The 55116-nt window shown below is 69.2% G+C and carries 60 protein-coding genes (1 of these 60 only partly in view); 35 read left to right on the top strand and 25 right to left on the bottom strand.

Features of this window, described 5'->3' with window-relative positions; genetic code table 11:
* The 4 genes from ACWCOV_RS14545 to ACWCOV_RS14560 form a co-directional block, all read right to left on the bottom strand.
* A partial coding sequence (locus ACWCOV_RS14545) for a hypothetical protein (protein WP_449829716.1) occupies positions 1-267 on the bottom strand: 267 nt, incomplete at its 3' end.
* Positions 264-857 carry a hypothetical protein gene (locus tag ACWCOV_RS14550; RefSeq protein ID WP_449829717.1) on the bottom strand — a complete coding sequence of 198 codons (594 nt, stop codon included), beginning with the start codon at positions 855-857 and terminating at the stop codon, positions 264-266. The genes ACWCOV_RS14545 and ACWCOV_RS14550, both read right to left, overlap by 4 nt.
* Before the next feature lie 157 nt (positions 858-1014).
* A complete protein-coding gene (locus ACWCOV_RS14555) occupies positions 1015-2625 on the bottom strand; it encodes an MDR family MFS transporter (protein ID WP_449829718.1) in 1611 nt (536 codons plus the stop codon).
* Positions 2622-3230, bottom strand: a complete 609-nt coding sequence (locus tag ACWCOV_RS14560; protein WP_449829719.1) for a MarR family winged helix-turn-helix transcriptional regulator — start codon at positions 3228-3230, stop codon at positions 2622-2624. The genes ACWCOV_RS14555 and ACWCOV_RS14560 overlap by 4 nt, the downstream gene beginning before the upstream one ends.
* Positions 3231-3384: 154 nt before the next feature.
* Here ACWCOV_RS14560 and ACWCOV_RS14565 point away from each other — a divergent pair, with 154 nt between their 5' ends.
* From ACWCOV_RS14565 to ACWCOV_RS14605, 9 genes are all read left to right on the top strand, one after another.
* Positions 3385-4116 carry an SDR family oxidoreductase gene (locus tag ACWCOV_RS14565; protein ID WP_449829720.1) on the top strand — a complete coding sequence of 244 codons (732 nt, stop codon included), beginning with the start codon at positions 3385-3387 and terminating at the stop codon, positions 4114-4116.
* A gap of 52 nt (positions 4117-4168) precedes the next feature.
* The gene (locus ACWCOV_RS14570; RefSeq protein WP_449829721.1) at positions 4169-5116 is read left to right on the top strand and encodes an ABC transporter ATP-binding protein; all 948 of its coding nucleotides are present in this window, start codon (positions 4169-4171) and stop codon (positions 5114-5116) included.
* Positions 5116-5898, top strand: a complete 783-nt coding sequence (locus tag ACWCOV_RS14575) for an ABC transporter permease (protein ID WP_449829722.1) — start codon at positions 5116-5118, stop codon at positions 5896-5898. Before ACWCOV_RS14570 ends, ACWCOV_RS14575 begins: the two co-directional genes overlap by 1 nt.
* Entirely contained in the window at positions 5898-6701 is an 804-nt protein-coding gene (locus ACWCOV_RS14580) for an ABC transporter permease (protein WP_449829723.1), read from the top strand. Before ACWCOV_RS14575 ends, ACWCOV_RS14580 begins: the two co-directional genes overlap by 1 nt.
* Positions 6702-6827: 126 nt before the next feature.
* Positions 6828-7256 (top strand): hypothetical protein, encoded by a 429-nt coding sequence (locus ACWCOV_RS14585; protein WP_449829724.1) that lies wholly within the window; start codon positions 6828-6830, stop codon positions 7254-7256.
* Positions 7257-7352: 96 nt separating this feature from the next.
* Positions 7353-8495 carry a threonine ammonia-lyase gene (ilvA, locus tag ACWCOV_RS14590; protein ID WP_449829860.1) on the top strand — a complete coding sequence of 381 codons (1143 nt, stop codon included), beginning with the start codon at positions 7353-7355 and terminating at the stop codon, positions 8493-8495.
* A 10-nt stretch (positions 8496-8505) separates the two neighbouring features.
* Positions 8506-9849 carry an extracellular solute-binding protein gene (locus ACWCOV_RS14595; protein WP_449829725.1) on the top strand — a complete coding sequence of 448 codons (1344 nt, stop codon included), beginning with the start codon at positions 8506-8508 and terminating at the stop codon, positions 9847-9849.
* Complete coding sequence (locus tag ACWCOV_RS14600; protein ID WP_449829726.1) at positions 9846-10724, top strand: carbohydrate ABC transporter permease; 879 nt, start codon at positions 9846-9848, stop codon at positions 10722-10724. The genes ACWCOV_RS14595 and ACWCOV_RS14600 overlap by 4 nt, the downstream gene beginning before the upstream one ends.
* Positions 10721-11527 (top strand): carbohydrate ABC transporter permease, encoded by an 807-nt coding sequence (locus ACWCOV_RS14605; RefSeq protein ID WP_449829727.1) that lies wholly within the window; start codon positions 10721-10723, stop codon positions 11525-11527. The genes ACWCOV_RS14600 and ACWCOV_RS14605 overlap by 4 nt, the downstream gene beginning before the upstream one ends.
* Here ACWCOV_RS14605 and ACWCOV_RS14610 read toward each other — a convergent pair whose 3' ends face one another.
* Positions 11528-11968, bottom strand: a complete 441-nt coding sequence (locus tag ACWCOV_RS14610) for a MarR family winged helix-turn-helix transcriptional regulator (RefSeq protein ID WP_449829728.1) — start codon at positions 11966-11968, stop codon at positions 11528-11530.
* 88 nt (positions 11969-12056) lie between these two features.
* On the opposite strand from ACWCOV_RS14610, the gene ACWCOV_RS14615 reads away from it, so the two are divergent.
* The gene (locus tag ACWCOV_RS14615) at positions 12057-13556 is read left to right on the top strand and encodes an MFS transporter (RefSeq protein WP_449829729.1); all 1500 of its coding nucleotides are present in this window, start codon (positions 12057-12059) and stop codon (positions 13554-13556) included.
* A 73-nt stretch (positions 13557-13629) separates the two neighbouring features.
* Here the strand turns inward: ACWCOV_RS14615 and ACWCOV_RS14620 are convergent, their stop codons facing one another.
* The 3 genes from ACWCOV_RS14620 to ACWCOV_RS14630 all read right to left on the bottom strand — a co-directional run bounded on the left by ACWCOV_RS14620 (position 13630) and on the right by ACWCOV_RS14630 (position 15751).
* Positions 13630-14628, bottom strand: a complete 999-nt coding sequence (locus ACWCOV_RS14620) for a copper resistance D family protein (RefSeq protein WP_449829730.1) — start codon at positions 14626-14628, stop codon at positions 13630-13632.
* 2 nt (positions 14629-14630) lie between these two features.
* On the bottom strand, positions 14631-15224 hold the full coding sequence (locus ACWCOV_RS14625) for a copper resistance CopC family protein (RefSeq protein WP_449829731.1): 594 nt from the start codon (positions 15222-15224) through the stop codon (positions 14631-14633).
* 203 nt (positions 15225-15427) lie between these two features.
* Positions 15428-15751: a hypothetical protein gene (locus ACWCOV_RS14630; protein WP_449829732.1), complete on the bottom strand. Its 324-nt coding sequence runs from the start codon at positions 15749-15751 to the stop codon at positions 15428-15430.
* Between the two features lie 319 nt (positions 15752-16070).
* On the opposite strand from ACWCOV_RS14630, the gene ACWCOV_RS14635 reads away from it, so the two are divergent.
* A complete protein-coding gene (locus ACWCOV_RS14635; protein ID WP_449829733.1) occupies positions 16071-17150 on the top strand; it encodes a hypothetical protein in 1080 nt (359 codons plus the stop codon).
* Here the strand turns inward: ACWCOV_RS14635 and ACWCOV_RS14640 are convergent.
* Positions 17147-18427 carry an MFS transporter gene (locus tag ACWCOV_RS14640; protein ID WP_449829734.1) on the bottom strand — a complete coding sequence of 427 codons (1281 nt, stop codon included), beginning with the start codon at positions 18425-18427 and terminating at the stop codon, positions 17147-17149. The two genes, ACWCOV_RS14635 and ACWCOV_RS14640, sit on opposite strands and share 4 nt — an antisense overlap.
* A 160-nt stretch (positions 18428-18587) precedes the next feature.
* On the opposite strand from ACWCOV_RS14640, the gene ACWCOV_RS14645 reads away from it, so the two are divergent.
* The 4 genes from ACWCOV_RS14645 (at position 18588) to ACWCOV_RS14660 (ending at position 21541) form a co-directional block, all read left to right on the top strand.
* Positions 18588-19565: an ATP-binding cassette domain-containing protein gene (locus ACWCOV_RS14645; RefSeq protein WP_449829735.1), complete on the top strand. Its 978-nt coding sequence runs from the start codon at positions 18588-18590 to the stop codon at positions 19563-19565.
* Positions 19562-20401: an ABC transporter permease gene (locus ACWCOV_RS14650; RefSeq protein ID WP_449829736.1), complete on the top strand. Its 840-nt coding sequence runs from the start codon at positions 19562-19564 to the stop codon at positions 20399-20401. Before ACWCOV_RS14645 ends, ACWCOV_RS14650 begins: the two co-directional genes overlap by 4 nt.
* Before the next feature lie 93 nt (positions 20402-20494).
* On the top strand, positions 20495-21091 hold the full coding sequence (locus ACWCOV_RS14655; protein WP_449829737.1) for a TetR/AcrR family transcriptional regulator: 597 nt from the start codon (positions 20495-20497) through the stop codon (positions 21089-21091).
* A 15-nt stretch (positions 21092-21106) separates the two neighbouring features.
* Positions 21107-21541: a VOC family protein gene (locus ACWCOV_RS14660; RefSeq protein WP_449829738.1), complete on the top strand. Its 435-nt coding sequence runs from the start codon at positions 21107-21109 to the stop codon at positions 21539-21541.
* A gap of 55 nt (positions 21542-21596) precedes the next feature.
* Here the strand turns inward: ACWCOV_RS14660 and greA are convergent, their stop codons facing one another.
* On the bottom strand, positions 21597-22109 hold the full coding sequence (gene greA / locus ACWCOV_RS14665; RefSeq protein ID WP_132324853.1) for a transcription elongation factor GreA: 513 nt from the start codon (positions 22107-22109) through the stop codon (positions 21597-21599).
* Positions 22110-22400: 291 nt separating this feature from the next.
* Here greA and ACWCOV_RS14670 point away from each other — a divergent pair, with 291 nt between their 5' ends.
* The gene (locus tag ACWCOV_RS14670) at positions 22401-23744 is read left to right on the top strand and encodes a hypothetical protein (RefSeq protein ID WP_449829739.1); all 1344 of its coding nucleotides are present in this window, start codon (positions 22401-22403) and stop codon (positions 23742-23744) included.
* 208 nt (positions 23745-23952) lie between these two features.
* Here the strand turns inward: ACWCOV_RS14670 and ACWCOV_RS14675 are convergent, their stop codons facing one another.
* Complete coding sequence (locus ACWCOV_RS14675) at positions 23953-24417, bottom strand: DUF4307 domain-containing protein (RefSeq protein ID WP_449829740.1); 465 nt, start codon at positions 24415-24417, stop codon at positions 23953-23955.
* 57 nt (positions 24418-24474) lie between these two features.
* On the opposite strand from ACWCOV_RS14675, the gene mca reads away from it, so the two are divergent.
* The 6 genes from mca (at position 24475) to ACWCOV_RS14705 (ending at position 32615) form a co-directional block, all read left to right on the top strand.
* Positions 24475-25338, top strand: a complete 864-nt coding sequence (gene mca, locus ACWCOV_RS14680; RefSeq protein WP_449829741.1) for a mycothiol conjugate amidase Mca — start codon at positions 24475-24477, stop codon at positions 25336-25338.
* A gap of 31 nt (positions 25339-25369) precedes the next feature.
* Positions 25370-25663: a hypothetical protein gene (locus ACWCOV_RS14685; protein WP_449829742.1), complete on the top strand. Its 294-nt coding sequence runs from the start codon at positions 25370-25372 to the stop codon at positions 25661-25663.
* 126 nt (positions 25664-25789) lie between these two features.
* Entirely contained in the window at positions 25790-26815 is a 1026-nt protein-coding gene (locus tag ACWCOV_RS14690) for a CopD family protein (protein ID WP_449829743.1), read from the top strand.
* A gap of 9 nt (positions 26816-26824) precedes the next feature.
* Entirely contained in the window at positions 26825-28801 is a 1977-nt protein-coding gene (locus ACWCOV_RS14695) for a thioredoxin domain-containing protein (RefSeq protein WP_449829744.1), read from the top strand.
* 223 nt (positions 28802-29024) lie between these two features.
* Positions 29025-31103 (top strand): M4 family metallopeptidase, encoded by a 2079-nt coding sequence (locus tag ACWCOV_RS14700; protein ID WP_449829745.1) that lies wholly within the window; start codon positions 29025-29027, stop codon positions 31101-31103.
* A 96-nt stretch (positions 31104-31199) separates the two neighbouring features.
* Entirely contained in the window at positions 31200-32615 is a 1416-nt protein-coding gene (locus ACWCOV_RS14705) for a M20/M25/M40 family metallo-hydrolase (RefSeq protein WP_449829746.1), read from the top strand.
* Here ACWCOV_RS14705 and ACWCOV_RS14710 read toward each other — a convergent pair whose 3' ends face one another.
* From ACWCOV_RS14710 to trhA, 3 genes are all read right to left on the bottom strand, one after another.
* Entirely contained in the window at positions 32616-33134 is a 519-nt protein-coding gene (locus ACWCOV_RS14710) for a hypothetical protein (protein WP_449829747.1), read from the bottom strand.
* Between the two features lie 62 nt (positions 33135-33196).
* Complete coding sequence (locus tag ACWCOV_RS14715) at positions 33197-34384, bottom strand: phosphotransferase (protein WP_449829748.1); 1188 nt, start codon at positions 34382-34384, stop codon at positions 33197-33199.
* Positions 34385-34473: 89 nt separating this feature from the next.
* Positions 34474-35169: a PAQR family membrane homeostasis protein TrhA gene (trhA, locus tag ACWCOV_RS14720; protein ID WP_449829749.1), complete on the bottom strand. Its 696-nt coding sequence runs from the start codon at positions 35167-35169 to the stop codon at positions 34474-34476.
* Between the two features lie 259 nt (positions 35170-35428).
* Here trhA and ACWCOV_RS14725 point away from each other — a divergent pair, with 259 nt between their 5' ends.
* The 9 genes from ACWCOV_RS14725 to ACWCOV_RS14765 all read left to right on the top strand — a co-directional run bounded on the left by ACWCOV_RS14725 (position 35429) and on the right by ACWCOV_RS14765 (position 43747).
* Entirely contained in the window at positions 35429-36208 is a 780-nt protein-coding gene (locus ACWCOV_RS14725; RefSeq protein ID WP_449829750.1) for an isoprenyl transferase, read from the top strand.
* A 1428-nt stretch (positions 36209-37636) separates the two neighbouring features.
* The gene (locus tag ACWCOV_RS14730; RefSeq protein WP_449829751.1) at positions 37637-38971 is read left to right on the top strand and encodes a PhoH family protein; all 1335 of its coding nucleotides are present in this window, start codon (positions 37637-37639) and stop codon (positions 38969-38971) included.
* 173 nt (positions 38972-39144) lie between these two features.
* Positions 39145-39843 (top strand): aggregation-promoting factor C-terminal-like domain-containing protein, encoded by a 699-nt coding sequence (locus tag ACWCOV_RS14735; RefSeq protein WP_449829752.1) that lies wholly within the window; start codon positions 39145-39147, stop codon positions 39841-39843.
* A gap of 100 nt (positions 39844-39943) precedes the next feature.
* Positions 39944-40525, top strand: coding sequence for a dihydrofolate reductase family protein (locus tag ACWCOV_RS14740; RefSeq protein ID WP_449829753.1), 582 nt, complete (start codon positions 39944-39946; stop codon positions 40523-40525).
* 12 nt (positions 40526-40537) lie between these two features.
* Positions 40538-41185, top strand: a complete 648-nt coding sequence (locus ACWCOV_RS14745) for a spermine/spermidine synthase domain-containing protein (RefSeq protein ID WP_449829754.1) — start codon at positions 40538-40540, stop codon at positions 41183-41185.
* Between the two features lie 21 nt (positions 41186-41206).
* Entirely contained in the window at positions 41207-42610 is a 1404-nt protein-coding gene (locus ACWCOV_RS14750; protein ID WP_449829755.1) for a class II fumarate hydratase, read from the top strand.
* A gap of 47 nt (positions 42611-42657) precedes the next feature.
* On the top strand, positions 42658-43296 hold the full coding sequence (locus ACWCOV_RS14755; protein WP_449829756.1) for a DUF402 domain-containing protein: 639 nt from the start codon (positions 42658-42660) through the stop codon (positions 43294-43296).
* A gap of 1 nt (position 43297) precedes the next feature.
* On the top strand, positions 43298-43531 hold the full coding sequence (locus ACWCOV_RS14760) for a hypothetical protein (protein ID WP_449829757.1): 234 nt from the start codon (positions 43298-43300) through the stop codon (positions 43529-43531).
* A gap of 57 nt (positions 43532-43588) precedes the next feature.
* Positions 43589-43747 (top strand): hypothetical protein, encoded by a 159-nt coding sequence (locus tag ACWCOV_RS14765; protein ID WP_449829758.1) that lies wholly within the window; start codon positions 43589-43591, stop codon positions 43745-43747.
* Positions 43748-43754: 7 nt separating this feature from the next.
* Here ACWCOV_RS14765 and ACWCOV_RS14770 read toward each other — a convergent pair whose 3' ends face one another.
* From ACWCOV_RS14770 to ACWCOV_RS14780, 3 genes are all read right to left on the bottom strand, one after another.
* Complete coding sequence (locus ACWCOV_RS14770; protein ID WP_449829759.1) at positions 43755-44183, bottom strand: nitroreductase/quinone reductase family protein; 429 nt, start codon at positions 44181-44183, stop codon at positions 43755-43757.
* A 117-nt stretch (positions 44184-44300) separates the two neighbouring features.
* The gene (locus ACWCOV_RS14775; RefSeq protein WP_449829760.1) at positions 44301-45971 is read right to left on the bottom strand and encodes a fumarate hydratase; all 1671 of its coding nucleotides are present in this window, start codon (positions 45969-45971) and stop codon (positions 44301-44303) included.
* A gap of 94 nt (positions 45972-46065) precedes the next feature.
* Positions 46066-46362, bottom strand: coding sequence for a hypothetical protein (locus ACWCOV_RS14780; protein WP_449829761.1), 297 nt, complete (start codon positions 46360-46362; stop codon positions 46066-46068).
* A gap of 105 nt (positions 46363-46467) precedes the next feature.
* On the opposite strand from ACWCOV_RS14780, the gene ACWCOV_RS14785 reads away from it, so the two are divergent.
* Positions 46468-47154 (top strand): DUF1707 SHOCT-like domain-containing protein, encoded by a 687-nt coding sequence (locus ACWCOV_RS14785; protein ID WP_449829762.1) that lies wholly within the window; start codon positions 46468-46470, stop codon positions 47152-47154.
* Between the two features lie 48 nt (positions 47155-47202).
* Here ACWCOV_RS14785 and ACWCOV_RS14790 read toward each other — a convergent pair whose 3' ends face one another.
* From ACWCOV_RS14790 to ACWCOV_RS14800, 3 genes are read right to left on the bottom strand one after another with little or no spacing between them, the layout of a single operon-like run.
* Positions 47203-47727, bottom strand: a complete 525-nt coding sequence (locus tag ACWCOV_RS14790; protein ID WP_449829763.1) for a hypothetical protein — start codon at positions 47725-47727, stop codon at positions 47203-47205.
* A 32-nt stretch (positions 47728-47759) separates the two neighbouring features.
* A complete protein-coding gene (locus ACWCOV_RS14795) occupies positions 47760-48551 on the bottom strand; it encodes an ABC transporter ATP-binding protein (RefSeq protein WP_449829764.1) in 792 nt (263 codons plus the stop codon).
* Positions 48539-49879: a 2-isopropylmalate synthase gene (locus ACWCOV_RS14800; protein WP_449829765.1), complete on the bottom strand. Its 1341-nt coding sequence runs from the start codon at positions 49877-49879 to the stop codon at positions 48539-48541. The genes ACWCOV_RS14795 and ACWCOV_RS14800 overlap by 13 nt, the downstream gene beginning before the upstream one ends.
* 59 nt (positions 49880-49938) lie before the next feature.
* On the opposite strand from ACWCOV_RS14800, the gene ACWCOV_RS14805 reads away from it, so the two are divergent.
* The gene (locus tag ACWCOV_RS14805; RefSeq protein WP_449829766.1) at positions 49939-50607 is read left to right on the top strand and encodes a FadR/GntR family transcriptional regulator; all 669 of its coding nucleotides are present in this window, start codon (positions 49939-49941) and stop codon (positions 50605-50607) included.
* Here ACWCOV_RS14805 and ACWCOV_RS14810 read toward each other — a convergent pair.
* From ACWCOV_RS14810 to glpX, 3 genes are read right to left on the bottom strand one after another with little or no spacing between them, the layout of a single operon-like run.
* Positions 50604-51074: a hypothetical protein gene (locus ACWCOV_RS14810; RefSeq protein WP_449829767.1), complete on the bottom strand. Its 471-nt coding sequence runs from the start codon at positions 51072-51074 to the stop codon at positions 50604-50606. The genes ACWCOV_RS14805 and ACWCOV_RS14810 overlap by 4 nt on opposite strands.
* A complete protein-coding gene (locus ACWCOV_RS14815; protein WP_449829768.1) occupies positions 51074-52021 on the bottom strand; it encodes a carbohydrate kinase family protein in 948 nt (315 codons plus the stop codon). Before ACWCOV_RS14815 ends, ACWCOV_RS14810 begins: the two co-directional genes overlap by 1 nt.
* Entirely contained in the window at positions 52018-53052 is a 1035-nt protein-coding gene (gene glpX / locus ACWCOV_RS14820; protein WP_449829769.1) for a class II fructose-bisphosphatase, read from the bottom strand. Before glpX ends, ACWCOV_RS14815 begins: the two co-directional genes overlap by 4 nt.
* Before the next feature lie 60 nt (positions 53053-53112).
* Here glpX and ACWCOV_RS14825 point away from each other — a divergent pair, with 60 nt between their 5' ends.
* Together ACWCOV_RS14825 and ACWCOV_RS14830 are read left to right on the top strand one after the other, a co-directional pair.
* Positions 53113-53724 (top strand): DUF4245 domain-containing protein, encoded by a 612-nt coding sequence (locus ACWCOV_RS14825; RefSeq protein WP_449829770.1) that lies wholly within the window; start codon positions 53113-53115, stop codon positions 53722-53724.
* A 179-nt stretch (positions 53725-53903) separates the two neighbouring features.
* The gene (locus tag ACWCOV_RS14830) at positions 53904-54584 is read left to right on the top strand and encodes a nucleotidyltransferase family protein (RefSeq protein WP_449829771.1); all 681 of its coding nucleotides are present in this window, start codon (positions 53904-53906) and stop codon (positions 54582-54584) included.
* A gap of 101 nt (positions 54585-54685) precedes the next feature.
* Here the strand turns inward: ACWCOV_RS14830 and ACWCOV_RS14835 are convergent, their stop codons facing one another.
* Both ACWCOV_RS14835 and ACWCOV_RS14840 read right to left on the bottom strand, forming a co-directional pair.
* The gene (locus ACWCOV_RS14835) at positions 54686-55006 is read right to left on the bottom strand and encodes a DMT family transporter (protein WP_449829772.1); all 321 of its coding nucleotides are present in this window, start codon (positions 55004-55006) and stop codon (positions 54686-54688) included.
* Positions 55006-55116: the end of a flavodoxin family protein gene (locus tag ACWCOV_RS14840; RefSeq protein WP_449829773.1), read on the bottom strand. Its footprint extends 489 nt past the window's final position; the window shows 111 of its 600 coding nt (coding positions 490-600); its start codon lies off the right edge, out of view; it ends in the stop codon at positions 55006-55008. The genes ACWCOV_RS14835 and ACWCOV_RS14840 overlap by 1 nt, the downstream gene beginning before the upstream one ends.

A 55116-nucleotide genomic window follows, 5' to 3' on the forward strand; every position in this document is an offset into this window, starting at 1 on the left:
GCGGATCAGCCGCTGGTCCCGCACCGGTGCCCACGGTCGCAGCGGCGTCACCCGGAAGGTGGCCGCCAGGTCGCCCGACACGGCGGTCGAAGGCCGGGCAGCCGGAGCAGCGACCGCGGCGGCGCCGTGGGCGATCCGGGTCAAGGCCTCGGGGGACACGGAGCTGTTCGCTCCGGTCCCTGGGCCGGTCTCGCTGAACGCCTGCTGGTCACGCATGGCGGTCCGGTAGTTCCTCCGGGCCGTGACCTCGGGTGCTGCTGTCGTCATGTCCCCTCCTCGTTGAGGTAGACCGCATAGTGGATCCCGACCGACACGGACAAGGGATCCTTCCTCGGTTTGTTGCTGTACAGGTGGATCTCGGCGCCCGGCGGGGTCCAGACCGCGAGGTGGCGGCGGTCGAGACCTGCACCGGGTGCCCACTCATCGACGAAATCCGACCCACTGTCGGTTCCCAGGTACGTCGGTTCGCCCCAGTGCCGGCGCGCCAGGTCGAACTTGGCCGGCCAGTTCTGGTCCAGGCCGGCCTCCGCCGCGGCCATGTCGGCCCGGCCGATCTCGAACGCGATCCAGCCGCTGAACGGGCTGTGCGGCAGGATCTGGTCGTCGTACACGGCCATCTCGGTGTTGCGCTTGGTGAGGAAGCCCCAGCCGTCGAGCAGGTCGTCGACGACGGTCTTCCGGTCGATCGGCCACGGCTTCCAGCCGGTGGCGGACTTGACCCGGCGGATCAGCTTCCGCACCGCGACCTCGCCGGTCGCACCCAGGTGCGGACCGGCGACCCGCCGCCAGTCGCGGACCTCGGCCAGATCGGCCATCGCGCGGTCGTCGTCGTCCAACGGCCGGTCGAGTGTTTTCATCCCCAGACTGTTCCTGTCTACGCGGCACTCTGCCAGGGCAACCTAGGGGCCGGCGGGGTCACGAGAGGCCTTTGTCTCACACCGCAGAACCTGCTGGTCACGAACGCGAAGTGCCCCACCGGTTTCCCGGTGGGGCACTTCATTCATATGGCCGCCGTCAGTGCATCGCGGCGGCTGTGGAACTCTCCACGGACTCGTCCGGCTTGGCGCCGTCGGAGCGGCCGGCCAGCCGCTGCTCCGGGGTGATGACCGCGATGATCAGCGCGATCGCCAGGAACGGCAGGGAGACCAGGAAGACGTCGTCCATCGCCTGGACCAGACCCCGCAGGGCCCAGCCCTTCATCGGCTGCTGCAGGGCGTGCAGCGCGTCGACGCTGTTCGCCGCCTTGGCGAGTCCGTCGACCATCGACTGCGTCGCGTGCGGGACGATGTCGGTCAGGTGCTCCTTCAGCCGGCTGGTGAGGACCGCGCCGTACACCGCCGTGCCGATCGCGCCACCCATCGAGCGGAAGAACGTCATGGTCGAGGTCGCGCTGCCCATGTGCTGCCGGGGCACGCTGTTCTGCGCGGCGGTGACGGTGATCTGCATCGACAGGCCCAGGCCGGCGCCCATCACGAACATGTAGATCGCCAGCTGCCAGTACGGCGTGGTCATGCTCAGCGTGGACAGCAGCACCATCGCGCCGCCGACCAGCACCGCGGAGATGATCGGGAACGCCTTGTACCGGCCGTTCTTGCTCATCAGCTGGCCGCTCGGGATCGAGGCGGAGAAGATGCCGACGATCATCGGCAGCAGCGCCAGGCCGGACCGGGTCGGCGACATGTCCTTGACCGCCTGCAGGTACAGCGGCAGGAAGATCAGCGCGCCGAACATCGCGAACCCGAGCAGGAACGCGTACCCGGCGTACCCGGAGAAGATCCGGCCCTTGAACAGGTCCATCGGGATGATCGGCTCGGACACCTTCAGCTCGACGAAGACGAACGCGACGGCCAGGACGACGGCAGCGGCCAGCAGCGCGATCGTGATGGTGTCGCCCCAGCCGTAGGCCGGACCGCTCCACGAGATCGCCAGCAGCAGCGTGGTCACCGCGCCGGTGATCACGGCGGCGCCGAGGTAGTCGATCTTGTGCGACCGCTTCACGTGCGGCAGCTTCAGCACGGCGGCGACGATGCCCAGGGCAACCAGGCCGATCGGCAGGTTGATCCAGAAGATCCAGCGCCAGCCCGGGCCGTCGGTGAGCAGGCCGCCGAGCAGCGGGCCGGCCACCGAGGACAGGCCGAACACGGCGCCGAAGTACCCCATGTACTTACCGCGCTCGCGCGGCGGGATCACGTCACCGATGGTGGCGAAGGCCAGCGACATCAGGCCGCCGGCGCCGAGACCCTGGACGGCCCGGAAGCCGATCAGCATCTCGATGTTCTGCGCCAGCGCGGACAGCACCGAGCCGGCCAGGAAGGTGACGATCGCCGCGATGAACAGCGGGCGGCGGCCGTACAGGTCGGAGATCTTGCCCCACAGCGGGGTGGAGGCGGTCGAGGTCAGCAGGTACGCCGTGACCACCCAGGACAGCTTGTCCAGGCTGTTGAACTCGCTGACGATCTGCGGCAGCGCGGTGCCGACGATGCTCTGGTCGAGCGCGGCCAGGAACATGCCCGCCATCAGGCCGCCGAGGACGACCAGGATCTGCTTGTGGGACAGGTACTGCGGTCCATCCGGAACGTTGTCAGGCGCGGCGCCGCCGGCGGTGGCGGGCTCGGTGGTGCTCATCTGGTGCTCTCCAGGTTCTTCTCGGTGTGCTCGCGGGCGGCGCCCGTGCTTTCGGTGTTCGGGCCACCGGGCGCGAAATCTTCGGTACGGCGCTCGGCCCGCAGGCGTGGCGCGACGGCGGCCCAGCCCTTGTCGGCCCAGGCGCGGTTGTCGGCCCCGGTGTCGGTCAGGCTCGCGACACCGTCGGCGAACCGGGTCATCAGCCGCTCGAACGTCAGCACGTCCTCCTCGGACCAGCCCTCCATGGCCGCGCTGAGCAGCTGTATCCGGCGGCGCGCGCCGGCCTCCCACTGCTCGATGCCCTGCTCGGTCAGCTCGACCCGGAACGCGCGGCCGTCATCCGGGTCGGGGGAGCGGCGGACCAGCCCGAGCTGCTCCAGCGACCGGACGTGCCGGCTCGTGGTCGAGGCGTCGATCTCCATCCGGGCGGCCAGGTCGGACAGCCGCAGGGCGCCGCTGCAGCGCAGCACGAACAGAACCACGTGGGCGCTCTGGTCGAGCGTGTCGCCGGGCTGCTTGCTCTTCAACCGCCGGCCGACCCGGGTGAACGCGTGCAGCACACCCTCGATCGGGGTCTGCGGGGAGTACGCGTCATTTACTTGCATGCTGCAAGCATATACATGCTTGCGTGATGCATGCAAATGAGTTTCCAGGTCCCTGACTGAGTCGCCACTCATTTGCTCTCCGTCACCGGCCGGTCACTGATCGCAGTGGAGGAGAATCTGCGGACATGTACTCGACGGCGGAGAGGTGGCTTTTGTGACGCAGGTGGCGGTGGTGACCGGTGGCGGTTCAGGGCTCGGCCGGGAGATGGCGCTCGCGCTGGCGGCAGCCGGCTTCCACGTCTGGGTGACCGGCCGGACCGAGGACAAACTCCGTGAAACCGCCGATGCGGCAGAGGGCGGACAGGTGGCGCCTGTGGTGCTGGATGTTGCCGACGGGGCTGCTGTGCGCGGGTTCTTCGGTGGGCTCGAGCGGCTCGACGTACTGGTGAACAACGCGGGGACTGGTGCACCGGCGGCGCCGGTGCAGGACGTCAGCGAGGAGGACTGGCGGCGGGTGGTGGACACCAACCTGACCGGGTCGTTCCTGTGTGCGCAGGCGGCGTTCGCGCTGATGCTGCGGCAGGACCCGAAGGGAGGGCGGATCATCAACAACGGGTCGATCTCGGCGCACGTGCCGCGGCCGCACGGGATCGCCTACACCGCCAGCAAGCACGCGATCACCGGCCTGACCAAGGGCCTGGAGCTGGAAGGCCGCGCGCACGGGATCACCGCCTGCCAGATCGACATCGGCAACGCCGCGACCCCGATGACCGAGCGGATGGGGCAGGGCGTGCTGCAGGCGGACGGGTCGGTCGCGCCCGAGCCGACGTTCGACCCGAAGGTCGTCGCGGACTTCGTGGTCCGGATCGCGCAGCTGCCGACGTCGGTCGCCGTACCGACGCTCACCGTGATGGCGGCGGGGATGCGGTACGTCGGTCGCGGCTGATTGCGCCCAAAACAACAAGAAACTGTCGGGAGGCGGGTCTAGGGTCGAGGTCGTGAGCGAGCAGCGGGAGTCCCTGGTCCATGTCCGCGAGCTGCGGAAGTCGTACGGCGACTTCGAGGCGGTGCGCGGGATCGACCTGGACGTGTGGCGCGGGGAGGCGTTCGGCTTTCTCGGGCCGAACGGCGCGGGCAAGTCGTCGACGATGCGGATGATCGGCGCGGTCTCGCCGGCCAGCGGCGGCACGTTGCGGATCCTCGGCATGGACCCGGCGACCGAGGGACCGTCGATCCGGGCGCGGCTGGGCGTCTGCCCGCAGGACGACACTCTCGACACCGAGCTGACCGTCCGGGAGAACCTGGTCATCTACGGGCGGTACTTCGGCCTCAGCCGGGCCGAGTGCCGGCTGCGGGCCGACGAGCTGCTCGAGTTCGTCGCGCTGACCGACAAGGCGAAGGTCAAGGTCGACGAGCTCTCCGGCGGCATGAAGCGGCGGCTGACCATCGCCCGGTCGCTGGTCAGCAAGCCCGACCTGCTGCTGCTCGACGAGCCGACGACCGGCCTGGACCCGCAGGCCCGGCACCTGTTGTGGGACAAGCTGTTCCGGCTGAAGCAGGCCGGGGTGACGCTGATCGTCACCACGCACTACATGGACGAGGCCGAGCAGCTGTGCGACCGGCTGGTGGTGATGGACGGCGGCCTGATCGCGGCCGAAGGTTCGCCGGCCCAGCTGATCCGTGACTACTCGACCCGCGAGGTGACCGAGCTGCGCTTCGGTCCAGAGGTGATGCAGTCGGACCACGATGCGCTCGCGGAGAAGGTCGACGACCTGGCCCAGCGCATCGAGGTGCTGCCGGACCGCCTGCTGCTCTACACCGACGACGGTGAGCGCGCGGTCGCCGCCGTGCACGAGCGTGGCCTGGAGCCCGCGGCGGTTCTGGTACGGCGCTCCACGCTGGAGGACGTGTTCCTGCGGCTGACCGGCCGGACGCTGGTGGACTGATGGCGCTCGCACTGGAGAACGGGCGACGCCAGTTCGACTACTGGCTGACCGTCTACAAACGCACCTGGAAGGGCACGCTGGTCAGCAGCTTCCTGCTGCCGCTGCTCTACCTGGCCGCGATGGGCATCGGGCTCGGGTCCTTCGTGGACAGCAACGGGACCGGCGCGCTGGGCGGGGTCAGCTACCTGCAGTACATCGCGCCCGGGCTGCTCGCCTCGACCGGACTGCAGATCGCCGTCGGCGAGGCGACGTACCCGGTGATGAGCGGGTTGAAGTGGCAGAAGTTCTATCACTCGATGATCGCGACGCCGCTGCGGCCGGCGGACGTCGTCTACGGGCAGCTCACGTTCATCGCGTTCCGGGTGACCAGCACCTGCCTGGTGTTCCTGGTGGTGATCGCCGCGTTCGGCGGGCTGGAGTCGCCGCTGGGCCTGCTCGGTCTGCCGGTCGCGGTGCTGGTCGGGATGGCGGCCGCCGCCCCGGTGGCGGCGTACGCGACCAAGCTGGACAACGACGCGGGCTTCGCGATGATCTTCCGGTTCGGCGTGGTTCCGGCGTTCCTGTTCTCGGGTGCGTTCTTCCCGGTGTCGCAGCTGCCCGACTGGATCGAGTGGCTCGCCTACGTCAGCCCGTTGTGGCACGGGGTCGAGTTGTCGCGTGACCTCAGCCTGGGCACGGTCGATCCGTGGATGGCGCTGCTCAACGTCGGGTACCTGCTGGCCTGGTTCGTCATCGGCACGTGGCTCGCCGTCCGCGGCTTCACCAGGAAGCTGGTGGGCTGATGGCGACGCTGACCACCCGGGTGGTCCCGATCCCGCTGCGGCTCGGCGGCGGCCGGCACATCGTGGAGCGCAACTTCGTGATGTACCGGCGGTCCTGGGTCGTCTTCCTGTCCGGCTTCTTCGAGCCGGTGTTCTACCTGCTGTCGATCGGCGTCGGCGTCGCCCAGCTGGTCGGCGACTTCACCCTGTCCGACGGCACGACGATCGGGTACGCCGCCTTCGTCGCGCCGGCGATGCTGGCCAGCTCGGCGATGAACGGCGCGGTCTTCGACTCGACGTACAACATCTTCTTCCGGATGAAGTACGCCAAGCTCTACGACTCGATGCTGGCGACCCCGCTGCGGCCGTGGGACATCGCGACCGGTGAGGTGACCTGGGCGCTGCTGCGCGGGGCCTGCTACTCGGCGATGTTCATCCTCGTGATGCTCGGGATGGGCCTGGTGTCGTCGTGGTGGGCGCTGCTCGCGCTGCCGGCCTCGGTGCTGATCGGGTTCGCGTTCGCCGGCGCCGGGATGGCGCTGACCACGTTCATGCGCAGCTGGCAGGACTTCGAGTTCGTCCAGCTGGCGATCATCCCGATGTTCCTGTTCTCGGCCACCTTCTACCCGGTCGAGACCTACCCGGCGGCGATCCGCTGGCTGGTCGAGATCACCCCGCTCTACCAGGGCGTGGTGCTCGAGCGAGCCTTCACCACCGGTGCCGTCGGCTGGTCCCTGCTCCTCAACGCCCTCTACCTGGCGGCCATGGGCACCCTGGGCATGTACGTCGCCTCCCGCCGCCTCGGCAAGCTGCTGCTCAAGTAGTCGTTGACGCACGATGGACTGGCTGGTCAGTGAATTCGGGCGTGAGGTCCTGCTCCGGCCGATCGTGGTGCCGTCCGAGCTGATCCCGGCCCGGTACGACGGCGGGGTCGCGGCGGCCGAGGAGTGGTGAAGGAGCAGTCCGGCCGGTGGATCCGCGGTGCCGAGCGCAACGAGATCCAGCTGGCCCCCGGGCTGGCCGCCGACCCGGTCGCCCTGGTCGCGATCTTCGCGCACGAGGCCGGTCACGAGCTGCTGCTCGGCGGCGGCCGGATCTCGTTCCTCCACCGGCCCGACCACGAGCCGCTGACCGACCTGCTCACCGTGTTCTACGGACTCGGGATCTTCACGGCCAACGCGGCGTACGAACGTCGTCCGAAGCCGAACGGCCGCGGCAAGCAGCCGCTGGCCCGCGGCTACCTTCGCGAGCAGGCACTGTCCGAGGCCCTCGCCTACTACGCGCGCCTCCGCGGTGAACGCCACCCCACCTGGGACCGCCACCTCGACCCACCCGTCCGCCGAGTCATGCGCAACCACCTCGCGGTCCTGCACAAATGATCGGCGTGTAAGCGGTTGCAGCCGTAGGGTGAAGGCGTGATCGATGCCAGGGACATTGCTCGGGCGGCGGATCTGTTGCATGACGTGGTGGCGCCGATGCCGCTGGAGTACTCGCGCTGGTTGAGTGAGCTGGTCGGCGGAGACGTGTTCCTCAAGTGCGAGAACCTGCAGCGGACCGGGTCGTTCAAGTTGCGCGGCGCGTACGTCCGGATGGCCCGGCTGTCGAAGTCGGAGCGGGCGCGCGGGGTGGTCGCGGCCAGCGCGGGCAACCATGCCCAGGGCGTGGCGCTGGCGGCGCAGCTGCTCGGGATCAGGTCGACGGTGTTCATGCCGCACGGCGCACCGATCCCGAAGGAGAAGGCGACTCGCGCGTACGGCGCCGAGGTCCGTTTCGTCGGCACGTCGATCGACGACTGCCTGGAGGCGGCTCGGTTGTTCGAGGCCGAGACCGGCGCGATCCTGATCCACCCGTTCGACCACCCCGACATCGTGGCCGGCCAGGCGACGACCGGGCTCGAGATCGTCGAGCAGTGCCCGCAGGTCCGGACGGTCGTCGTACCGACCGGAGGTGGCGGGCTGGTCGCCGGGATCGCGGCGGCGATGCAACGCGACGGCATGCCGATCGAGGTGGTCGGAGTTCAGGCAGCCGGTGCCGCGGCGTACCCGGCCTCGCTCGCGGCCGGTGAGCCGATCCAGCTGGCCGACATGTCCACGATGGCGGACGGGATCGCGGTCGGGCTGCCGGGCAAGGTTCCGTTCGAGGCTGTGCAGCGGTACGTCGGGGAGATGCGCACCGTCGGCGAGGATTCGTTGTCGAAGGCGCTCCTGCTCGTGCTCGAGCGCGCGAAGCTCGTGGTCGAACCGGCGGGCGCTGCCGCAGTCGCCGCCGTACTGGACGAGCCGGCGCGGTTCAAGCCGCCGGTCGTGGTGGTCCTGTCCGGTGGCAACATCGACCCGCTGCTGCTGATGCGGGTGATCCGGCACGGCATGGCGGCAGCAAGCCGGTACCTGTCGTTGCGCGTGCGGATCCCGGACGCCCCAGGCGGGCTGGCGACGCTGCTGACCCAGCTCGCGGCCCTGGACGCGAACCTCATCGAGGTGCTGCACGAGCGCATCTCCGAGACGCTGAACCTGGACGAGGTCGAGGTCGCGCTGCAGCTCGAGTTGCGGGGTGAGGAGCACCGCGAACGGGTATTGGCCAGTCTGACCGGCAACGGGTACACGTACACGCTGAACTGAGGAGTTCGAGGTGTTGAAGACGATCATCGCCGCCTCCGCGGCTTTGTTGCTCACGGCTACCGCCTGTACGCCGGGATCCGACAGCCCGAGCGGCAGCACCAGCGCGCCGAGCACGGTGAAGACGGACGCCGCCGCGCTCGGCGAGGTCCAGCTGACTGTCTGGGACCAGGAGGTCCGCGGCGGTCAGGCGGCCCAGATGGCCGAGCTGGTCAAGCAGTTCCAGGCGAAGTACCCGAACATCAAGGTCACCCGGGTCTCGCGCTCGTTCGACGACCTGAAGACGACGTTGCGGCTGGCGCTGACCGGCAACAACGCGCCGGACGTCGTCCAGGCGAACAACGGCCGCTCGGACATGGGCGAGTTCGTCAAGGCCGGTCAGCTCGTGCCGCTGGACGAGTGGGCGAAGGCCTACAACTGGGGCAGCCGGTACCCGGACTCGGTGCTGCAGTACTCGCGCTACTCAGCCGACGGCAAGACGTTCGGCGAGGGCAACCTGTACGGGCTGCCGCAGGTCGGCGAGGTGGTCGGGCTCTACTACAACAAGGAGAAGCTGACCAAGCTCGGCGTCCAGCCGCCGAAGACGTGGGCCGAGTTCGAGGACGCGCTGGCCAAGGCGAAGGCGGCCGGCGAGGTGCCGATGCAGTTCGGCAACCTGGACAAGTGGCCGGCCATCCACGTGTTCGGCACCGTGCAGGACCACTTCGTGCCGGCCGACCAGATCACCACGCTCGCGTTCGGCCGCCCGGGAGCGTCCTGGAACACCCCGGAGAACACCAAGGCCGCCGAGGGCCTGGTGTCGTGGGTGGACAAGGGCTACTTCAACCAGGGCTTCAACGGGCAGGGGTACGACCCGGCCTGGCAGGACTTCGGCAAGGGCAACGGGGTGTTCCTGATCGCCGGCACCTGGCTGCAGGCCGACCTGCAGAAGGCGCTCGGCGACAAGGTCGGCTTCATGCTGCCGCCGGGTGAGTCGGCCGACGCCAAGCCGGTGGTGACCGGCGGCACCGGCCTGCCGTTCGCGATCACCAACAAGGCGAAGAACGCGGACGCCGCAGCGGCGTACATCAACTTCATCACCAGCCCGGACGCGATGAAGATCCTGACCAGCACCGGAAACCTGCCGATCGCCGACACCTCGGCCCAGCAGGCGCCGGCCGGGCTCGCGAGCGACATCTTCAGCAGCTTCGGTACGGCGGTCAGCAAGGAGGCAATGGTTCCGTACCTGGACTACGCGACGCCGACCATGTACGACACCATCGGCGCCGCCCTGCAGGACCTGCTGGCGAAGAAGGCGACCCCGCAGCAGTTCCTGACCACGCTGGAGACCGACTACAGCAAGTTCGCCGGCAAGTGAGCTCACCGCCCGGGGAGCCGCGCCGGATCGGGTACCTCTACATCCTGCCGGCGCTGCTCGTGTACGGCGCGTTCCTGCTCTACCCGTTGGCCCGTTCGGTGCACCTGTCGCTCTTCGAGTGGGACGGGATCACGCTCGGGAAGTTCGTTGGCCTGAGCAACTACGCGGACGTGGTCCGGGACGCCGGGCTGCGGGCCGCGTTCGGGCACGCGCTGGTGCTGATCGTCTTCTACGCGGTGCTTCCGGTGCTGATCGGGCTGGCGCTGGCGTCGGTGCTGCAGCGGGCCAGGGTGCGCGGGCTCGGGTTCTTCCGGACCATCGTGTTCCTGCCGCAGGTGGTCGCGATGGTCGTGGTGGCCGTCGCCTGGCGGCACATCTACGCTCCTGACGGCCCGCTGAACGACGTACTGCGGGCCGTCGGGCTGGACAGTGTCGCGCGGGGCTGGCTGGGGGACTACACGTTCGCCCTGCCGGCGGTCGGCGTGATCGGGACGTGGTTCGAGACCGGGCTGGTGACGGTGTTGCTGCTGGCCGGGATGTCGCGGATTCCGCGGGAGCGGTACGAGGCCGCGCGGCTGGACGGCGCCGGTCCGGTGTCGGAGTTCTTCGCGGTCGTGCTGCCCGCGGTTCGCGGTGAGATCGCGGTCGCGGCGACGTTGACGGTGATCGCCGCGCTGCGGACCTTCGACCTGGTCTACATCACCACGAGCGGCGGTCCCGGGACGTCGACCAGCGTCCCGTCGTACGAGGTCTACCACCGGGCCTTCGAGCTCGGCCAGGTCGGCTCGGCGGCGGCGATCGGGGTGTGCCTGACCATCCTGATCTTCGTGATCACACTCGGCGTCAACCGGCTGGCAGATCGGAGTACGGCGTGAGGGCCTCGGCGGCCGAGCGGATCGGGAACTACGCGCTGCTGACCGTCTTCGGGTTGTTCGCGCTCGGCCCGATCGTGACGATCCTGGTGGCCGCGCTCGGCCCGGACGACGCCGGCAGCGGGTCGAGCGGGTTCGCGAACTTCGGCCAGGCGTGGGAGATCGGGCACTTCGGCACCTACCTGCGGATGAGCGTCGCGGTGTCGGTGACCGTCGTGGTGGCCGGCGTGCTGCTGTCGATCCTGAGCGGATACGCGTTCGGCACGATGCGGTTCCGCGGGGCGGGCGTGCTGTTCTACCTGTTCCTGCTCGGGATCATGATGCCGACCGAGGCGATCGTCGTACCGCTGTACTTCGACCTGCGCACGCTCGGCCTGACCGACACCTTCTGGTCCGTCGCGCTCCCGCAGGTCGCCCAATCCGTTGCCTTCGGCACCTTCTGGATGCGGGCGTACTTCCGGTCCGCGTCCCGGTCGATGGTGGAGGCCGCGCGGCTGGACGGCGCGGGTCACTGGCGGACGCTGTGGCAGGTGCTGGTGCCGCCGGCCCGGCCCGCGCTGGTGACGCTGATCGTGCTGGTGTTCATGTGGACGTGGAACGAGTTCCTGATCCCGCTGGTGATGGTCACGAGTGAGTCGTTGCGTACGGCGCCGCTCGGTCTGGCGTTCTTCTCCGGGCAGTACACGTCCGGTTTCACCTTGCTGGCCGCGGGTGCGGTGATCGTCGGCACGCCGGTCGTGCTCGTCTACGCGTTCCTGCAGCGCCACTTCATCGCGGGCATGCTGGAAGGCGCCGTCCGGGAGTGATCAGAGCGGCTGGCAGCTCTTGGCCAGCGGGGCGTGCAGGCGCTCGGCGAGCACCCGGCGCTGGGTCGGCTGCGCCTCGGTCTGACGAAGCAGGCCCTGGTCGGTGAGCCGGACGTTGACGGCCCGGCGGTCCTCGGGGCACATGTGCCGCTCGACCAGGCCGGCCGTCTCCAGCCGGCCGATCACGCGGGACAGCGCGCTCTGGCTCAGGTGCACTGACTTGGCGATCGTGGCCACCTTGGCCGAGTGCTCCGGCAGCTCGGCGAGCCGCTCGAGCACCTCGTACTCACTCATGCCCAGCGAGTGGTCGGTCTGCAGCGCCCGGTCGAGGGCACAGGTCAGGTCGGCGTGGCGGGCCAGCAGCTCGCGCCACTCCCTGACATCAGCGCTGACATCGGCGCGGGTCTCACCAGGACCTGCGCTGACCTTCGTGGCGGTCATGGAGGCGACGTTATCATGCGTGCGCAATCTATGCAAACGCATTTAATGCCTAGACATTAGATGCATGTGCATGGAATAGTCTTCCCCCGTGACACAGACAACGCACCCCACATCACCGGCCCGGATGACTTGGGACGCGCGCCTCTGGGGCGCTCTCCTGGTGGTCTGCGGCGTGATCTTCCTCGACGGCCTGGACGTGTCCATGGTCGGTATGTCCCTGCCGTCCATCGGCGCCGACCTGGGCGTCCCGCTCTCCTCCCTGCAGTGGGTGGTCACCGGCTACGTGCTCGGGTACGGCGGCCTGCTGCTGCTCGGCGGCCGCGCCGCCGATCTGCTCGGCCGCCGCCGGGTGTTCCTGATCGCGCTGGGCGTCTTCGCCGTGGTCTCGATGCTGAGCTCACTGGCCACCAGCCCCGAACTGCTCATCGCCGCGCGGTTCGTGAAGGGTGTCGCCGCCGCGTTCACCGCGCCGGCCGCCCTGTCCATCATCACCACGACCTTCCACGAGGGCCCGGACCGCAACCGTGCCCTGAGCATCTTCACCACCTGCGCCGCCAGCGGCTTCTCGATGGGCCTCATCCTCGGCGGCGCGCTGACCGAGGTCGGCTGGCGCTGGACCTTCCTGATGCCCGGCCCGGTCGCCCTGATCGTGCTGCTGTTCGCGATCAAGCTGATCCCGAACAGCCCGCGCGACAACGCCGCCGGCGGGTACGACATCCCCGGCGCGATCACCGTCACGGCCGGCATGCTGTCGCTGGTCTACGCGGTCGTCGGCGCCGAGCACGCCGGCTGGGTCTCGGTGCAGACCATCGGGATGTTCGCGCTGGCCGTCGTACTGCTGGCCGGGTTCGTCGCGATCGAGCTGCGGTCCAAGCACCCGCTGGTCCGGCTCGGCATCCTGCGCAACGCCTCGCTGCGGCGGGCGAACCTGGCCATCCTGACCGTGTTCGGCTCGTACGTCGCCTTCCAGCTGATCGGCACGCTGTACCTGCAGAACCTGCTCGGCTGGTCCTCGTTCGAGACCGCGCTGGCCTTCCTGCCGGCCGGCCTGCTGGTGGCCACGCTGTCGCCGAACGCCGGCAAGCTGGCGGACCGGTTCGGGACCGAGACGATGATCATCACCGCGATGGCGCTGTTCGTCGCCGGGTACGCGCTGTCGCTGCGGATCGGCCCGGAGGCGGCGTACTTCTCGACGGTGTTCCCGACCATCATGCTGCTCGGTCTCGGGTTCGCGATCGGCTTCCCGGCGCTGAACATCCAGGCCGTGTCCGGTGTCCCGGACCACGAGCAGGGACTGGCCTCCGGGCTGTTCAACACCTCCAACCAGGTCGGCGGCGCCGTGGTGCTCGCGATCGTGACCGCGGTGATCAGCAGCCAGTCGGTCGGCGTGACCACACCGGCCGGGATGTTGTCGGCGTACAAGCCGGGCCTGGCCGTGGTGACGGGTATCTCGGCGCTCGGTCTGCTGATCGCGCTGACAGGTCTGCGCGGGCTGCGGGCTCGGCGGGAGGCTGAGGCTGCGGAGACGGCTGAGCTGGCCGCCGTACAGAAGGAACTGGCCGAGGAGGAGATGACCCCGGCCGCGTGACAACAACCAGCCCGTGCGGGCTGTTGTCGATATGGAGCAGTGCGGGTCACGGATGTGGCCCGCACTGCTGTGTCTAGAGCGGTCTGGCGAGCACAGTGGCGATGGCGATGGTCACTGCCATCACAGTGAGCTCGACAGTGGCCAGTGCGGCGAGTGCGACGGTCTCCTTGCGGCGTACGGCGGGGAGGAGGATCTGTCTGATGAAGCCGCCGGTGGCAGCCAGCACCATCAGGCCTGCGACCTTGCCGAGCACCAGCCAGCCGGCCGGAGTCTCGAAGAGTGCGTGCAGCAGGACGGACGGGTGCGGCGTGACGTCCTTGGTCAGCCGCGGTCCGGCGAGCAGTACGCCGGTCAGTGCGACCGTGGCGATCGCGCCGCCGGCAACGGTCGAGAACCGCGGCAGGACGAGCGCCAGCGCAGAGCGGTTCTTGGAGACCAGCATCGTGACCAGTGCGAGTCCACCGACCCACAGGCTCATCGCACACAGGTGCAGTCCGATGGCCGGCGTCGTGAGCCAGGGCGCCTCACCCTGCGACGCATGACCAGTGACCGGTACGGCGATGAGGCCGACGAGCGCCAGTCCGAGAGCCACAGCGGGCCCTCGCTTCAGCATGGCCAACGCGTAGCCGGCTGCTGTGAGCACAGTCAGCGCCAGAGCGGTTCCTGAGGTGACGTCGACGGCGTACGACGCCATGCCGGCGAACGGCATCCGCGAGCCGGACTCCGAGATCGCCGCCGCCTGGAGCCACCACGTCGTCGTGGTGGCAGTGACCCAGGCAATGCCGGCCGCAATCCCGATGATCCGGGCCCGCTCACTCGCGACGCCGTACTCCTTGCGTCCTGCTGACCCGAGCAGCAGCAGGAGGAGGGTGGCGCCGACGGCGAGGATCGCGGAGCCAGTGGTGATGAACCGGGCCAGGGGAGTGGTGTAGAGGATGCCGGGGCTGGTGCTGATCAGGGCCGGCTCCGGCGCGGGCCGGGTGACGACGATGGCCCACACCAGAGCGGCCACGCTGAGTGCGGTGATGGCAGAGACGGTTGCGGCCGAGCGCCGCGGGGCGGCTGGGATCATGGTTAGTCCTGGGCTGTTGAGTCGAGACGGGCGTGCAGGACTGCCGGCCGGCTCTGGTCGGAACGCCAGCGGACGAACCCGTGCAGCAGGAACAGCGCAGTGGCCAACTCGAGGATCCAGACCCAGGCCGGGACGCCACCGCTGGGCAGGGTCGCGGCAGCGAGCATCGGCGCGCCGGTGTCGGCGCGGTCGAGGGTGACGGTGATGTGCCCGGCGATCGGGTGGCCGTCGCCGGAGATGACCCGGTAGCTGACCGTGTAGGTTCCGCTCTTGCCGAGCCGGTCGCAGCTGGCGTGGACCGTGTCGCCGTCCACCCGCACCGACTGGGCCGGGTGGCGGAACCCGTCCGGACCGGTGACCAGCACGGCGTCCCAGCCCTGCACCGGCTGCAGGGTCTGGTCGAAGGTGAAGCTCAGGGTCGACGGGCTGGTGCTGAGCCGGGCGCCGTTGGCCGGTGTGCTGGCGAGCAACTTGCTGTGCGCGTTCGCCGCTCCGGCCGGTACGACGGTCAGGCCGGCGGTGATCGTGAGGACGGCCAGGATCGGTGCACTGCTCCGCCGCAGCGAGCGGAGCCAGGACGTCGTGGGCACTGACATCCGGATCCTCCTGTCAGGAATATCGGAAAAGAATGCGATGCTCATTGGCTCGTAACAATTTCCGAGGCCCGAGAAATGTCTCCGAAACCTCACAAGGATAAATTGGTGTTGTGAGGATTTCGGCCGGGAAGCAGATCACCCGTGGCCGCGGATCGGTCTCCGCGGTCACGGGTGATCGTCGCCGGGTCAGGCCCGGACCGGGCTCAGTGGTCGTGCCCGTGGCCGGTGCCGTCGTCGGCGATCGCGTGGCCGGTGAGGGTGTAGGACACGATGTTCACGCCGACCGGGAAGACGTGCGAACCCGTGTAGCCGACCGGGTTGTCGATCGCCGGGTTGAGGCCCAGCATCTCGTCGTCCAGGTGCAGCTGGACCTGCGTGGTGGCGTAGTCGACGGCGTCGCCGACGTTCGCGACCGGGGTCGGGCTCTCGTGCGCCGACGCCGTCGACGCGGCCAGCGCGGCGCCGCCGATCGCCAGCGTGAGGCTCGCCAGCGGGACAGTGATCAGGCGGGTCCTGAGGTTGGGCATGCTGCTCTCCTTGGAGGAGTGATGGGGAGGGGGCCCGGTCTCCGTTGACCGGTGAATGTGGAGCCGGCGGGGCACGGTGGCCAATCAATGCCTCGCTTCAAATGAATGTATTGAGGGCTCGGGCGGCTCCACAAGCAATTCCGGTTTTTGCCCGAAGAATGATACTGATGTTGCCGTGTCAAGCTCACACATTCAGTTGGTTTCCCGCTATTGGGTGAGAGAATTCCGGGGCCCGGGAGTGGCTGGGTCAGGGTGCGGCGGGCCAGGTTCGGGGCGATCCCCGATTGGTTTCGACCCGGCTGGGTGCTGGACTGTAGGCATGAGCAACGAGAGCGACTACGACCGGCGGGTCAAGGACATCCTCGACCGGGTCGCCAAGGGCCACCTGTCCACGGCGGAGGGCGCCACGCTGATCGCCGCCCTACGACCGGCCGCTGCCGAGGCCGGTGACTCGAGCAGCGCACCTGCCGGCGGACCGGTCGCGCCGGAGCCGGTTGCCGACGACACCAAGGACAAGACCGGCTGGCCGGCTGCGGACGATCTGCCGTCGCCATCGGTGTGGGCGGAGGCGGTCGACTCCCCGGATGCCGTCATACCTGAGGACGCGCCGACCGGCCGGCACGCGGCCGAGCCGCTCGCCGAGCCAGTTGCTGAGCCGGTCGCCGAGCCTGCTGCGCAGCAGAACGGTGCGCAGGAGAGCGTGGTCGACGAGGCGCCGGTCGAGGTCGAGGCCGAGGACGTCGAGGAGGAGCACAGCAACGTGCCGATGCCGGCCGGGGTGCGGCGGGTGACGGTGCGGGCGATCGGCCGCCGGGTGCGGCTGATCGGCGAGCCGGCCATCAACGGGGTCGCGGTGGACGGGCCGCACGTGATCAAGCGGGACGGTGACACGCTCGCGATCAGCAGCGAGGGCGACATGGGCGTCTCGATCGACGGGTTCAGCATGCTGCGCAACCCGACCGACCTGAAGTCGCACGTGAACGGCCTGGCCAAGGAGCTGTCGATCCGGGTCAACCCCTCGCTGCAGGTCGAGGTCGAGGTCACCGGTGGCAGTGTCAACGCCGAGCGCCTGCCCGGCCTGACCCGGGTCCGCGTGACCGCCGGTACGGCGAAGGTCGCGGACGTCGACGGGCCGATCGACCTGCTGGTCCAGGCGGGCTCGGCCCACCTGGACGCCCAGATCACCAAGGGCCGGTCCCGGGTCCGGGTCGAGTCCGGCGCCGCGAACGTGAACCTGCGCCGCGGGTCCGACGTCCGCGTGCACACCGAGTCCCAGCTGGGCCGGGTGGCCTGGGCGGGCGCCGTCACCGGCCAGTCCAAGGACGTGGAGATCGGCCGCGGGCGGGCTGCCCTGGACGTCGAGGTCCTGGTCGGCACGGCCCAGATCGTCTCCGACTAGTCGTTCCGAGCGCCAGGCAGATCCTGCGGGTCTGCCTGGCGTTGCTCTGTCGTGGGGACCGTGCGCAGGGTCCGGAACGGCGAGAACACCAGGAACGCGGTCCCGGCGAGGGTTGCGAGGCCCGAGATCCAGAGGGTGGCGCGGAGTCCGAACGCCGTACCTAGCGCGCCGCCGAGCAGGCTGCCGAGCGGCATGGCGCCCCAGCTGACGAAGCTCATGGTGGCGCTGACGCGTCCCTGGAGCTCGGGCGGGCACACGCGTTGCCGCGTGCTGACCTGCAGGATGTAGCTGACGATGATGCAGAAGCCGGCGAGCAGCATGGCCACGACGTACCAGCTCACGCGCCAGCCCTTGCCCGTCAGCGCCTGCACCGTGAAGGCCACGCCGATGCCGATCGACGACACGAGCAGCGTCCGGGCGTCGCCGTACCGGTTGCTGAGCTTCTCCGTCACCGCGGACGCGACGATGGCGCCGACCAGGCCGATCATGCTCAGTACGCCGATCGTGCTCGGCTGCAGGTGGATCTCGCGGACCAGGAACACGATCATCACCGCGCCGGCGGCGGCCTGGAACAGCATCGTGGTTGCGGTGTTCAGCGCGATCGGCCGCAGCAGGGGATGGCCGAACACGTAGCGCATGCCCTCGGCGATCTCCCGGCGCAGGTTCGGCTTCTCCGGTTTGGCCGGCTGCTGTTCCGGCGCACGGATCGAGCGGAGCCAGATTGCTGACCACAGGAAGCTCAGGGCGTCCACTCCGATCGTCACTGCAGCGCTGAGCCACTGGACGAGCACACCGCCGGCGCCTGCGCCGAGCACTGCGGCCACGGAGTGGTTGGCGGCCAGCTTGGCGTTGCCGGGCAGCAGTTGCTCCGGTTCCAGCAGTCGCGGCGGGTAGGAGCTGTGCGCCACGTCGAACAGCACTGTGAGGACGCCGGTCAGCACGAGTACGACGTACAGCTGAGTGAGAGTCAGTACGCCGAACAGCGCGGCGACTGGGATCGAGCCGAAGAGCACCGCGCGGCCGAGGTCCGCGAACACCAGCACAGGCAGACAGCGGACCCGATCCACCCACGCGCCGGCGAACAAACCGAGCACGAGCCAGGCTGCGGTCTCGCAGGCGCGGAGCAGCGAGACCTGGAAGGTGGTCGCGTCCAGCGTGATCACGGCGAGCAGCGGGATCGCGATCATGCTCAGCCGGGTGCCGAGCTGGCTGAGCAGGTCGGCGATCCAGAGGCGGCGGAAGTCGGGGTGTCTGAGGATGCTCCGGCTGGACGTCATATCCGGACGGTAAAGGCATAGTTGAGCGGTGTCGACTCAACTATCAACAAAGTTGAGTCTCTTCGACTCAAGTTTCTGCCGAGCGATAAAGGTGTCGAAACTGTCGGCACCCTCGGTAAGTATGGTGGCCTGCGTCACATCCAGAAGGGGGACGTGCGGCATGGCAGCAATCGAGGCGACTGGCCTCGTGAAGACGTTCAGGTCCAGGAAGAACACGGTGAAGGCACTCGACGGCATCGACCTCGACGTGCCGGAAGGGAGTGTGCTCGGCCTGCTCGGGCCCAACGGCGCGGGCAAGACCACCACGGTCCGGATCCTCACCACGCTGATGGCGCCGGACGAGGGGTCGGCCCGGGTGCTCGGGCACGACGTGGTCAAGGAGGCCGACACGGTCCGCTCACTGGTCGGCCTGTCCGGTCAGTACGCCGCCGTCGACGAGCTGCTCACCGGCCGGGAGAATCTGTGGATGTTCGGCCGGCTGTACCGGCTGGGCAGCCAGCAGGCCAAGCAGCGCGCCGAGGAGCTGCTCGAGATCTTCGACCTGACCGAGGCCGCGGACCGGATCCTGAAGACCTACTCCGGCGGCATGCGGCGCCGGCTCGACCTGGCCGGCTCACTGATCGCGCATCCCAAGGTGCTGTTCCTCGACGAGCCGACCACGGGTCTCGACCCGCGGTCGCGGCTCGACCTGTGGCAGATCATCCGGGACCGGGTCAGCGAAGGCGTGACGATCCTGCTCACCACGCAGTACCTCGAGGAAGCCGACGAGCTCGCGGACAGCATTGCCGTGGTCGACCACGGCTCGGTGATCGCTCGCGGCACCGCGGACGAGCTCAAGCTGAAGGTCGGCGGTGAGCGGATCGAGGTCGTCGTGCACGACCCGGAGGAGACCTACCGGGCGCTCGAGCTGCTCACCGGCGCGCTCGAGATCACCGACCTGGACTCGACCTCGATGGACAAGCACAACCGGCGGATCACCATTCCGGCGCCGGGCGGCTCGAGCTCGCTGGTCGACGTGATCCGCACCCTCGACGGGGCCGGCGTCCGGATCGCCGACATCGGGCTGCGGCGGCCGACGCTGGACGACGTCTTCCTCACCCTGACCGGGCACGAGGCCGAAGAGAAGGAGACGGTGTGACTACGGTGGAGCGGCCGGCCAAGGTGAATCCGGTCGGCCGGGCGGTGACGGATGCCGGCGTGCTGGCGTGGCGGAGCCTGAAGCGGATCCCGCGGACGCCGGACATGCTGATCTACGCGACCATCCAGCCGATCATGTTCGTGCTGCTGTTCGCGTACGTGTTCGGCAACGCGATCCCGATCCCGGGGTTCCCGGGCGCGCGGGCGTACCGGGAGTTCCTGATGGCCGGGATCTTCGCCCAGACGATGGCCTTCGCGGTGGCCTCGGCGAGCGTCGGCCTGGCCGACGACATGTCGAAGGGGCTGATCGACCGGTTCCGGTCGCTGCCGATGGCGCGCTCCGGGGTGATCTCCGGCCGGGTGGTCGGGGACCTGGTGTTCAACGCGTTCGTGATGGTCGTGATGGTGATCTGCGGGTTCATCGTCGGGTGGCGCTGGCACAACGGGTTCGGCCAGGCGCTGGCCGCATTCGGGATCCTGCTGCTGTTCGCGTTCGCGATGCTGTGGGTCGGCGCGCTGATCGGGCTGTCGGTCGGCGGGCCGGAGGTGGCGGCCTCGGCGGGCCTGATCTGGCTGTTCCCGCTGACCTTCCTGTCCAACGCCTTCGTCCCGACGCCGAACCTGCCCGAGGGCCTGCAACCGGTGGCGGAGTGGAACCCGATCTCCTCGATCGTCGCCGCCTGCCGGCACCTGTTCGGCAACCCGTCCCCGTTCGCCAGCCCGGACGGTTTCCCGGCACGGCACCCCGTGTGGCTGTCGCTGATCTGGTGCGCGCTGATCATCGGGATCTTCGCGCCGCTCGCGGTCCGCAAATACCGCAGCGCGACCAGTCACTGATCGGCCCGACGGCGGCCGGACCTTCGGGTCCGGCCGCCGTTGCACGCCCTGAGCCGTTGACAAGATTTATACAGCGTGCAAATAATCCGAACTGTGTTAAAGAAACCGTCGGCGAACTGGCGGGAGGCGCGGCGGGAACAGGCCCGGGCCGCGGTGCTGACGGCCGCCTGGGAACTGGTCCGCGACGAAGGGCTGGCCGCGCTGTCGTTGCGCGAGCTGGCCCGGCGGGCCGGGATCACCACGCCGACGGTGTACGCGTACTTCGAGTCCAAGAACGGCATCCTGGACGCGATGTTCGCGCAGGCGGCGCAACAGTTCGTCGAGCTGAAGGCCTCGCTGCCGGTGACCGACGATCCACAACAGGATCTGCTGACCGAGACGCGGGCGTTCATCACCTTCTGCGTGACCGACGTACCGCGCTACCAGCTGCTCTTCCAGCACTCGGTGCCCGGCTTCACGCCGTCGGCCGAGTCCTACGAGTTGGCGGTCAAGGCGCTCGACGTCACCCGCGAGCTCCTCGCGCGCAACGGCGCGCACGATCAACGCCACCTCGACATCTGGACCGCCGTCACCACCGGCCTGGTCGACCAGCAGGTCGCCAACGACCCCGGCGGCGACCGGTGGACCCGGCTCGCCGAGGACGTGCTCCGGATGTTCCTCGCCCAGTTCGCTCGCGGGGGAAGCCAGTGAAACAAGGGGGAAACCATGACCAGCGTGACCCAGCCCAGACTGCATCACCTCGCCCTGACCGTGACCGACCTGGACTCCAGCGTCCAGTGGTACGGCGACGTGTTCGGGGTGCGGCCGGTGCTCGACGTACCGCACGAGGGCGGTGTCGGCCGGATCCTGGCCGACGAGAGCCGGCAGCTGATGATCGCGCTGCACCACCACGACACCAATGACGGCGCCTTGTGCAAGGAGACCGTCACCGGCCTCGACCACGCCGGCTTCGCCGTCGCGACCCGTGCCGACCTCGAGCTGTGGCAGGACCACCTCGAGGCCCACGGCGTCGTCCGTGCGGACACCGCCGACAAACCCCTGACCCAGTCGCCGATCGCCGACGAGCCCTACGCCTCGGTTCTCGTCTTCCGGGACCAGGACAACATCCAGCTGGAGCTCTTCGCGCCGACCCAGCACTGAAACGAGAAGCGCCCCGGTGGAGTCTCCACCGGGGCGCTTCGAGCCTGTGGTGGGGTCAGCCGGTGAAGGGTTCGGCGGCGACGATCTCGACGGTCACGTCCTTGCCGTTCGGGGCCTCGTAGGTGGCCTTGTCGCCCTTCTTCTTCCCCAGGATCGCGGATCCCAGCGGGGACTGCGGCGAGTAGACGTCGATGTCGACCGACGCGTCCAGGGCCAGCAGTTCGCGGGAGCCGAGCAGGAACGTCTCGACGTCGTCGTCACCGGCGAACTTGATCGAGACCTTCATCCCCGGCCCGATCTTCGCGCCGGCCTTCGGGGTCTCGCCGACCCGGGCCCGGCGCAGCATGTCCTCCAGCTGCCGGATCCGCGCCTCGATCTTGCCCTGCTCGTCCTTGGCGGCGTGGTAGCCGCCGTTCTCCTTGAGGTCGCCCTCGTCCCTGGCCTCGCTGATGCGCTGGGTGATCTCGGCACGCGCCGGGCCCTTGAGGTGCTCGAGCTCGGACTTCAGCTGGTCGTAACCGTCCTGCGTCAGCCAGACAACGCTGTCCTCTTCGATCCTTTGCGTCACGGGCTGCTCCTTGTGTCGGTGGGATGGGCAGAAATGCTTCTGGCCGCCGTCGTCGACGGCGACCAATCCACTGAGCGTAGCAAGTTACGGCGTGGAACCCCACAGGTCTTTGCCGCCTCAAACGCTGGGAAACCGCTTGCCAATTGGTCTATCCCACATCGTGAACAGTTCCGGCGGCAACCGATTGCCGTCGGCGATCTCCGCACGTCTGACCTGGGCGTTTCCCGTGGGTACGGCGTAGTCTTTGCCGGCCTGACTGCACCCGGCAGGCAGGTAGGTGGGGGATGAACGATGGATGTGGAGCGGGACGGCGTCGAGCCGGTGAGCCGGAAGCGGGGGCGCGGGCCGCTGCTGTGGATCGCGGGCGTTGTCGTGCTTGCGGTCGTGGCGGCTGCGGTGATCTGGGGTGTGGTGGGCCAGCAGGACGCCGGCGGCGAGGCCAGCGCGGCAGCAGGCGCGCCGACCGTGACAACGTCCGAACCCTCAGCCGAGGAACGGATGCTGGCCGGTATCGACGTGATCCTGAAGGCGCGGGCGTCGGCGGTGCTGTCCGGACGGCTCCCGCAGTACCTCCAGGCCGTGGACCCGAAGAACCGGAAGCTGCGTCAGCGTGACCAGCTGGTCTTCGCCAACCTCCGCAAACTCGGCCTGAGCAAGCTGAGTCTCCAGGTGGACGCCAACTGGGCTCCCGAGGTGCAGCCGCAGCACGGGCCGAGCGCCCGGGCGGTCCGCGTGCTCATGCTGACGCAGATCGCCGGCATCGACCCCGCGCCGCGCGCCACCCCGCTGGGCTACACGTTCGCTGAACGTGGCGGGCGGTGGCTGCTGGTCGACGATGACGACCTCGCGGCCGAGACGGACCTCAACGCGTACCGCGAGCCGTGGGATCTCGGCGCGATCGAGGTGGCTCGCAAGCCCGGCGTACTCGTCATCGTTCCGGCCGGCGAACGCGCCAACGGCCGGCGGCTCGCGCAGGAGGCGCAGGCGGCGATCCCGGCAGTGCGAACGGCGACGCGGCGCACGCAGGCGGGGATCGTGGTCATCGCGATGGCCGACGGCAAGTCGATGGATCCGGGGTGGCGGACTGGTGGTCACCCTGCGGCCGCGGTCGCCACCGCGAACTACGCGCCGGCGAATCCGGAGGCGACCGAGTTCAAGGTCGTCGGGAGCCGGGTCGTGATCCACCCGGACCAGCGCCTCAAGGCGGACCGGTTGCTGCTCGCCCACGAGTTCGCGCACGCCGCGATGACGACGCTGGGAAGCCGGGCGCCGACCTGGCTGGTGGAGGGGTGGGCCGAGTACGTCGAGCTTCGGCTGGCGGAGCGGAGCGGGTACCGGCAGTGGGTCGCCGAGCGGCGCGACAAGCTGCTGGAGGAGGCGATTCCGGAGCTCGTGCTGCTGCCGATCGATGGTGTGTTCCACGGGGAGTACGACGAGGACAGCTACGGGATCAGCTGGGTGATCGTCGAGTACCTGGTGGGGAAGTACGGGCTGCCGACCGTGAACGCGCTGTACGCCGATCTGGCCAAGGGGCCCGACGATCCGGCCGTTCGCGAGCAGGTCATTCGCAAGCACCTGAAGGTCACCGAGGCGGCGCTGGTCGCGGCGCTCAAGAAGTACGACGGCCCCGCCTGACACCGCGCCTCGGGTCGAGGCGGGCGAGGTCGAGGATGGTCGCCAGCCGGGTGATGCCCGGGGCATTGGGGGCCTTGAACACGAAATAGCCTGTTCAAGGACCCCAGTTACCCGGGTCGGCCGCGAGTCTTGGCCGGGTTGGCCGCGGATCCTGGCCGGGTTGGCCGCGGGTCCTGGCCGGGTTGGCAGCGGGTTCTTGCTCGACGGGTCAGTGGGGGCGGGGGTTGCCGGGCGTGGTGCAGCCGATCAGGACCACCGAGGTGGCTGCGCGCTGGGTGGTCAGGGTGGCCGGGAGGGTTTGCTTGCGGGGGGAGTCGGCGGGGACGGTGACCGTGAGCTCGCCGACGATGGAGAAGTCCGCGGCCTTGGCTTGCAGGCGGCAGGTGGCTTCCGTCGACTCGGTGCGGTCCACCTGAATCGTCGCCTTCGCCGAGGTCGGCGAGGTGATCTCGAAGCCGAGCAGGCGGGAGGTCACCGGCGGGGTGGACTGGACGAACGCCGCCCAGATCAGCCAGGTCAGCCCGACGGCGGCGATCACGGCCGCCACACCGATCAGCACCGGCTTGCGTGAGCGACCACCGCGTCCGTACCTCGCGTTCAGATCTTCTGCGTCGTCGCGGTCCGAGCTCAGCGGCGAACCCGGCGTCGGGCCGGTGGGAGTTGCGTCGGTCACGGGTTATCCAGGGGTCGGTCGTGGGGGTGGGGCGGCGTTGGAGCACCATTGTGTCTTGTGAGTGGAGAGCTTCGGTTGCTGCATGTGCATGCCCACCCTGATGACGAGTCGAGCAAGGGGGCCGCTTCGACGGCCCGGTACGTGGCGGAAGGCGTGGAGGTCCTGGTCGCCACGTGTACCGGTGGGGAACGTGGATCGATCCTGAATCCGAAGATGGACCGGCCGGAGGTGCTCGAGAACATCACCGAGATCCGCCGGCAGGAGATGGACGCGGCCCGGGCGATCCTCGGCATCCGGCAGGAGTGGCTGGGCTGGGTCGACTCCGGTTTCCCGGAGGGCGACCCGCCGCCGCCGCTGCCAGAGGGCTGCTTCGCCGCGCGCAAGGTGGAGGACGCGGCCGCGCCCCTGGTGAAGCTGATCCGCGAGTTCCGCCCGCAGGTCGTCACGACGTACGACGAGAACGGCGGCTACCCGCACCCCGACCACGTGATGTGCCACCAGATCACCGTCGCCGCGTTCGAGGCGGCCGGCGACAAGGACGCCTACCCCGAGCTCGGCGAGCCGTGGCAGCCGCTGAAGCTGTACTACCACCACACCTTCCACTACGAGCGGATGAAGGCGCTGCACGACGGGATGGTCGCGCGCGGCCTGGAGTCGCCGTACGCCGAGCGCCTGAAGGACTGGAAGCCGGACCCGGAGAACGAGCGCCGGATCACCACCCGGGTCGAGTGCGCGCAGTACTTCGCGGTCCGGGACAAGGCGCTGCTCGCGCACGCCACCCAGATCGACCCGGACGGCGCGTGGTTCGCCGTACCGCTGGAGGTGCACCAGGAGGCGTGGCCGACCGAGGACTACGAGCTGGCCCGCAGCCTGATCGACTCCGAACTGCCCGAGGACGACCTGTTCGCGGGGCTGCGCTGACGGCGGGCGTAGACAGTGAGAGACTGGTGGCGTGACAGCGATGACTTTCCTTCCGGCGGCCGAGATCGATCCGAACTCGGTGCGCCCCGGCTGGGTCGCGCTGCTGATCGTGCTCGCGCTCGGTGCCGCCACGGCGCTGCTGGTGCGCAACATGGGCAAGCAGTTGAAGAAGATCGACTTCGACGGCGATTTTGCGCGCGACCGAGCACCGTCCGACGGCCCAGCGAGCACGGACAGCTCAGCGGCCCCGGCTGGCGATGCCGAGCCCACGGAGGCGACGAAGCCGTCGACGGAGAGTGACAGCAAGGCTCAGTCGCAGCACTGAGCCTGCGCTGAGCTTGCCCTGAGTCTGCGCCGCACCATCACGAGATGGTGTCGGACTGGGCAGCCCACCTTCGGCTGACCCTATAGTGACTCGCGTGTTGAATCGTGCCGAGGGCGGGAACGCCTTGTGACCGCGACCCGCGCCGCCCGGCACCGCATGCCCGGACGGCTGGTCGTGGGTGGCGGGAGCGCGGTCCTGGTTGCCTCGCTTGCGCTGGTGGTGGCGGTGTTCGCGGCCGGCAGCGAGCCGCGGGACATCGGCGGGATCGGCGGACCCGGCCAGTTCGTCAACTGGCTGCTGCCGCTGCTGCGGCTGATCTCGATGCTCGCGACCGTCGGCTGCGCGGGTGCGCTGCTGGCGGCCGTCGTACTGCTCCGGATCGAGGGCGGACCGCTCGGTGTCCAGGGCCGCCGGGCGGTGCGGGACGCCAGCAACTCGGCGATCATCTGGGCGGTCTCGGCGTTCGCGGGCGCGGTCGTCACCGCCGCGATCCTGCTCGACACCCCCGTCGACCTGCTCCGGCTCCGGCTGGACGACGCGCTCGGCATCCCGGAGGTCAAGGCGCTGCTGATCACCGGCATCCTCGTCGTGGCGCTGGCGATCGGCATCCGCCGCGTCCAGACCTCGGGGGCGGCCGGTCTCGGTGTGGTCGTCGCGATCACGGCGCTGATCCCGACCGCGGTCACGGCGTACCCGAGGAACGAGTCGTACGTCGTGATCGCCGGAGCGGCCCTGGTCATCCACGTCATCGCCGCGACGAGCTGGATCGGCGGACTCGCGGGCCTGGTCCGCTACGGCCGGGCCAGCCGCGGCGGCCTCTCGATCGTCCTCGAGAGGTTCAACCAGGTCGCGCTGATCTCGTCGATCGCCGTACTCCTGAGCGGCCTGCTCAGCGGCGCCGGCCGGCTCGCGGCGAAGGGCGGCGGCTGGGAGTCGGTGCCCGACGCCCTCACCGAGGACTCGTACGGCGCCCTGCTGCTGGTGAAGGTCGCCGCGTTCCTGACCCTGATCATCGCCAGCGCGGTGCGCCGCAGCCGAGCGCGCGGTGACCTGCTCGTGAGCGGCCGTCCCTTCTGGCAGGTCGTCGGCTTCGAGCTCGTGATCATGGCCCTGACCCTGGGCCTGTCCGTCGCGCTGTCGCAGACCGCCTAACGTGGGGGTATGGCGCCCGTCAACGAGCTAGGCCAGAGCACGAGTCCCTACCTTCGGCAGCACGCGGACAACCCGGTCGCCTGGCGGGAGTGGTCTGCGAAGGCGTTCGAGGAGGCACGGGAGCGGGACGTGCCGGTGTTCCTGTCGGTCGGGTACTCGGCTTGTCACTGGTGCCACGTGATGGCGCACGAGTCGTTCGAGGACGAGGCGACGGCGGCGTACCTGAACGAGCACTTCGTCAGCATCAAGGTGGATCGCGAGGAGCGTCCGGACGTGGACGCGATCTACATGTCCGCGACGGTGGCGATGACCGGGCACGGCGGATGGCCGATGTCGGTGTTCCTGACCCCGGACGCCGAGCCGTTCTTCTGCGGCACGTACTTCCCGGCCGAGCCACGCAGCGGTATGGCGTCCTTCCGCCAGGTGCTCGAGTCCCTCGTCGACGCCTGGCGGACCAAGCGCGACCAGATCGACGGCATCGGCCGGCGCGTGGTCGAGCAGCTCGGCGCCCAGCAGCACCAGCCGGGCGCGGCGATCGACCTCGACCGGGCGGCCGCCTTGCTGAAGGTCGACTTCGATCCGGTGGACGCCGGGTTCGGGTCCGCGCCGAAGTTCCCGCCGTCGATGGTGCTCGACTTCCTGCTGCGCCACCACCGCCGGACCGGCGCTGAGGACGCGCTCGCGATGGTCGCGCAGACCTGCGACCGGATGGCCCGCGGCGGCATGTACGACCAGCTCGCCGGTGGCTTCGCGCGGTACTCGGTCGACGGCCAGTGGATCGTCCCGCACTTCGAGAAGATGCTGTACGACAACGCCCTGCTGCTCGACGTCTACACGCACTGGTGGACGATCAGCGCCGACCCGCTGGCCCGCAGGATCGCCGTGGAGACCGCCGACTTCCTGCTCGCCGAGCTCCGCACCGACGAAGGCGGCTTCGCCTCTGCCCTGGACGCGGACACGGAAGGGGAGGAAGGCAAGTACTACGTCTGGACGCCGGAGCAACTGCACGAAGCCCTGCCCGCCGACGATGCGAAGTGGGTCGTCGACCTCTGCGACGTCACCGGCACGTTCGAGCACGGTTCCTCGGTCCTCCAGCTCCGCCAGGACCCGGACGATCCCGACCGCTGGCACCGCATCCGCGCCACCCTGCGCGAGGCCCGCCGTACGCGCACTTACCCGGGCCGCGACGACAAGGTGGTTGCCGCCTGGAACGGTCTCGCTATCACCGCGCTGGCCCGGGCCGGCGTCGTCTTCAGCAAGCCCGAGTACGTCGAAGCGGCGGCAACCGCGGCCGGATTGGTCCGGGACGTCCACCTCGACGAGTCCGGGCGACTGCACCGGACCTCGCGGGACGGCGTCCGCGGCACAGCCCACGGTGTCCTCGAGGACTACGCGGCGTACGCGCAAGCCTGCCTCACGTTGCTGGGCGTCACCGGTGACGTGCAGTGGTTCGACACGGCGAAAGCCCTGCTCGACCGGGCTCTCGAGCAGTTCGTTGCCGATGGCTCCTACTACGACACCGCGGCCGACGCCGAGGAGCTGGTCTGGCGTCCGCAGGACCCGACCGACAACGCCAGCCCGTCCGGTGTGAGCCTTGCTGCCGAGGCCTTCACCACCCTCGCCAGCCTGACCGGATCAGTCCGGTACGAGACCGCCGCCGAGCAGGCGCTGACCGCCTCCGCGACCATCGCGGACCGCGCGCCCCGGTTCGCCGGCCGGGCCCTCGCGGTCGCCGAGACGGTTGCCTCCGGCCCCCTCGAGATCGCGATCACCGGCAGCTCGGCCGACCTGCTGCGGACCGCGCTGACCACCGCGCCGTGGGGTACGGCGATCGTCCACGGCGCGCCCGGTCTCGCGGTACCGCTGATGGAGGGCCGGGGACTGGTCGACGGCAAGCCGGCCGCGTACGTGTGTCAGAAGTTCACCTGCCGGCTCCCGATCGTGTTGCCGGAAGACCTTCGCCGGGAGTTGACCCCCGCGCGCTGACAACGAGCGCAGTGCGGGTTTTCCCTGCGGTTTCGCGGGAATCCCTTGACTCCGGCCCCCGCGGGGACGAGAGTCCTCCCTCAGTCGGATGTAACAGATCTCGCATGTCCTGACACGCAGTGTCACAGCTGAGGCAGTGGCACTGTTGCGCCAGCATCCGGCGTCCCCAACTGAATTCGGTCGCTGCGCCCAAACAGCGACCACACCGTGAGGAGATGTTGTCTTGAAACGACTGACATCAGCAGGGGCGGTGGCCATCGTCGCGGCAGCAGGACTTGCCGGGGCGGCGCTCGCCGGCTCACCCGCGGGAGCCGCTGATCGTGCGGCTCCGCTCCCCGCGTCCGGCTTCAACCAGCCGGCCGCAGTTCAGGCCGAACAAGCGCTGACCGCGCAGACGGCCACAGCCCTCGGACTCGCGAGCGGTGAGGCGCTCGTGGTCCGGGACGTCGTGAAGGACCCGGACGGCACCGAGTACGTCCGGTACGAGCGCACCTACAACGGCCTGCCGGTCGTCGGCGGTGACCTGATCGTCAAGCGCAAGGGCGAGACGATCGGGAAGGTGACCTACAACCGCGGCGCGAAGTCCGTCGGTGTCGCGACCAAGCCGACTCTGTCCCAGTCGGCCGCGTTGAGCACCGCGGCGAAGACCGCCAAGTTCAAGGCCACCGGCAACAAGGGCTCGCTGGTCGTGTTCGTCACCGAGACCAAGCCCGTCCTCGCGTACGACGTCGTCACCACCGGCGTCAAGGCCGACCAGACCCCATCCGTGCTGCACTCCTACATCGACGCCAAGACCGGCGCCGTGCTGGCGCAGTCCGACGAGATCAAGACCGGCACCGGCAACTCGATGTACTCCGGCACCGTCAGCATCGGCACCTCGGGCAGCTACTCGATGAGCGACCCGAGCCGCGGTGGCAACCACACCACCGACCTGAACGGCGCCACCTCCGGCACCGGCACCACGTTCACCGACCCGGACGACACCTGGGGCAACGGCGCCACCTCGAACCGGCAGACCGCCGGCGTCGACGCGCACTACGGCTCCCAGCTGACCTGGGACTACTACAAGAACGTCCACGGCCGCAACGGCATCTTCAACAACGGCCAGGGCGCCCGGTCCCGGGTGCACTACGGCAACGCCTACGTGAACGCGTTCTGGGACGGCACCCAGATGACGTACGGCGACGGCGCGAGCAACCAGCGTCCGCTGACCAGCATCGACGTCGCCGGTCACGAGATGAGCCACGGTGTCACCGAGGCGACCGCCAACCTGAACTACTTCGGCGACGCCGGCGGCCTGAACGAGTCCACCTCGGACATCTTCGGCACCACGGTGGAGTTCTCGGCCAACAACTCGTCCGACCCGGGTGACTACCTGATCGGCGAGAAGATCAACATCAACGGCAACGGCACCCCGCTGCGCTACATGGACAAGCCGTCGAAGGACGGGCGCAGCTACGACTGCTGGAGCAGCTCGGTCGGCGGCGCCGACCCGCACTACTCGTCCGGCCCGCTGAACCACTGGTTCTACCTGGCCTCCGAGGGCACCGGCAGCAAGGTCATCGGCGGCGTGACGCACAGCAGCACCGCCTGCAACGGCGCCACCATCGCCGGTGTCGGCCGCGACGTGGCCGCGAAGGTCTGGTACCGCACGCTGAGCACCAAGCTCAGCTCCGGCAGCACCTACAAGGACGCCCGCGAAGGCGCGATCAACTCGGCCAAGGAGCTGTACGGCGCCGACTCGACCCAGTGCAAGGGCATCGAGGCCGCGTTCAACGGCATCTCGGTCCCGGCCGGCGCTGCCGCCTGCGGCGGTGGCACGGACCCGGAGCCGCCGACTGGTGACAACCTGCTGCTGAACCCGGGCTTCGAGTCGGGTGCGGTGAACTGGACCGGCACCTCCGGCCCGATCACCAACAACACCGGCCGCCCGGCCCGGACCGGCACCTGGAAGCTGTGGCTGCAGGGCAACGGCCGGACCACCACCGAGAACATCAGCCAGTCCGTCGCCATCCCGGCGTCGGCGACCACCGCGACGCTGTCGTTCTGGATCCGGATCGACACGGCGGAGACGACCTCCTCGACCGTGTACGACACGGCGAAGATCCAGATCGTCGACGGGTCGACCACCACCACGCTGGCGACGTACTCGAACCTGAACAAGAACACCACCTACACGCAGAAGAGCTTCAACGTCACCGCCTACAAGGGCAAGACGATCTCGGTGAAGTTCCTCGGCCAGGAGGACTCCTCGCTGCAGACGAGCTTCGTCATCGACGACACCTCGCTGACCGCGGGCTGATCCGCCTTCGGTAACACCCGTCCGGGGCGCGCGGCCTCCGCCCAGGCTCGCGCGCCCCGGATTCTTCTTTGATTGAGGCCAAAGGAGATCGTCCCCATGCGAAAGTCCCTGTACTACGGCGCCGGCACCGCGGTGCTGGCCGCCGCGGTGCTTGCCCCCGGCAACGTCGCCGGCGCGGTCGAGTCACCCGACATCTCGGTCACCAACGCCAAGGCGCACCTCGACCAGTTCCAGTCGATCGCCACCAACAACGGCGGCAACCGCTACACCGGCCGTCCCGGCTACAAGGCCTCCGCCGACTGGGTGAAGGCCAAGCTCGACGCGGCCGGCTACACCACCACCCTGCAGTCCTTCTCCACCTCGGCCGGCACCTCGTACAACGTGATCGCCGAGTGGCCGCACGGCGACGCGAACCACGTCGTGATGACCGGCTCGCACCTGGACTCGGTCAGCTCCGGCCCGGGCATCAACGACAACGGAACGGGCAGCGCCGGCGTACTCGAAACCGCCCTCGCTTACGCTGCCAGCGGCCAGACTCCCAGGAACCGGCTGCGGTTCGGCTTCTGGGGCGCCGAGGAGCTCGGCCTGGTCGGTTCCCGGTACTACGTCAACAACCTGCCCGCGGCCGAGCGTGCCAAGATCGAGCTCTACCTGAACTTCGACATGATCGGGTCGCCGAACCCGGGCTACTTCGTGTACGACGACAACCCGGCCGGCGACGGCGCCCGCGACGACCTGGTCGCGTACTTCACCAGCAAGAGCGTGCAGACCGAGTTCATCGACGTCCAGGGCCGGTCCGACCACGCGGCGTTCCGGTCGCTCGGCATCCCGACGGCAGGCACGTTCTCCGGCGCCGAGGGGACGAAGACGTCCGCCCAGGCCGCCAAGTGGGGCGGTACGGCGGGGCAGGCCTTCGACCCCTGCTACCACCGGTCCTGCGACAACATCAACAACCTCAACCTGACCTCGCTGGACCGGCAGATCGACGCGATCGGCCACATGGTCTGGAACTACGCCCAGAAGGACTACAGCGAAGGCCCGCCGCCGACCGGTGACAACCTGCTGCTGAACCCGGGCTTCGAGTCGGGGGCGGTGAACTGGACCGGGACCACCGGTGTGATCACGAACAACACCGGGCGCCCGGCGCACGGCGGCAGTTGGAAGGCCTGGCTGCAGGGCAACGGCCGGACCACGACCGAGAACCTCGGCCAGTCGGTGACGATCCCGGCCTCGGCGACCGCCGCGTCGCTGTCGCTGTGGATCCGGATCGACACCGCGGAGACGACGAGCTCCACGGTGTACGACACGGTCAAGGTGCAGGTGGTCGACGGCTCCACGACCACCACGCTGGCGACGTACTCGAACCTGAACAAGAGCGCGTCGTACGTCCAGAAGACCCTGAACGTCCTTGCCTACAAGGGAAAGACGGTCACGATCCGGTTCCTCGGACAGGAGGACTCATCGCTGCAGACCAGCTTCGTCATCGACGACGTGGCGGTCACCACCGGCTGATCAGATCGGCTTGCAGAGTTTGCCCGGTGGGATGGCGGCTTCGGTGAGCAGGGTGTTCACCGGGGCCGCCAGCGGCTTCACCTTCGGCTCCTCGAGCCGGGCGGTCTTCCCGTTGGCGGTGACCGCGAGGATCATGTCGTCGGGGTACCGGACGGTCGGCTTGACCACCGGGAGGCTCGCCCAGTCGACCTGCTCGGCGGCCGTGGTGATCCGGCCCAGCAGGGACTTGTCCAGCTGACAGCGGACGGTCTCCTTGCCGCGCGAGCTCACCGTCGCGACACCGTCGGTGTCGATCACCACCTTGTCGTCGAACCCGGCGAAGCCGCCGGTCCTGGTGACGACGAGGGGCAAAGCGGCACCGACCGGCGTCGACTGGGTCACGGTCGGCATCGTCGGTGTGGGCGGGCTGGACGGGGTACCGCCCGTGCCGCCGTCGGACTCGTTCCCGCAACCGGCCAGGACGAGTCCGGCGACGGCGCCGACCGTGGCCACGGTTGCGTATCCGCTGAGGTTCCTCACGCACCATGGATACCCGCAGCAGGGGCGTTCGTTGCAGCTGTGACACGACTGAGATGTGGTCGTTAGACCACCGTGGAGACCAGATCCACCAGCGACCGCGTCAGCATCACCCGCTCCTCGAACGTCTCCAGCGTGACCTCGTCGCCGGGCTGGGTGATCGCCTCCAGCGGCAGCGCGGTGAACGTCGCCCGGGCGAGCAAGGAGCCCAGGTAGCCGTACAGCACCTGATCCTCGGTCACCGCCATCCCGTCCTCGGCGAGGCCGGCCATGAACGCCTTGAGGATCGTCTTGTGCACGACCGGCAGCGCATCCGGCGACAGCTCACCCGCGTGCGCGAGCCCGACCAGCAACTGCCCGAGGTCGAACCCGACCGCCTGTGGACAGTCGAACCCCCAGTCGATCACCACGAACTCGTCCGGTTTCTCCTGCGGAACCAGGAGATTCTGCGGACTCGCATCTCCGTGCTGGTAGCACTGCGGCAGCGCGTCCAGAGCATCCAGTACCGCGGGCAGCCGCGCACCCAGGTCGAGCAGGTCGTCACGCAGCCGGTGGTCGCCGAGATGGCAGACCGCCGCGGCGAGCAACGGATGACGCCAGGTCTCGGGATCGGCCAGAGCCGGCAGTGCGCTCATCATCACCCGTCCGTTGGTGTAGTAGCGCAGTGCGTAGCCGGGGTTGTGGAAGTCGCCGCCGCGCGGGAGCAGCGGCTCGACGAGATGCGGCTGGCGGCGGGCGGACAGCCGGCCGAGCAGGTAGGCCGCGCGCTCGAACCGCTCCAGCGGCCACGGGCCCGGCTCCTGGATGACGTTCTCCATCCACAGGGTGCCGCGGTCGTCGTCGTACAGGTCGATCCGGTAAGTCTTGGGCAGTCGCATCCCCGCGGGCAGCAGGTCCGCGACCCCGCTGCGATGGACGGCGATCTCCAGCTGCCAGGGCAGGTTCTGGACGAAGATCTCCCGGAACGGCTCGGGGACGACGTGCAGGAACGGCCAGTGCCGGACCGACCGGAGCTTCTTGACGAAGCAGGACCAGCCGACGTCGTACGTCTGCGGCGCACCGGTCGGCAGGGACGCCGTACCGAAGACGCGCAGCAGGGCCTCGGTGCTCGGCGTGCCGATCGGGTAGTCGACCGGCTCGACCCGGACGTCACAGGGGTCGGCTTCCGGGTGCCCGGTGATGGTCCGGACCAGAGCGGTGAAATCATCCCGGGCCAGCGCGTCGCGGCCGAGTGGTTCCAGTGCGGTGATCATGCTGTGTTCCCCCCAAAACGATGGCTACTGCCCATCGTGCGGGAGGATCTTCAGCCAGTCTTCAGGGCTGGCACGGATGTGCCGGGAAATCAGCCTGCCTGGTACGTCGCGATGCTCACCGCGATGTAGTGGCAGACGAACGCGGCCACCGTGAACGCGTGGAAGATCTCGTGGAAGCCGAACCACAGCGGCGACGGGTTCGGACGCTTGGTGCCGTAGACGACCGCACCGATCGAGTACAGCCCGCCACCGACCGCGATCAGGGTGACCACCGCGGCGCCGCCGTAGTGGTAGAAGTCGCCCATCCAGAAGATCGCCACCCAGCCCAGCGCCAGGTAGATCGGGGTGTAGAGCCAGCGCGGGGCGCTCACCCAGAAGATCCGGAACAGGATGCCGAGCAGCGCGCCGCCCCAGACCATGCTGAGCAGCAGCACCCGGTCCTTGCCGTGCAGCAGCATCATGCCGAGCGGGGTGTAGGTGCCGGCGATCAGCAGGAAGATGTTGCTGTGGTCGAGCCGGCGCAGGATCGCCTCACCGGTCGGTCCCCAGTAGAACCGGTGGTACAGCGCGGAGATGCCGAACAGCAGCATGGCGCCCATCGTGTAGACCGCCGCCGCCCAGCGGGCGCCCGCGTCCGGAGCCAGGCAGATCAGCACGATGCCGGCGGCGGTGGCGAACGGGAAGGTGCCGGCGTGCAGCCAGCCGCGGAGCTTGGGTTTGAGCGGCGCGAGCCGGCCGGAGAGCGTGTGACCGAGTTCCTGGGGCTGGGTACTGGAAGCGGTCATCGCCGTCCTTTCGAGGGGTGCCGGGCGGTTCTGTACCTACGCAACCGTAACCTACGGAACCGTAGGTTCAATGGTCCATAAGCATGAAATGTAGGCGAGATCACCCGGTCGCACACCTCCCCTCGCGTGTCCGACGCGCGAACGGCGGTGAAAGTTCGGCGTGTCCGCGAGTTCGCCGGCAGCTTGCTGGAGCTCTCTCAACGGCGGCGATTCTGGGCTAGCGTTGTGACCGAGAGTCTTCGAGGAGAGCAACCTGCCCATGCGGACACCTGGCAAGCAGAAGCTGCGCGACGCCCTGTACACACTGTACGAGCGTCGGGTCCGCCGGTCCCTTTCGCCGGACCGGATCCCGCGGCACATCGGCGTGATCATCGACGGCAACCGGCGCTGGGCCCGGGCGGCCGGCGACCCGGTGTCGCGCGGTCACGAGGCCGGGGCGAACAAGATCACCGAGTTCCTCGACTGGTGTGACGACGTCGGCGTCAAGGTGGTCACCGTCTGGATGCTGTCCACCGACAACCTGAGCCGCCCGGCCGACGAGCTGGAGCCGCTGCTGCGGATCATCGAGCAGACGGTCGAGGAGCTCACCTCGATCGGCCGCTGGCGGATCCACCCGGTCGGCGCGCTCGACCTGCTGCCCGGCGCCACCGCCGAGGCGCTCAAGGCGGCCGAGACGGCCACCCAGGGCGTCGAGGGCATGCTGGTCAACGTCGCGGTCGGGTACGGCGGCCGTCGCGAGCTCGCCGACGCGGTCCGCTCGCTGCTGCTCGAGGAGGCCGCGAAGGGCATCTCGATCGAGGAGCTCGCCGAGCGCGTCGACGTCGAGCACATCGCCCGGCACCTCTACACGAAGGGCCAGCCCGACCCGGACCTGGTCATCCGGACGTCGGGTGAGCAGCGGCTGGGCGGGTTCCTGCTGTGGCAGAGCGCGCTGAGCGAGTTCTACTTCTGCGAGGCCCTCTGGCCGGACTTCCGGCACGTCGACTTCCTGCGGGCGATCCGGAGCTACGCACAGCGGGAACGCCGCTTCGGGACGTGACCCCGCGTCCACAGCGGGCGCACGCCGTACGCCGTCGCAGGTAGTAGGCGTAGGTCGCCGTACCGAGGCCTGCTCCCCAGAGCACCCAGAGGACGCCCGGGAGGTTCACTGCCCAGGTCTCGGCGTCGGTCGGAAGCTGGGCGTTCATCAGGCCCGCTGGGATCAGTACGACGGCCACGAGCGAGGCCGGGATGATCGCGAGGAGTGGTGGCACCCGCTTGCCCGCTTTGAACCAGATCCAGCGCGGGTAGACCTCGCCCCAGGGCCGGACCAGGCCGTGCGTGAGGATGCCGCCGGTGATGCCCATCAGCGCCAGCCCAAGCCCCATCTCCAGCATCCCTGGCGTGTCGGCCATCATCTGATGGAACTCGTCGGTGATGCCGAGCGGCCAGCCGAAGTACCAGGCCACCCGGGTGAACTCGTAGGGCAGGTTCGCCACCACGGAGACGGCAACGGCCCAGCGTCCCCAGCGGAGCGCGGACTCGGGTGTCGTCCAGGGCTTGTCGCCGTGATCGCCGCGGCCGCAGGAGACGCAGGCGTTCCGGCTGCGGCGGTGGTACGCGATCGCGGTCGCGGCCCAGAGCAGGCCGCCGACGAACAGGATCACCAGGTTCAGCCGGTGCCAGTACAGGATGTCGCCGAGATCCTGCGGTCCCGGTACGCCGGTGAACGCGAAGACCACGAGGGCGGGGGAGAGCGCGACGAGCGCGATCAGCGTGTAGTCGGGGATCACCAGGGCCAGGCCGACCGCGAGGACGCCCGCGAGCGTCTGCAGCACCCAGCCGCGGGCCCGTCGCCTGGTCATCACCAGCGCGAGTACGGCGCCGCCCAGCCCGATCACCGCCATGATCGGAGCCACGACCTCGGCCGGCGACCCTTCCAGGATCGAGCCGGTCGCCCGGTTATCGGCCACCTTCGCGAACGGGTACCCCGCTCCACCGAGTGACCAGTAGACGCCCAGTACGCCGTACGCGAAGGACCACACAGCGGTCGCAGATCCGGTCAGTTCCGGCCAGTGTTTACGCATGCCGCCAGCGTCGTCCGGACGCCGCCGTACCGGATCACTCCGGAGGGTGATCGGGCTCCCCCGCGCGGGTGGAGAAGGTGTAACACGCCGTTAACCCCGCGGACGGGCGTGTCGGGCTGCGCCGTTTGGGCGGCAGATCTACCCTCCTAAGTGACGGTCGGAGGGGAAGCCGGCTGTCCGGGAGGCCCGATCAGCTTGAGAGTCGTTCGCCAGCCGGTTGCCCCATGAGGGGCAGAACGGAGTGCCCGAGACCCCCGGTCTCGATCTCACTGGTTCCCGCTGTCGCTCGTGCGGCGCAGCGGACGGGGTCTGCACCAGACCCCGGGGCCAGCTCCCGGTCCATCACCTAACCACTGGTGGGCCGGGCGTGGTGCACGTCGCGGCCCGAGAGGACGTGCGACATGGCTGCCACCCACGCCAAGGCGTCAAGTACCTCATCCACACCGGCCCAGCGCACGTTCGTGCTGGACACCTCGGTGCTCCTGTCCGACCCGCACGCGATGATGCGGTTCGACGAGCACGAGGTGGTCGTCCCGGTGGTCGTCGTCACCGAATTGGAGGGCAAACGGCATCACCCGGAACTCGGCTACTTCGCGCGCACCGCGCTGCGGCTGCTGGACGAGCTCCGGATCCTGCACGGACGTCTGGACGCGCCCCTGCCAGTGGGGGAGAAGGGTGGAACCCTCCGGGTCGAGCTGAACCACAGCGACCCCGAGAGCCTGCCGGCCGGTTTCCGGCTCGGCGACAACGACAGCCGGATTCTGGCCGTGGCCTGCAACTTCAAGGCCGAGGGCAAGGACGTCACGCTGGTCTCGAAGGACCTGCCGATGCGGGTCAAGGCGTCGGCCTGCGGCCTGATGGCCGAGGAGTACCGCGCCGAGCTGACCCTGGAGTCCGGCTGGACCGGGATGAGCGAGCTCGAGGTCGGCACCCAGGACGTCGACGACCTGTACGAGAACGGCGTGCTGGAGCTCCCGCAGGCCGGTGAGTTCCCGACCCACACCGGGCTGGTGCTGCTGTCCGAGCGGGGCAGCGCGCTCGGCCGGGTGATGCCGGACAAGCGGATCCGGCTGGTCCGCGGCGACCGGGAGGCGTTCGGGATCCGCGGCCGGTCCGCGGAGCAGCGGGTCGCGCTCGACCTGCTGCTGGACCCGGACGTCGGGATCATCTCGCTCGGCGGCCGCGCCGGCACCGGCAAGTCCGCGCTGGCGCTGTGCGCGGGCCTGGAGTCGGTGATGGAACGGCGGCAGCACAAGAAGGTCGTGGTGTTCCGGCCGCTGTTCGCGGTCGGCGGCCAGGAGCTCGGCTATCTGCCCGGCACCGAGTCCGAGAAGATGCAGCCCTGGGCCCAGGCCGTGTACGACACGCTCGGCGCGCTGACCAGCGGTGACGTGATCGACGAGGTGATCGACCGCGGCATGCTCGAGGTGCTGCCGCTGACCCACATCCGCGGCCGCTCGCTGCACGACGCGTTCGTGATCGTGGACGAGGCGCAGTCGCTGGAGCGGAACGTGCTGCTGACCGTGCTGTCCCGGGTCGGCGCGAACTCGCGGGTGGTGCTCACCCACGACGTCGCCCAGCGGGACAACCTGCGGGTCGGCCGGCACGACGGCGTGGTCGCTGTGGTCGAGCAGCTGAAGGGCCACCCGCTGTTCGCGCATGTCACGCTGACCCGCTCGGAGCGGTCCCCGATCGCCGCCCTGGTCACCGAGATGCTGGACGATCTGCAGCTGTAAGGAGCATATCTACTGTTTGGTAATAGGAATCTGTAAAGCACAGGTAAGACTTCGGTGCGGTCGCCATCAGGCGGCCGCACCGCTGTTTGTGACCTGCTTGTGATCACGGTCCGTTTAGTCCAGAGTATGTTCCTGTTGCAGCCGACGGGGGTCGGGTTTTCTCGGAAGGACAGATGAAAGCGAAGCGCTCCGTCGCGGCTCTCTCAGTGACTGGGATCGCCGTCGTCTCCGTTGTCGCCGGTATCGACCTCTTCAGCTCCCCCGGGAGCAGCCAGGCCTCAGAGCAGGTGTCCGGACGCGCCGAGATGGCCGTCCTGAACAGCGAGCGCGCCCGCGCCGCCACGACGCCGTCCGCCAAGCCGCAGAGCGCCGAGGAGCAGGCGAAGGAAGTCTCCAAGCTGCGCAACCAGCTCGAGGCCGTCGAGCAGGCCCGGAAGCTGGCGCAGGACCAGGCGGACGCCAAGCAGGCCGCCAAGAACGCGGCGCTGAAGCGGTACGAGGCGCTGCAGAAGACCAGTCAGAACTCCCGCGAGGAGCGCGCCAGCCGGGACGCCGAGCGGAAGAAGTACGAGGGCACGCCCAAGGAGGTAGCCCGCAACCTGCTGTCCGACCACGGCTGGAGCGAAAGCCAGTTCGGCTGCCTCGAGAAGCTGTGGAACAAGGAGTCGCGCTGGCGCGTCGACGCCGACAACCCGACCTCCAGCGCGTACGGCATTCCGCAGGCGCTCCCCGGTAACCGGATGGCGGCGTACGGCTCCGACTGGCGGACCAACCCGGTCACCCAGATCAAGTGGGGCCTCGACTACATCGACAACCGCTACGGCTCCCCCTGCTCCGCCTGGTCGCACTCCCAGTCCAAGGGCTGGTACTGACCGTTTTCCGTGCCGCTTCCGTGGTGCGCACGGAAGCGCCGGCGGCGGGCTGCACGGCAGGCTTCGAGAGGTAGGCAACCACCTCTGCGAAGGAGTCATCATGGCACTCGTCATCTCAGGCATCTCGATGTCGCTGGACGGCTTCGTCACCGGTCCCGACGTGACCCGGGAACACCAGCTCGGCGCCGGCGGCGACGTCCTGCACCGCTGGCTGTGGGAGCCGGCTCCCGAGGACGCCGAGGTCCTCGACGGCATGGCGGCCAACGTCGGCTCGATCCTGATGGGCCGGCGCTCCTACGACCTGGCCGAGGGCGACGGCGGCTGGGGTGACGGCGGCCCGGCCGGACAGGTCCCGTGCTTCGTCGTCACTCATCAGGCCCCGGCACCGGCGACGGTGCGCGCGCCGCAGGTGTTCACGTTCGTCACCGACGGGATCGAGTCGGCGGTCGAGCAGGCGAAGAAGGCGGCGGGCGACAAGGTCGTCGGCGTACACGGGGCGAGCACCGCACAGCAGTGCCTTGCCGCGGGGCTGCTCGACGAGATCCAGCTGCATCTCGTCCCCGTTCTGCTGGAGTCGGGCACCCGGTTGTTCGACGACATCGGCCGGCAGTTCCAGCTGGAGCGGACCGCCGTCGTACCCAGCGCGAACGTCACCCACCTGAGGTACAAGGTGCGCTACTGAGAAGATGACCGGGTGCCGGAGATCGCGCGGGGGAGCAGTGAGCGGGGTGAGCTTGTCCTCCGTCGCCGCGACGACGGAGCGCTGGAGCTGCGGGTGAACGGCGTCTTCGTGATGGACGACGTGGAGACCTCCAGCGAGGAGCTGCTGGCGTCGGCGGCGCTGGCCTCGGTACGGCGCCCTGACCGCGTGCTCGTGGGCGGTCTGGGGCTCGGCTACACCGTGCGAGCGCTGCTGGCGGACTCGCGGCTCGGCCAGGTGGTGGTCGCGGAGATCGAGCCCGACCTGGTCGCGTGGATGCGCTCCGGCCTGGTGCCGTCGGTGCTGGACGATCCGCGGGTGGGTGTCGTGGTCGGCGACGTACGGAACGTCGTTGCGCAGGCGCAGGATGCTTCGCTGGACGCGATCCTGCTGGATGTGGACAACGGCCCGGACTTCCTTGTCTACAACGAGAACTCGGCCATCTACGCCTCGCCGTTCGTCACCACGTGCAGGTCCAAGCTCCGCGCCGGCGGCGTGCTGACCGTCTGGTCGTCGTCCGAGTCCGCGGCCCTGGAGGACGTTGTCGCCTCAGTTTTCGGTGCGTGTGAGGTGCAGCCGGTCCCGGTGCGGCTGCAAGGCAGGGCCGAGACCTACTACGTCTACCAGGGCTGCCGACAGTGACGAGCGTCGTACGCTGCAGGTATGGGTGACAACGTGGAATTCCGGATCGAGCACGACACGATGGGCGAGGTCAAGGTGCCTCGGGACGCGTTGTGGCGGGCGCAGACCCAGCGTGCGGTGGAGAACTTCCCGATCTCCGGCCGGCCGCTGGAACCGGCGCTGGTGCACGCGCTCGCCCAGATCAAGGCCTCGGCCGCGGTGGTGAACGCCGAGCTCGGCGTCGTCGACCAGGCGCAGGCCGACGCGATCGTGGCCGCCGCGGACAAGGTGGCCGCGGGGGAGTACGACGCGGAGTTCCCGATCGACGTGTTCCAGACCGGCTCCGGGACGTCGACGAACATGAACACCAACGAGGTGCTCGCCACCCTCGCCTCCCGCGAGCTCGGCGCCGAGGTGCACCCGAACGACCACGTCAACGCCTCCCAGTCCAGCAACGACACCTTCCCGTCCGCGATCCACGTCGCCGCGACCGCCGGCGTCGTCCAGGACCTGCTGCCGGCGCTCGAGTACCTGGCGGAATCCCTGTCCCGGAAGGGATCCGAGTTCGCCACGGTGGTGAAGTCCGGCCGCACGCACCTGATGGACGCGACACCGGTGACGCTCGGCCAGGAGTTCGACGGCTACGCCCAGCAGATCCGGCGCGGCGCCGACCGCGTCCGCGCGACGCTGCCCCGGGTGACCGAGCTGCCGCTGGGCGGTACGGCGGTCGGCACCGGGATCAACACGCCGCCCGGGTTCGCCGCGAAGGTGATCACCGAGCTGAACCGGCGGACCGGACTGGAGCTGCGCGAGGCCGAGGACCACTTCGAGGCGCAGGGCGCCCGGGACGGGCTGGTCGAGCTGTCCGGGCAGCTCAAGACGGTCGCGGTCAGCCTGACCAAGATCTGCAACGACCTGCGCTGGATGGGCTCCGGGCCGCGGGCCGGGCTCGGCGAGATCCAGCTGCCCGACCTGCAGCCGGGGTCGAGCATCATGCCGGGCAAGGTGAACCCGGTGATCTGCGAGGCGACGCTGATGGTCGCCGCCCAGGTGATCGGCAACGACACCGCGATCACCGTGGCCGGCGCCGGCGGGAACTTCGAGCTGAACGTGATGCTCCCGGTGATCGCCCGCAACCTGCTCGAGTCGATCACCCTGCTGGCGAACTCCTCCCGGCTGCTCGCCGACCGTTGCGTCGACGGCATCACCGCGAACGTCGAGCACGCCCGCGCGCTGGCCGAGTCGTCACCGTCGATCGTCACCCCGCTGAACCGCTACATCGGCTACGAGAACGCGGCCGCGGTGGCCAAGAAGGCACTGCGCGACGGCAAGACCATCCGCGAGGTGGTCATCGAGAACGGTCACGTCGAGAAGGGCGACCTCACCGAGGAGCAGCTCGACGCCGCCCTCGACGTACTGTCGATGACCCGGCCGGCCCAGCAGTGAGTACGGCGGCGGCGCCTGAGCCGGGGCGCTTCTGGGAGCCGGGCACGGTGATCGAGTGGGTGTACCAGGGGACCGGGCGGCACCAGGACAAGCCGAACGTCCGGCCGATGACGGTGGTGCGCGACGACGCCCACGGACTGGTCGCCTGGCTCGCGCCCGGGACCCCGCTGATCAAGCCGGTGCTGACCGACGGCCGGGAGACCCGGTACGCCGGTCCGGTCGCGATGTTCACCGAGGAGCGGGTACTGAAGCTCGACGTCTGGCGCGGCACCGGGATCCTCAAGATGCTGCCGCCCGGCAAGCCGTGGTCGGTCTGGCACTTCTGGGCCGAGGACGGGACGTTCCGCGGGTGGTACGTGAACCTGGAGGCGCCGCACGTGCGGGACGTCGCGGGTCGCCGTACCAGCACCGTCGACCACGTCCTCGACCTGTGGATCCAGCCGGACCGCACGATCGAGTGGAAGGACGAGGACGAGCTGGAAGGCGCGGTGACCGCGGGCCGCTTCACTCCCGCCGAGGCCGCAGCGATCATCGCCGACGCCAACGCCGCAGTACGCGAGATCGAGGCCTGGGGGCCGCCGTTCTCCGACGGCTGGCAGTCCTGGCGCCCACCCAGCGACTGGCGCCTCCCAGCAGCCCCGACCGCCCACCAGCCCACGCTGATCGCCGAGGAGCTGTACAGCTGACATGCCCCGAGCCCTCCTGCTCTCCGGCGGCGGTGGCGCCGGCAAGACCACCATCGCCCAGACGATCGGCGCCCTCCTCACCACCCGCCGTCACCCGACCGCGGTCCTCGACCTGGAGGCTGCGCTGGCTCAGGCGGCGACGCACGAGCCGATTCAGGACTTCACGGTGGTGAACGACCGGGCGCCGGCGGAGGTCGCTGCCGAGGTGCTGGTCACGGTCGGCTGGCGCGAGTGAGACAACGGGTGCATCACGAGGGGTTGCCAGTGCCGGGTTGGGTCTTACCTTGGAAACATGTACACGATCGAGCTGCAACCTGAGGAGCTGCAACTACTGCGATCCGCGCTCGGGTCGTACCTGCAGGCCTTCGGCCACAACGAGGCCGACGTCGTCCAGGCCGCGAAGACGCTCCTCCTCAAGCTTCCGGACCCGGTGGACATGAAGGCCGGCTAGTTCTCCATCAGGTCTCTACGGGTTCCAGCACGGCGACCGGGATGGTGCGCTTGGCCTTGGTGGCGAACCGCCCGATGCGTGGGTCCTCGGCCAGGATCACGTCGGTCCAGACGACCTGACGCTCCTGGCCGGTCAGCTCACGCGGATGCATGGTCCGGTGCTCCGCGCCGATCTGCACGTCCGTGGTCTGCACCGCGCGCAGGTTGCGGAACCAGTCCGGGTCCTCGCGCGACCCCGAGCCCGTCCCCCAGACCAGTAGCCCGTCGGGCCGCTCCAGGTACCGCACACAGGTCGAGTGCGGTACGCCGGTCCGGCGGCCGGGCGTGGTCAGCATCAGGACGTGCACGTCCTTGCTCCCACTCGCCAGCCGCCCGTCGAGGGTGCGGTACATCCACACCCCGATCTTGTTGTTGATCCGCGCCATCCTGCGGCTCATCCCCACCACCCCCACCCCGAGGGTCCTGCGCGGCGGACAAGCCGTCAAGAACTAACTCCGAGGACGCACCGTGAGCGGCACCGGCTTCTTCGTGTCCCCCTCACTACCTCTGCTTTTTCAGCTTCTCGGGCGCACGGTGAGCGGGACCGGCTTCTTCGTGTCGGTGAAGAAGTCGTTGCCCTTGTCATCCACGACCACGAACGCCGGGAAGTCCTCGACCTCGATCTTCCACACCGCTTCCATGCCCAGCTCGGCGTACTCGATCACGTCCACGGACTTGATGCAGTCCTGCGCCAGCCGCGCCGCCGGCCCGCCGATCGACCCCAGGTAGAACCCGCCGTGCTCCTTGCACGCCTCCGTCACCTTCTTCGACCGGTTGCCCTTGGCAAGCATCACGAACGATCCACCGGCCGCCTGGAACTGGTCGACGTACGCGTCCATCCGCCCCGCCGTGGTCGGCCCGAAGGACCCCGACGCGTACCCCTCCGGCGTCTTCGCCGGGCCGGCGTAGTAGACCGCGTGGTCGCGCAGGTACTGCGGCATCGGCTCGCCCGCGTCCAGCCGCTCCTTGATCTTGGCGTGCGCGATGTCGCGCGCGACGACCAGCGGCCCGTTCAGCGACAGCCGGGTCTTGACCGGCAGCTTCGACAGCTCGGCGCGGATCTCGCTCATCGGCCGGTTCAGGTCGATCCGGACGACGTAGGCCTCCTCGTCGAGGTGCTCGTCGGTGGTGTCCGGCAGGAAGCGCGCCGGGTCGCGCTCGAGCTGCTCCAGGAACACGCCCTCCGGGGTGATCTTGGCCAGCGCCTGCCGGTCGGCCGAGCAGGACACCGCGATCGCGACCGGGCAGGACGCGCCGTGCCGCGGCAGCCGGATGACCCGCACGTCGTGGCAGAAGTACTTGCCGCCGAACTGCGCGCCGATCCCGAACTCCTGGGTGAGCTTGAAGACCTCCTCCTCGAGCTCCACGTCCCGGAACCCGTGCCCCAGCGGCGATCCGGTCGTCGGCAGTGTGTCGAGGTAGTGCGCGGACGCGTACTTCGCGGTCTTCAGCGCGTACTCCGCCGACGTCCCGCCGACCACGACGGCCAGGTGGTACGGCGGGCAGGCGGCCGTCCCCAGGGAGCGGATCTTCTCGTCCAGGAACTCCATCATCCGGGACGGGTTCAGCACCGCCTTGGTCTCCTGGAACAGGAACGACTTGTTCGCCGACCCGCCGCCCTTGGCCATGAAGAGGAACTTGTACGCCGGGTCCGCGGTCCCCGGCGTCGTGTACAGCTCGATCTGGGCCGGCAGGTTGGAGCCGGTGTTCTTCTCGTCCCACATGGTCAGCGGGGCCATCTGGGAGTAGCGCAGGTTCAGCTTGGTGTAGGCGTCGTACACGCCCCGGCTGATCCACTCCTCGTCGACCGCGCCGGTCAGCACGCCCTCGGACTTCTTGCCCATCACGATCGCGGTGCCGGTGTCCTGGCACATCGGCAGCACGCCGCCGGCTGAGATGTTCGCGTTCTTCAGCAGGTCGAGGGCGACGAACCGGTCGTTGCCGGACGCCTCCGGGTCGTCGATGATCCGGCGCAGCTGGGCGAGATGCGCCGTACGCAGGTAGTGCGAGATGTCGTGCATCGCCTCGGCGGTCAGCGCCTGGAGGACCTCCGGCTGCACCTGCAGGAAGGTCCGGCCGCCCGCCGTGAACGTGCTCACGCCCTCGGTCGTCAGCAGCCGGTACTCCGTGTCGTCGGCACCGAGCGGCAACAGGTCGGAGTAACTGAAGTCGGCGGACACCGGCATACCTCCATCACGCGTGGTCTGAGCCCTACCACCCTAATCCGCCCACACCCGCCCCCGCCCGCGACCTCCGTCTCACCGAGAGGTTAGGCACTACTCAGTTCCGCACCGCCCGCCAAGCCCCCGGCAGCTCGCGCCCGAGCGCCAGCCGATGCCATGCGCGCTGGTAGTTGTTCCCCTGTGCCGTCCCCGCTGGGATGCGGTTCCGGAGTACGTAGGCCAGACCGGTGACCCCCGCCAGGCCCGCGACGAACAGCACACCCGCGGCGACGGTCTGCGGTCCGTCCGTTCCGGTTGCCAGTTGGTTGACCAGCGTCCAGACCACGCCGGCCAGCAAACTGACCCAACTGCCCACGTACGCGCCGGCCAGCGGCCGTACCCCACTCCAGTCCATGCCGGACTGTAACAGCGCGAGCCCTCGGAATCAGGGGTGGGATCAGGGTCGAATCGGGGAGGAAACCGGTCTGCGGAGTGGGCGGTGCGCGCGTAAGGTTTTGTCGTGGCCCAGGATGAGATCCCCCAGCAGAACCGACCGCAGGACGCCGTCCCCGCGCCGGCCCCGATGACGGGTGACGAGTTGGCGATGCGGCGCCGGGTGTCGGACCTGGAGCGCGAGGAGGTCGCCGACGTGCTGCGCGACGCCGCGGGCGAGGGGCGGCTGTCGTACGGCGAGCTCGAGGAACGGCTCGAGACCCTGTACGCCTCCAAGACGTACGGCGAGCTGGTCGAGCTCACCGCCGACCTGCCGAACGGCCCGACCGTGCCCAACGCGCCGGCCGTGTCCCCGCAGGAGGGGACGACGGTGCACGCCGGGCCGGTGATCAATGCGTTCATGTCGGAGACCAAGCGCACCGGCAACTGGCTCGTCCCGCAGCACCAGGAGGTGAACGCCGTACTCGGCGACGTCACCCTGGACTACACCGAGGCGCAGCTGCCGTACGACGACGTGTACATCGAGGTGAAGTCGATCCTGGCGGACGTGAAGATCCGCGTCCCGCAGAACGCGATCGTCCACCTGGACAGCAATCCCATCCTCGGCTCCGTCTCCGAGCAGCAGTCCGGCCCTGCCGACCCCACTCCGGCCGGCGGCCGCCCCACCACCTTCCACATCCGCGGCACCGCGATCCTCGCCGAAATCAAGATCAAACGAGGCCCCCGCCTCACCAAACGCCTCGGCCTCGCCTGAAATGTTCAGCCTCTACCGGCCCGACGCCCCTGGACCTGGCCCAAGCAACTAGTCCAACGCTGACTGCCCGTCGGTCGCCCGCTCGTTTGCGCGGTGCTGCTTCAGGACGGCGGTCAGCCAGGTCGCCAAGGCTGGGATGTCCCTGACGTTGTACTGCGGGAGGCGGACGTCCTTGGCCCAGACGTTGGCCGGGAGGACGGGGACGTTCATGAAGAACTTCGGGCCGGTAACGAGGCCGATGGTGCCGACCTCGGACCACGGCATAAAGCGCCTCTTGCCGTAGCGGATGCCTTCGCGGTCGACGACCAGGGTCGGGCGTCGGGTGACCAACTGCCAGACGATGACGCCGATGCCGAGGAGGAACAAGGCCAAGTTGAACAGGCGGAAGATGCGTTCGCCGCTGCCCGCGCTCTGCATCTCGATCAACGAGTTGATCTGAGAGCCGCTGATCAGCGCCAGGACGATGAGGAGCTGGATCAGCAGGGGCCGTCGCCGTACCGGAAACACCACCCGCCCGGCCCGCTCGAACTCCCCGGCCCACTCCTCCGGCGCCCGCTCACCCATCACCTTCATGCCGCCCCCAACTGTCGGAACTCCCCCCGGAGCTAGATCACTGTAGAGGGTTTGCGGGTTGTTTGGGCGGTCCACCGGCCGTTGGCGCGGTGGATGTGGATGGGGTGGTTGAAGGTCGCCGAGATGAGCTTGGTGGTGAGGGTGTCTTCGGTGGGGCCGGCGGCGAGCAGGCGGGCGGCGCGGAGGAGGGCTGCGTGGGTGGTGGTGGCGGGGAGTTCTTCGAGGTGGTGGGTGACGAGGACCGAGGAGAGGTGGGGGTGGGTGGTGTGGATGTGGTCGAGGGTTTCGAGGAGTTGTTCGCGGGCGGCGACGTCCAGGCCGGTGGAGGGTTCGTCGAGGAGCAGCAGGCGGGGGTCGTTGATCAGGGCCCGGGCGATGAGCGCTCGGCCGCGTTCGCCTTGCGAGAGCGTGGTCCACGGCGAGTCCACCAGTTGCCCGATCCCGAGGAGGTCGATCAGCTCACGGGCACGTGCGTCCTGCACGGGCGTCGGCTGCCAGCGCGGCATGAGTTCGATGGTTCCCGTGATGCCGGTCAGCACCACCTGGTGGATCGTCAGCGGCGAGCGCAGCGGGTGCCGTGGATTCACGTGACCGATCGACTCGCGCAGCCACCGGATGTCGACCGCGCCGAGCCGGCGGCCGAGGATCTCGACGGTGCCGCGGGTCGGGTGCGTGATCGCGCCGCACAAACTCAGCAACGTGCTCTTGCCCGCCCCGTTCGGCCCGAGCAGCGCCCACCGCTCGCCTTCGCCGACCGTCAACGTCACCCCGGCCAGCAACAGCTTGCCGTCCCGGACGAAGTCGACGTCCTTCAGTTCGAGCACCCGAAGACCTCCTCGTACAGCTCCTTCAGCTCCACCGCCGTCGCCTCCCGCCCGGTCGCGTCCGTGTGCCGCTGCACATGCCGCGCGAACTCGACCTCCTGCTCACCCGACAGCCGCACGCCGTACGACGCCTCCAGCACGTGCGCGATCCCGCCTTTCCCCGACTGGCTGTTCACCCGTACGACGGCCTCGTACCCGCGCCCCACATCGGCCGGATCGATCGGCAGATAAGGCACGTCCCAGAACGTGTCATCCGCCGTCCGCCGCGCGAACCCCTTCCGGATCGCGTCCTGGTGCGTCCCGGAGAACGCCGTGTAGACCAGCTCCCCGACGTACGGGTGCCGCGGATGGATCGGCATCCGCGTGCACTCCTCGACGACCCGCCGGATCCCGTCGATGTCGGAGAAGTCGATCATCGGATCCACCCCCTGCGCGTGCAGGTTCAGCGCGAGCGTGGCGATGTCGACGTTCCCGGTGCGTTCGCCGTTGCCGAAGATGCACCCCTCGACCCGCTGCGCGCCCGCGAGTACGGCGAACTCCGCGCAGGCGATCCCGGTGCCCCGGTCGTTGTGCGGGTGCACGGACAGGATGACGCCGTCGCGGCGAGGCAGGTTCTTGTGCATGTACTCGATCTGGTCGGCGTACACGTTCGGCGTCGCCGCCTCGACGGTCGCCGGCAGGTTGAGAATCACCGGCCGCTCAGGTGTCGCGTCCCACAGCTTGGTCAGCTGGTCGCCCAACTCCAGCACGAAGTCCGGCTCGGTCAGGTTGAACACCTCGGGCGAGAACTGGAACCGCACCGAGTCCCCGGCCAGTCGCAGGATCTGCTCGGCCCCGGCGTAGATCAGCGAGGCCAGTTCGTCCCGCGTCCGACGCAGTACGACGTCACGCCAGGTCGGAGCCGTGGCCGCGTACATGTGCACGACCACCGGTGTGCGCATCCCGGCCACGGACTCGATGGTCCGCTCGATCAGCTCGGGCCGGGCCGGCGTGAACACCACGATCGTGACGTCAGGCGGGACCAGGTCAGAGGTCGCCAGCAGCCGGACGAAGTCGAAGTCGGTCTGCGAGGCGGACGGGTAGCCGACCTCGATCTCTTTGTAGCCCATGGCAACCATCAGCTCGAAGAACCGGCGCTTGCGGTCCGGGTCCATCGGGTCGGCGAGGGCCTGGTTGCCGTCCCGCAGGTCGACCGGCACCCAGAGTGGGGCGGTGGTGATCCGGCGGTCCGGCCACTCGCGGTCGACCGGCGCGACCGGCACCTTGGCGAAGATGTCGCGGTAACGGTGGCTGGGCATCGGGGAGGGTTGCTGGCGGTTCCAGTCCATGCGGCCAACGTACAACTCCTCAGACAAGCTGACAACCTGTGTACCTCTAGACTGTGCCCATGATTCGACGTCACCCGCTCGCCGAGCAGGCCGCCGAGGAGCTGCTGCAGCGGATCGGCAGCGGCGAGTGGCCGCTCGGCCAGAAGCTGCCGGGAGAGACCACGCTGGCTGCGCAGCTGGGTGTCGGCCGGTCGACGATCCGCGAGGCGATCCGCGAGTTGGCCGGCCGCCGGGTGCTGGAGAGCCGGCAGGGTGCGGGCGTGTTCGTGATCGCGCTGCAGGCCACCGAAGACTGGGACAAGGTCCTCCGCAAGGCCGACATCGCCGACCTGATGGAGGTGCGGCTCGCGATAGAGGCGGAGGCGGCGCTGCTGGCCGCGTCCCGTCGTACGCCGGCGGACCTCAAGATGTTCCGCTACACGTTGGCCGACCGGCAGAGGGCGTCGGTGAACGCACCGGACGACTGGTACGTCGAGGCCGACCTGGCCTTCCATCGCGCGGTGATCACCGCGGCGCACAACGCCGTCCTGGCCGAGCTGTTCGACACACTCGTGCCACGGATCCGGCGGGCGATGATGGACATGCTGAAGCTCGACGTGGAGCACCGGCACCGCCACGACCAGGCCGCCCACGAGGCGATCGCCGACGCCATCCGCGACAAGGACCCCGAGCGCGCCGCGGACCGCACCCGGCAGCACCTCAGCGCGGTCCGCAGCACCGTGAGCTAGGCGCGGTGCTCCTCGTGGAGTGACCGCAACCAGCGCGTCAGCGCGCTGAGGTCGGAGACGTTGTCCTGCGGGATGGCCAGCGGCCGGGCGCGTCGATCGGCCGGGCGGATCTGCACGGTCCGGAGTCCTGGCGGCCCGGTCGGGTCGTCGATGCTGGTGATGCCGGACCACCGCAGGCTGCGCCCACGCGTGATGCCCTCGGCATCGATCTTGACGACCGGGCGGTTCGTCACCAGCTGCCACAGCGTCAGTCCGGTGCCGTAGACGAACGCGGCCAGTGCGGTCAGCCGCAGTACGCCGAGAGTCCCGGAGATGTCGTCGTTGCGCCAGTGGTCGAGGTTCGTCCACGCCGACATCACCATCAGCAGCGCGAACCCGGCCAGCCGGATCGCCAGCCGCCCGCGCCGCGGCGGGAACACGACGCTGCCCTTGGTCTCGAGCTCGGCGGTCCAGGCGTCAGCCGACATCAGGCACCCCAGGTGGCGATGTGCTCGTCCGCCGTCGGCGGGTCGGCGCCGTGCCGGGTGCACGTGATCGCGGCGGCCTTGACCGCGTAGTCCACGACGTCCCGCAGGTCCGCTTCCGTCAGGCCCGCCAACCGCGTCGGCCCCAGCAGCCCGCGCGCGTGCAGCCCGGCGATCAGCGCCGCCATGAACGAGTCGCCCGCGCCCACGGTGTCGACGACCTGGATCCGCGGCGCGGTCACCTCGACCCGCGCCTCCCGGCTGATCCCGATCGCGCCGTCCCCGCCGCGCGTGATCACCACGCACCGGGTCCGGTCGGCGCTCAGCAGCTCCGCCGCGATCTCGTCCGCCGACAGCCCGGGCCGCAGGAACTCGCAGTCCTCGTCGCTCAGCTTCACCAGGTCGGACAGCGCGGCCAGCTCACGGACGGCGGCCCACGTCGACACCGGGTCCGGCGTGATGGTCGGCCGCGCGTTCGGGTCGAGCGTCACCGTGACCGGCTGGTCGGCCATCGACTTCAGGAACGCGTGGATCGCCGCCGCGCCCGGCTCGAGCACGGTCGCGATCGACCCGGTGTGGATCGCCGGGCAACCCCGCGACAGCGACAGCGCCGGCGGTTCCCAGGTGATGTCGAACTGGTACGACGCGACCCCGGCCGCGTCGAGCGTCGCGGTCGCCGTACTGGTCCGGAAACCCGGGTCGACCGAGCCGGGCGCCAGCTGGACGCCGTTCCCGAACAGGTGAGCGCCGAGCTGGTCGCCGTACGCGTCCGTCCCGAACCGGGTCACGAGCTCGGTCGGTACGCCGAGCCGCGCCAGGCCGACCGCGACGTTGGCCGGGGAGCCGCCCGGTGTCGCCTTGGTCTTGCTGTTGCCGTTCCTGGTGGTCTTGTGGGCGCTGCCGACAATGTCCACGAGAGCCTCGCCGACGACGAGGACAGGTGCGCTCATCTGGCGTGCTCGAAGTCGATGGCGGAGTACGCGCGCAGCTTGGACAGCTGGTGCACGCTCTCGATGCTGCGGATCGTGCCGCTGCGCGACCGCATCACCAGCGAGTGGGTGCGTGCGGTGGACCGGCCGTACCGGACGCCGCGCAGCAGCTCGCCGTCGGTGATCCCGGTGGCGACGAAGAAGCAGTCGTCACCGCTGACCAGGTCGTCGGTGCTGAGCACCCGGTCGAGATCGTGGCCGGCGTCGATCGCCTTCTGCCGCTCCTCGTCGTCCTTCGGCCACAGCCGCCCCTGGATCAGCCCGCCGACACACTTCATCGCACAGGCCGCGATGATGCCTTCCGGCGTGCCGCCGATGCCGAGCAGCATGTCCAGGCCGGTGTCCGGCCGGGCCGCCTCGACCGCGCCGGCCACGTCGCCGTCGCTGATGAACTTGATCCGCGCGCCGGTGGCCCGGATCTGGGTCGCCAGGTGCTCGTGCCGCGGCCGGTCCAGCAGTACGACGGTGACGTCGTCGACCGTGGAGCCCTTCGCCTTGGCCACCCGGCGGATGTTCTCCGCGACCGGCAGCCGGATGTCGACCACCTCGGCCGCCTCGGGCCCGACCACCAGCTTCTCCATGTAGAAGACCGCGGACGGGTCGTACATCGAGTTCCGCGCCGACACCGCCATCACCGCGATGCCGTTGTTCATGCCCTTCGCGACCAGCGTGGTCCCGTCGACCGGGTCGACCGCGACGTCACACTCCGGGCCGTCGCCGGAGCCGACCTGCTCGCCGTTGTAGAGCATCGGGGCGTTGTCCTTCTCGCCCTCGCCGATCACCACCGTGCCGTTCATCCCGACGGTGCCGATCAGGGTGCGCATCGCGTTCACCGCCGCGCCGTCGGCGCCGTTCTTGTCGCCGCGGCCGACCCAGCGGCCCGCCGCCATCGCCGCGGCCTCGGTGACCCGGACCAGTTCCAGGGCCAGGTTCCGGTCAGGCGCGTCCGCCTCGACCTCGAGATGGGCAGGTGGCGTGGTCGGATCGCTCATGCCACCGGATCGTAGCCAACTGCCTCCGGCCCCTGATCGGCGAGATGGGACACTCGTGTCATGAGTTCGACGGGTCAGGGTGCTGCCGGCGAGGCGGAGGCACGCGAAAAAGCGCGGGCACGAGCCGAGGAGATCGCTTACCGGGAGCAGAACCGCCGGGACCGGGCCAAGGCGCGCACGCTGAAGAACATGATCTGGGCGCTGCTGGCCTGTTTCGTCGTGGTCGCGTTCCTGATGGTCGTCACCTGGCGGCCCAAGGAGGAGCGGATCAAGGCGGTCGAGTACACCGCGCAGCTCGAGGACGCGAAGAAGGTCGCCCCGTGGGTCCGCGGCCCGGCCCCGATGCCGGACGGCTGGACCGCCACCAGTGTGCAGTTCCGCACCCCGGAGCAGAGCCCGATCACCTGGCACCTCGGCATTGTCACCAACGAGAAGAAATACGTCGGCCTGGAACAGTCCAACGTGACCGGCGGGAAATTCCAGAACGAGGAGCTCGGCAAGACCACCGACGACGGCACGTCGACCGTCGAGGGCGTCACCTGGCAGCGCAAGGTGCTGCAGGACCGCAAGGGCGAGAACGCCTTGGTGCTGGTCGATTCCGGCGTCACCACGATCGTGGTCGGAAATGCCGGCTACCCGGCCCTTGAAGCGTTTGCTTCGGTTCTGGGCTGATCATTTCCTGACCACGTTCCGGACGGTCGTTGACACGTCGGGTAGCAGCGCGGTTCCATCGATTCTTCGGCTGTGAAGTGCTCGGGGAAATCAGCAGAGGGAGCCTGCGTTGCGGTACCTGCATTTCCCCCCACCCCGCCGCCCCTTGGCGACAACCCTGGTCCGGGGTTGAGGCGAGCATGTTCGTCACCGGACTCCTGCTCGCCGCGGAAGGCTCGCCCCAACTCGGCGTACCCAAGCAACTACTGGCCTACCACGGCGACACCCTGCTCGGGGCGACGCTCGGCACTGCCCGCGAGTGTGGGTTCGACCAGTTGGTCGTCACCCTCGGGGCGGCGTCGGAGCAGATTCATGACCGGATCGAGCTCGGCGGCGTCCGGGTGGTCGAGTCGCCGCACGCCGACACCGGCAGTTCCTCGATCGTGCCCGCGATGGACGCGGTGGATCGCCGTACCGATGGCATCGTGGTGCTGCTCGGCGACCAGCCGGGCGTGACCTCGGCCACGGTCTGGTCGCTGGTCGCCGAGGTCGCCGGCCCGGCCACCCCGATCGGCGTCAGCCGGTACGACAACGGCCGCGGGCACCCGTGCTGGTTCGGCCGGGAGCTGTTCGGTGAGTTGCGCGGGCTGCGCAACGACGCCGAGCTGTGGGAGGTGATCGAGCTCGGCCAGTACCCGGTCACCCAGGTCGATGCCATTGGCAACGTTCCGCCGCGGGTCGAGACGTGGGACGACTACCGCCGGCTGGTGTCCGGCTTCGACCCGGCGCACGGCGCCTTCGCGCCGGGAGCCTTCGACGACACCCATCCCACGCCGCTCCCCGTTCGCGGCCCGCACCGCCGCCACCGCGCGGTGCCATGAGGTCGGCGGACCGCCACGCCATCACAATCATCCGCGGTGCCTACCCCTCCCGCTCAGCACGGCTCCGTCGGCTCAGTTGTGATGGCCTGGGGATCCGCAGGTCAGTCCGCGCCCACCAGCCGCAGCCCGACGACGCCGGTGACGATGAGCGCGATACAGGCCAGCCGGGCCGGGGTGATCGGCTCGCCGAACAGCAGGATGCCGAGCGTGACGACGCCGATCGATCCCAGGCCGGTCCAGATCGCGTACGCCGTACCGACCGGAAGGTGGTCCAGCGTCTTCGCCAGCAGGACGACCGAGATCACGCCGAAGACCAGCACCCCGACGGTCGGCCAGAGCCGGCTGAATCCTTCACTCGGCTTGAGGCTGAGTGCGAACGCGATCTCGAACGCCGCCGCCGCGAGCAGAACCAGCCACGCCATCAGGCCGCCAGCGCTCCTCTCAGGTGCCGCAACGTGACGGTCGCCACCCGGACGCCGAGCGCCTCCGCGGTCCGCAGGTCCGTGGCCGGCGGCGCCTTCTCGGCGGACAG

This window comes from Kribbella sp. NPDC002412, assembly GCF_053592935.1.

What these genes read in the sequence shown, in the direction of transcription:
- ACWCOV_RS14640 (WP_449829734.1), bottom strand. Translation starts at nt 18,427, where the DNA reads ATGACGTCCAGCCGGAGCATCCTCAGACACCCCGACTTCCGCCGCCTC.
- ACWCOV_RS14810 (WP_449829767.1), bottom strand. Translation starts at nt 51,074, where the DNA reads ATGTCGGCTGACGCCTGGACCGCCGAGCTCGAGACCAAGGGCAGCGTC.
- ACWCOV_RS14735 (WP_449829752.1), top strand. Translation starts at nt 39,145, where the DNA reads ATGAAAGCGAAGCGCTCCGTCGCGGCTCTCTCAGTGACTGGGATCGCC.
- ACWCOV_RS14630 (WP_449829732.1), bottom strand. Translation starts at nt 15,751, where the DNA reads ATGCCCAACCTCAGGACCCGCCTGATCACTGTCCCGCTGGCGAGCCTC.
- ACWCOV_RS14725 (WP_449829750.1), top strand. Translation starts at nt 35,429, where the DNA reads ATGCGGACACCTGGCAAGCAGAAGCTGCGCGACGCCCTGTACACACTG.
- ACWCOV_RS14740 (WP_449829753.1), top strand. Translation starts at nt 39,944, where the DNA reads ATGGCACTCGTCATCTCAGGCATCTCGATGTCGCTGGACGGCTTCGTC.
- glpX (WP_449829769.1), bottom strand. Translation starts at nt 53,052, where the DNA reads ATGAGCGATCCGACCACGCCACCTGCCCATCTCGAGGTCGAGGCGGAC.
- ilvA (WP_449829860.1), top strand. Translation starts at nt 7,353, where the DNA reads ATGCCGCTGGAGTACTCGCGCTGGTTGAGTGAGCTGGTCGGCGGAGAC.
- ACWCOV_RS14610 (WP_449829728.1), bottom strand. Translation starts at nt 11,968, where the DNA reads ATGACCGCCACGAAGGTCAGCGCAGGTCCTGGTGAGACCCGCGCCGAT.
- ACWCOV_RS14770 (WP_449829759.1), bottom strand. Translation starts at nt 44,183, where the DNA reads ATGAGCCGCAGGATGGCGCGGATCAACAACAAGATCGGGGTGTGGATG.
- ACWCOV_RS14705 (WP_449829746.1), top strand. Translation starts at nt 31,200, where the DNA reads ATGCGAAAGTCCCTGTACTACGGCGCCGGCACCGCGGTGCTGGCCGCC.
- ACWCOV_RS14550 (WP_449829717.1), bottom strand. Translation starts at nt 857, where the DNA reads ATGAAAACACTCGACCGGCCGTTGGACGACGACGACCGCGCGATGGCC.
- ACWCOV_RS14765 (WP_449829758.1), top strand. Translation starts at nt 43,589, where the DNA reads ATGTACACGATCGAGCTGCAACCTGAGGAGCTGCAACTACTGCGATCC.
- ACWCOV_RS14760 (WP_449829757.1), top strand. Translation starts at nt 43,298, where the DNA reads ATGCCCCGAGCCCTCCTGCTCTCCGGCGGCGGTGGCGCCGGCAAGACC.
- ACWCOV_RS14835 (WP_449829772.1), bottom strand. Translation starts at nt 55,006, where the DNA reads ATGGCGTGGCTGGTTCTGCTCGCGGCGGCGGCGTTCGAGATCGCGTTC.
- ACWCOV_RS14645 (WP_449829735.1), top strand. Translation starts at nt 18,588, where the DNA reads ATGGCAGCAATCGAGGCGACTGGCCTCGTGAAGACGTTCAGGTCCAGG.
- ACWCOV_RS14800 (WP_449829765.1), bottom strand. Translation starts at nt 49,879, where the DNA reads ATGGACTGGAACCGCCAGCAACCCTCCCCGATGCCCAGCCACCGTTAC.
- ACWCOV_RS14635 (WP_449829733.1), top strand. Translation starts at nt 16,071, where the DNA reads ATGAGCAACGAGAGCGACTACGACCGGCGGGTCAAGGACATCCTCGAC.
- ACWCOV_RS14660 (WP_449829738.1), top strand. Translation starts at nt 21,107, where the DNA reads ATGACCAGCGTGACCCAGCCCAGACTGCATCACCTCGCCCTGACCGTG.
- ACWCOV_RS14620 (WP_449829730.1), bottom strand. Translation starts at nt 14,628, where the DNA reads ATGATCCCAGCCGCCCCGCGGCGCTCGGCCGCAACCGTCTCTGCCATC.
- trhA (WP_449829749.1), bottom strand. Translation starts at nt 35,169, where the DNA reads ATGACCGCTTCCAGTACCCAGCCCCAGGAACTCGGTCACACGCTCTCC.
- ACWCOV_RS14750 (WP_449829755.1), top strand. Translation starts at nt 41,207, where the DNA reads ATGGGTGACAACGTGGAATTCCGGATCGAGCACGACACGATGGGCGAG.
- ACWCOV_RS14730 (WP_449829751.1), top strand. Translation starts at nt 37,637, where the DNA reads ATGGCTGCCACCCACGCCAAGGCGTCAAGTACCTCATCCACACCGGCC.
- ACWCOV_RS14580 (WP_449829723.1), top strand. Translation starts at nt 5,898, where the DNA reads ATGGCGACGCTGACCACCCGGGTGGTCCCGATCCCGCTGCGGCTCGGC.
- ACWCOV_RS14825 (WP_449829770.1), top strand. Translation starts at nt 53,113, where the DNA reads ATGAGTTCGACGGGTCAGGGTGCTGCCGGCGAGGCGGAGGCACGCGAA.
- ACWCOV_RS14830 (WP_449829771.1), top strand. Translation starts at nt 53,904, where the DNA reads ATGTTCGTCACCGGACTCCTGCTCGCCGCGGAAGGCTCGCCCCAACTC.
- ACWCOV_RS14805 (WP_449829766.1), top strand. Translation starts at nt 49,939, where the DNA reads ATGATTCGACGTCACCCGCTCGCCGAGCAGGCCGCCGAGGAGCTGCTG.
- ACWCOV_RS14670 (WP_449829739.1), top strand. Translation starts at nt 22,401, where the DNA reads ATGGATGTGGAGCGGGACGGCGTCGAGCCGGTGAGCCGGAAGCGGGGG.
- ACWCOV_RS14560 (WP_449829719.1), bottom strand. Translation starts at nt 3,230, where the DNA reads ATGCAAGTAAATGACGCGTACTCCCCGCAGACCCCGATCGAGGGTGTG.
- ACWCOV_RS14790 (WP_449829763.1), bottom strand. Translation starts at nt 47,727, where the DNA reads ATGAAGGTGATGGGTGAGCGGGCGCCGGAGGAGTGGGCCGGGGAGTTC.
- ACWCOV_RS14780 (WP_449829761.1), bottom strand. Translation starts at nt 46,362, where the DNA reads ATGGACTGGAGTGGGGTACGGCCGCTGGCCGGCGCGTACGTGGGCAGT.
- ACWCOV_RS14555 (WP_449829718.1), bottom strand. Translation starts at nt 2,625, where the DNA reads ATGAGCACCACCGAGCCCGCCACCGCCGGCGGCGCCGCGCCTGACAAC.
- ACWCOV_RS14575 (WP_449829722.1), top strand. Translation starts at nt 5,116, where the DNA reads ATGGCGCTCGCACTGGAGAACGGGCGACGCCAGTTCGACTACTGGCTG.
- ACWCOV_RS14815 (WP_449829768.1), bottom strand. Translation starts at nt 52,021, where the DNA reads ATGAGCGCACCTGTCCTCGTCGTCGGCGAGGCTCTCGTGGACATTGTC.
- ACWCOV_RS14715 (WP_449829748.1), bottom strand. Translation starts at nt 34,384, where the DNA reads ATGATCACCGCACTGGAACCACTCGGCCGCGACGCGCTGGCCCGGGAT.
- ACWCOV_RS14695 (WP_449829744.1), top strand. Translation starts at nt 26,825, where the DNA reads ATGGCGCCCGTCAACGAGCTAGGCCAGAGCACGAGTCCCTACCTTCGG.
- ACWCOV_RS14775 (WP_449829760.1), bottom strand. Translation starts at nt 45,971, where the DNA reads ATGCCGGTGTCCGCCGACTTCAGTTACTCCGACCTGTTGCCGCTCGGT.
- ACWCOV_RS14625 (WP_449829731.1), bottom strand. Translation starts at nt 15,224, where the DNA reads ATGTCAGTGCCCACGACGTCCTGGCTCCGCTCGCTGCGGCGGAGCAGT.